General features: G+C 69.9%; 51 protein-coding genes, 1 tRNA gene and 1 pseudogene (2 of these 53 only partly in view). 26 read left to right on the forward strand and 27 right to left on the reverse strand.

Going from position 1 to position 56076, the window contains the following annotated elements; translation table 11 throughout:
• Positions 1-414 carry the 5' end (the start) of a protein adenylyltransferase SelO family protein gene (locus BM145_RS00855; protein ID WP_093330102.1) on the reverse strand. It extends 942 nt beyond the left edge of the window, so only the first 414 of its 1356 coding nucleotides appear in the window; it begins with the start codon at positions 412-414; its stop codon lies beyond the left edge, outside the window.
• A 146-nt stretch (positions 415-560) separates the two neighbouring features.
• Here BM145_RS00855 and BM145_RS00860 point away from each other — a divergent pair, with 146 nt between their 5' ends.
• Positions 561-1679, forward strand: coding sequence for a glycoside hydrolase family 130 protein (locus BM145_RS00860; RefSeq protein WP_093330103.1), 1119 nt, complete (start codon positions 561-563; stop codon positions 1677-1679).
• 43 nt (positions 1680-1722) lie between these two features.
• On the opposite strand, the gene BM145_RS00865 is transcribed toward BM145_RS00860, so the two are convergent.
• A complete protein-coding gene (locus BM145_RS00865; RefSeq protein ID WP_245738985.1) occupies positions 1723-1974 on the reverse strand; it encodes a hypothetical protein in 252 nt (83 codons plus the stop codon).
• A gap of 106 nt (positions 1975-2080) precedes the next feature.
• Here BM145_RS00865 and BM145_RS00870 point away from each other — a divergent pair, with 106 nt between their 5' ends.
• Positions 2081-3223 (forward strand): glycosyltransferase, encoded by a 1143-nt coding sequence (locus tag BM145_RS00870; protein WP_093330105.1) that lies wholly within the window; start codon positions 2081-2083, stop codon positions 3221-3223.
• A gap of 73 nt (positions 3224-3296) precedes the next feature.
• Entirely contained in the window at positions 3297-4700 is a 1404-nt protein-coding gene (locus BM145_RS00875) for an NAD(P)H-dependent flavin oxidoreductase (protein ID WP_093330795.1), read from the forward strand.
• Positions 4701-4740: 40 nt separating this feature from the next.
• Here the strand turns inward: BM145_RS00875 and BM145_RS00880 are convergent, their stop codons facing one another.
• The gene (locus BM145_RS00880; RefSeq protein ID WP_245738986.1) at positions 4741-4932 is read right to left on the reverse strand and encodes a hypothetical protein; all 192 of its coding nucleotides are present in this window, start codon (positions 4930-4932) and stop codon (positions 4741-4743) included.
• 85 nt (positions 4933-5017) lie between these two features.
• A complete protein-coding gene (locus BM145_RS00885) occupies positions 5018-6031 on the reverse strand; it encodes a 2-hydroxyacid dehydrogenase (RefSeq protein WP_093330108.1) in 1014 nt (337 codons plus the stop codon).
• Between the two features lie 112 nt (positions 6032-6143).
• Between BM145_RS00885 and BM145_RS00890 the strand changes: the two genes are divergently transcribed.
• Positions 6144-6629 (forward strand): SH3 domain-containing protein, encoded by a 486-nt coding sequence (locus BM145_RS00890; protein ID WP_093330110.1) that lies wholly within the window; start codon positions 6144-6146, stop codon positions 6627-6629.
• A 20-nt stretch (positions 6630-6649) separates the two neighbouring features.
• A complete protein-coding gene (locus BM145_RS00895; RefSeq protein WP_143090070.1) occupies positions 6650-7063 on the forward strand; it encodes a hypothetical protein in 414 nt (137 codons plus the stop codon).
• A 152-nt stretch (positions 7064-7215) separates the two neighbouring features.
• Here the strand turns inward: BM145_RS00895 and BM145_RS00900 are convergent, their stop codons facing one another.
• Positions 7216-8418, reverse strand: coding sequence for an acetyl-CoA C-acyltransferase (locus BM145_RS00900; RefSeq protein ID WP_093330116.1), 1203 nt, complete (start codon positions 8416-8418; stop codon positions 7216-7218).
• A gap of 79 nt (positions 8419-8497) precedes the next feature.
• Here BM145_RS00900 and BM145_RS00905 point away from each other — a divergent pair, with 79 nt between their 5' ends.
• From BM145_RS00905 to BM145_RS00935, 7 genes are all read left to right on the forward strand, one after another.
• Positions 8498-9301, forward strand: a complete 804-nt coding sequence (locus BM145_RS00905) for a prepilin peptidase (RefSeq protein WP_093330117.1) — start codon at positions 8498-8500, stop codon at positions 9299-9301.
• Entirely contained in the window at positions 9301-9705 is a 405-nt protein-coding gene (locus tag BM145_RS00910; RefSeq protein WP_093330120.1) for a hypothetical protein, read from the forward strand. Before BM145_RS00905 ends, BM145_RS00910 begins: the two co-directional genes overlap by 1 nt.
• A 114-nt stretch (positions 9706-9819) precedes the next feature.
• The gene (locus tag BM145_RS00915; RefSeq protein ID WP_245738987.1) at positions 9820-12003 is read left to right on the forward strand and encodes a BamA/TamA family outer membrane protein; all 2184 of its coding nucleotides are present in this window, start codon (positions 9820-9822) and stop codon (positions 12001-12003) included.
• Entirely contained in the window at positions 12003-16259 is a 4257-nt protein-coding gene (locus tag BM145_RS00920; protein WP_093330122.1) for a translocation/assembly module TamB domain-containing protein, read from the forward strand. Before BM145_RS00915 ends, BM145_RS00920 begins: the two co-directional genes overlap by 1 nt.
• A gap of 403 nt (positions 16260-16662) precedes the next feature.
• Positions 16663-17880 carry an EAL domain-containing protein gene (locus BM145_RS00925; RefSeq protein WP_093330801.1) on the forward strand — a complete coding sequence of 406 codons (1218 nt, stop codon included), beginning with the start codon at positions 16663-16665 and terminating at the stop codon, positions 17878-17880.
• Positions 17877-20297 carry an ATP-binding protein gene (locus tag BM145_RS00930; RefSeq protein ID WP_143090071.1) on the forward strand — a complete coding sequence of 807 codons (2421 nt, stop codon included), beginning with the start codon at positions 17877-17879 and terminating at the stop codon, positions 20295-20297. Before BM145_RS00925 ends, BM145_RS00930 begins: the two co-directional genes overlap by 4 nt.
• Before the next feature lie 64 nt (positions 20298-20361).
• Positions 20362-20754: a response regulator gene (locus tag BM145_RS00935; RefSeq protein ID WP_093330127.1), complete on the forward strand. Its 393-nt coding sequence runs from the start codon at positions 20362-20364 to the stop codon at positions 20752-20754.
• On the opposite strand, the gene BM145_RS00940 is transcribed toward BM145_RS00935, so the two are convergent.
• On the reverse strand, positions 20751-21584 hold the full coding sequence (locus BM145_RS00940) for a class I SAM-dependent methyltransferase (protein ID WP_093330129.1): 834 nt from the start codon (positions 21582-21584) through the stop codon (positions 20751-20753). The two genes, BM145_RS00935 and BM145_RS00940, sit on opposite strands and share 4 nt — an antisense overlap.
• Before the next feature lie 44 nt (positions 21585-21628).
• On the opposite strand from BM145_RS00940, the gene BM145_RS00945 reads away from it, so the two are divergent.
• The 4 genes from BM145_RS00945 to BM145_RS00960 are packed head-to-tail and all read left to right on the forward strand — an operon-like array spanning position 21629 to position 23887.
• Positions 21629-22363, forward strand: coding sequence for a ComF family protein (locus tag BM145_RS00945; RefSeq protein WP_093330803.1), 735 nt, complete (start codon positions 21629-21631; stop codon positions 22361-22363).
• A gap of 32 nt (positions 22364-22395) precedes the next feature.
• On the forward strand, positions 22396-22653 hold the full coding sequence (gene grxC / locus BM145_RS00950) for a glutaredoxin 3 (protein ID WP_093330130.1): 258 nt from the start codon (positions 22396-22398) through the stop codon (positions 22651-22653).
• Positions 22650-23468 (forward strand): carbon-nitrogen hydrolase family protein, encoded by an 819-nt coding sequence (locus BM145_RS00955; RefSeq protein ID WP_093330133.1) that lies wholly within the window; start codon positions 22650-22652, stop codon positions 23466-23468. Before grxC ends, BM145_RS00955 begins: the two co-directional genes overlap by 4 nt.
• The gene (locus BM145_RS00960; protein ID WP_093330135.1) at positions 23465-23887 is read left to right on the forward strand and encodes a DUF1178 family protein; all 423 of its coding nucleotides are present in this window, start codon (positions 23465-23467) and stop codon (positions 23885-23887) included. The genes BM145_RS00955 and BM145_RS00960 overlap by 4 nt, the downstream gene beginning before the upstream one ends.
• A gap of 44 nt (positions 23888-23931) precedes the next feature.
• Here the strand turns inward: BM145_RS00960 and BM145_RS00965 are convergent.
• The 8 genes and pseudogenes from BM145_RS00965 to BM145_RS01000 form a co-directional block, all read right to left on the reverse strand.
• Positions 23932-24008, reverse strand: a tRNA-Arg gene (locus BM145_RS00965).
• Between the two features lie 80 nt (positions 24009-24088).
• On the reverse strand, positions 24089-26038 hold the full coding sequence (locus BM145_RS00970; protein WP_093330137.1) for a CocE/NonD family hydrolase: 1950 nt from the start codon (positions 26036-26038) through the stop codon (positions 24089-24091).
• A gap of 82 nt (positions 26039-26120) precedes the next feature.
• Positions 26121-26786 (reverse strand): transcriptional repressor LexA, encoded by a 666-nt coding sequence (gene lexA / locus BM145_RS00975; RefSeq protein WP_093330139.1) that lies wholly within the window; start codon positions 26784-26786, stop codon positions 26121-26123.
• Between the two features lie 56 nt (positions 26787-26842).
• A complete protein-coding gene (locus BM145_RS00980) occupies positions 26843-28045 on the reverse strand; it encodes a molybdopterin molybdotransferase MoeA (protein WP_093330142.1) in 1203 nt (400 codons plus the stop codon).
• A 69-nt stretch (positions 28046-28114) separates the two neighbouring features.
• Positions 28115-28591, reverse strand: coding sequence for a cyclic pyranopterin monophosphate synthase MoaC (moaC, locus tag BM145_RS00985; RefSeq protein WP_093330144.1), 477 nt, complete (start codon positions 28589-28591; stop codon positions 28115-28117).
• On the reverse strand, positions 28588-29364 hold the full coding sequence (gene trpC, locus BM145_RS00990; protein ID WP_093330145.1) for an indole-3-glycerol phosphate synthase TrpC: 777 nt from the start codon (positions 29362-29364) through the stop codon (positions 28588-28590). Before trpC ends, moaC begins: the two co-directional genes overlap by 4 nt.
• Positions 29361-30356, reverse strand: coding sequence for an anthranilate phosphoribosyltransferase (gene trpD, locus BM145_RS00995; protein WP_093330148.1), 996 nt, complete (start codon positions 30354-30356; stop codon positions 29361-29363). Before trpD ends, trpC begins: the two co-directional genes overlap by 4 nt.
• Before the next feature lie 107 nt (positions 30357-30463).
• Positions 30464-31036 (reverse strand): annotated as a pseudogene (locus BM145_RS01000) (anthranilate synthase component II); the annotation flags it as partial.
• Positions 31037-31150: 114 nt separating this feature from the next.
• Between BM145_RS01000 and BM145_RS01005 the strand changes: the two are divergent.
• The gene (locus BM145_RS01005) at positions 31151-31546 is read left to right on the forward strand and encodes a hypothetical protein (protein WP_093330153.1); all 396 of its coding nucleotides are present in this window, start codon (positions 31151-31153) and stop codon (positions 31544-31546) included.
• Positions 31547-31720: 174 nt separating this feature from the next.
• Here the strand turns inward: BM145_RS01005 and BM145_RS01010 are convergent, their stop codons facing one another.
• Positions 31721-33166 carry an anthranilate synthase component I family protein gene (locus BM145_RS01010; RefSeq protein WP_245739009.1) on the reverse strand — a complete coding sequence of 482 codons (1446 nt, stop codon included), beginning with the start codon at positions 33164-33166 and terminating at the stop codon, positions 31721-31723.
• A 55-nt stretch (positions 33167-33221) separates the two neighbouring features.
• Positions 33222-35171 (reverse strand): peptidylprolyl isomerase, encoded by a 1950-nt coding sequence (locus BM145_RS01015; RefSeq protein WP_093330158.1) that lies wholly within the window; start codon positions 35169-35171, stop codon positions 33222-33224.
• A 124-nt stretch (positions 35172-35295) separates the two neighbouring features.
• Here BM145_RS01015 and tpiA point away from each other — a divergent pair, with 124 nt between their 5' ends.
• The gene (gene tpiA, locus BM145_RS01020; RefSeq protein WP_093330804.1) at positions 35296-36054 is read left to right on the forward strand and encodes a triose-phosphate isomerase; all 759 of its coding nucleotides are present in this window, start codon (positions 35296-35298) and stop codon (positions 36052-36054) included.
• A gap of 114 nt (positions 36055-36168) precedes the next feature.
• Complete coding sequence (locus BM145_RS01025; protein ID WP_093330160.1) at positions 36169-36717, forward strand: DUF4142 domain-containing protein; 549 nt, start codon at positions 36169-36171, stop codon at positions 36715-36717.
• 52 nt (positions 36718-36769) lie between these two features.
• On the opposite strand, the gene BM145_RS01030 is transcribed toward BM145_RS01025, so the two are convergent.
• Complete coding sequence (locus BM145_RS01030) at positions 36770-38140, reverse strand: leucyl aminopeptidase family protein (protein ID WP_093330163.1); 1371 nt, start codon at positions 38138-38140, stop codon at positions 36770-36772.
• Positions 38141-38444: 304 nt separating this feature from the next.
• Positions 38445-39791, reverse strand: a complete 1347-nt coding sequence (rimO, locus tag BM145_RS01035; protein ID WP_093330165.1) for a 30S ribosomal protein S12 methylthiotransferase RimO — start codon at positions 39789-39791, stop codon at positions 38445-38447.
• 69 nt (positions 39792-39860) lie between these two features.
• Between rimO and BM145_RS01040 the strand changes: the two genes are divergently transcribed.
• Together BM145_RS01040 and BM145_RS15905 are read left to right on the forward strand one after the other, a co-directional pair.
• Positions 39861-40946: an anhydro-N-acetylmuramic acid kinase gene (locus BM145_RS01040; protein WP_093330168.1), complete on the forward strand. Its 1086-nt coding sequence runs from the start codon at positions 39861-39863 to the stop codon at positions 40944-40946.
• Between the two features lie 93 nt (positions 40947-41039).
• The gene (locus BM145_RS15905; RefSeq protein WP_177200040.1) at positions 41040-41183 is read left to right on the forward strand and encodes a hypothetical protein; all 144 of its coding nucleotides are present in this window, start codon (positions 41040-41042) and stop codon (positions 41181-41183) included.
• 231 nt (positions 41184-41414) lie between these two features.
• On the opposite strand, the gene BM145_RS01045 is transcribed toward BM145_RS15905, so the two are convergent.
• The 4 genes from BM145_RS01045 to BM145_RS01060 form a co-directional block, all read right to left on the reverse strand.
• Positions 41415-42593 (reverse strand): vWA domain-containing protein, encoded by a 1179-nt coding sequence (locus tag BM145_RS01045; protein ID WP_093330170.1) that lies wholly within the window; start codon positions 42591-42593, stop codon positions 41415-41417.
• A 299-nt stretch (positions 42594-42892) separates the two neighbouring features.
• Positions 42893-43450 carry a CHAP domain-containing protein gene (locus BM145_RS01050; RefSeq protein ID WP_093330173.1) on the reverse strand — a complete coding sequence of 186 codons (558 nt, stop codon included), beginning with the start codon at positions 43448-43450 and terminating at the stop codon, positions 42893-42895.
• 177 nt (positions 43451-43627) lie between these two features.
• Complete coding sequence (locus BM145_RS01055; RefSeq protein ID WP_093330807.1) at positions 43628-44476, reverse strand: AAA family ATPase; 849 nt, start codon at positions 44474-44476, stop codon at positions 43628-43630.
• Between the two features lie 43 nt (positions 44477-44519).
• The gene (locus BM145_RS01060) at positions 44520-45173 is read right to left on the reverse strand and encodes a DUF6975 family protein (RefSeq protein ID WP_245738989.1); all 654 of its coding nucleotides are present in this window, start codon (positions 45171-45173) and stop codon (positions 44520-44522) included.
• Positions 45174-45491: 318 nt separating this feature from the next.
• On the opposite strand from BM145_RS01060, the gene BM145_RS01065 reads away from it, so the two are divergent.
• Both BM145_RS01065 and BM145_RS01070 read left to right on the forward strand, forming a co-directional pair.
• On the forward strand, positions 45492-47774 hold the full coding sequence (locus BM145_RS01065; protein ID WP_425441069.1) for a S9 family peptidase: 2283 nt from the start codon (positions 45492-45494) through the stop codon (positions 47772-47774).
• A 108-nt stretch (positions 47775-47882) separates the two neighbouring features.
• Positions 47883-48908: an aspartate-semialdehyde dehydrogenase gene (locus tag BM145_RS01070; protein ID WP_093330181.1), complete on the forward strand. Its 1026-nt coding sequence runs from the start codon at positions 47883-47885 to the stop codon at positions 48906-48908.
• A gap of 115 nt (positions 48909-49023) precedes the next feature.
• On the opposite strand, the gene BM145_RS01075 is transcribed toward BM145_RS01070, so the two are convergent.
• Positions 49024-49485 (reverse strand): NfeD family protein, encoded by a 462-nt coding sequence (locus BM145_RS01075; protein ID WP_093330182.1) that lies wholly within the window; start codon positions 49483-49485, stop codon positions 49024-49026.
• Between the two features lie 10 nt (positions 49486-49495).
• Positions 49496-50467: an SPFH domain-containing protein gene (locus BM145_RS01080; RefSeq protein ID WP_093330184.1), complete on the reverse strand. Its 972-nt coding sequence runs from the start codon at positions 50465-50467 to the stop codon at positions 49496-49498.
• A gap of 218 nt (positions 50468-50685) precedes the next feature.
• Between BM145_RS01080 and guaB the strand changes: the two genes are divergently transcribed.
• The 3 genes from guaB to BM145_RS01095 all read left to right on the forward strand — a co-directional run bounded on the left by guaB (position 50686) and on the right by BM145_RS01095 (position 53983).
• Positions 50686-52143, forward strand: coding sequence for an IMP dehydrogenase (guaB, locus tag BM145_RS01085; RefSeq protein WP_093330186.1), 1458 nt, complete (start codon positions 50686-50688; stop codon positions 52141-52143).
• 120 nt (positions 52144-52263) lie between these two features.
• Positions 52264-53451, forward strand: coding sequence for an RsmB/NOP family class I SAM-dependent RNA methyltransferase (locus BM145_RS01090; protein ID WP_093330188.1), 1188 nt, complete (start codon positions 52264-52266; stop codon positions 53449-53451).
• A gap of 31 nt (positions 53452-53482) precedes the next feature.
• On the forward strand, positions 53483-53983 hold the full coding sequence (locus BM145_RS01095; RefSeq protein ID WP_093330190.1) for a hypothetical protein: 501 nt from the start codon (positions 53483-53485) through the stop codon (positions 53981-53983).
• 195 nt (positions 53984-54178) lie between these two features.
• On the opposite strand, the gene rsmA is transcribed toward BM145_RS01095, so the two are convergent.
• The 3 genes in view from rsmA to BM145_RS01110 are tightly spaced (at most 7 nt apart) and all read right to left on the reverse strand, a layout consistent with a single transcriptional unit that may run on beyond the window.
• Positions 54179-55009, reverse strand: coding sequence for a 16S rRNA (adenine(1518)-N(6)/adenine(1519)-N(6))-dimethyltransferase RsmA (gene rsmA, locus BM145_RS01100; protein WP_093330193.1), 831 nt, complete (start codon positions 55007-55009; stop codon positions 54179-54181).
• A complete protein-coding gene (pdxA, locus tag BM145_RS01105; protein ID WP_093330196.1) occupies positions 55006-56010 on the reverse strand; it encodes a 4-hydroxythreonine-4-phosphate dehydrogenase PdxA in 1005 nt (334 codons plus the stop codon). Before pdxA ends, rsmA begins: the two co-directional genes overlap by 4 nt.
• Before the next feature lie 7 nt (positions 56011-56017).
• Positions 56018-56076 carry the 3' portion of a peptidylprolyl isomerase gene (locus tag BM145_RS01110; protein ID WP_093330198.1) on the reverse strand. The gene runs 1330 nt beyond the window's last position, so 59 of the gene's 1389 nt are visible here — the last part of the coding sequence; its start codon lies beyond the right edge, outside the window — the gene reads right to left on this strand; its stop codon occupies positions 56018-56020.

Raw genomic sequence — 56076 nt, forward strand, 5'->3', positions numbered from 1 at the left:
GAGGATCTCGCGGACGCCGCCCTTCAGCGTCAGGCGACCGTCGCCGAAGCGGCTCCACGGGGTGGTGCCGGAACCCTTGGTGCCGAGGTCCAGGAGGCGGCGGGCACCGTCGCGAAGTTGCGCGAAGGTGAAGCCGCGACCGTCGCCGATGTCGGGGTTGTAGTGGCGGAACTGATGGCCGTGATAGCGGAGCGCGAGCGGTTGCGGGAGGGTGTCCGGAAGCGGCGTGAAGCGGGCGAGATGGGCGATCCACTCCGCATCGGTGAGGGTGTCGAGGCCGATCTGCGTGGCGGCGCGGTCGTTGCGGTAGCGGAGGATCGTCTGCGGGAAGTCGGCGGCAACGACGGGATCGTAGAAGGGCTCGCCGAGCGACAGGAGGGCGGTGTCGGGGCGGTAATGGGGGCTAACAGGCATGCGGGGATATGGGTAGCGGGGGCGGATGGGTGCAAGCGCCCAAGCAGCGCCCCGTTCGCGGCCCTGGATGCCGGGACGAGCCCGGCATGACGGGGAACCTGCAAACGGCCGGCGCGTCGTCCTGCCGATCAGCGGGAGCATAGACGATGACCGATTTCCCCTTCGACGCGCTGGTGTTCGGGCCCGCGGACGTGGACCTGTCGCGGTCGCCGTTGGCGGGGAAGATCGATGCGGAGACGTACGTGCTCGGCGCGTTCAATCCGGGGATGACGCGGCTGGCGAACGGCCATCTGCTGCTGATGGTGCGCGTCGCCGAGGCGTTGAAGCAGCCGATCCGCGACGGGCACATCCACGCGATCCGCTGGGCCGACAGCGCCTATCTGCTCGACGCCTGGCCGCTGGGGCTGGTCGACACGGCCGATCCGCGCAAGTTCCTGATGCGCGGGGGCGGCTGGCGGGTGCTGGCGCTGAACAGCCTGTCCTGGCTGTTGCCGGTGGAATTGGACGCGGACGGACGGACGGTGGTCGCGGTCCATTACGACCGGGCGATCGCGCCGGCGGCGTCGTACCAATGCTACGGCGTGGAGGACGCGCGGATCAGCCGGGTCGGGGGCCGCTGGTTGATGACGACCTGTTCCGTCAGTCCGGAGCGGCACTGCACGACGCTCTATTCCAGCGACGACGCGGTGGCGTGGACGCTGGAGGGGATCGTGCTCGATCACCAGAACAAGGACATGCTGATCTTCGAGGGGCTGGTCGGCGGCCGGTATTGGGCGCAGACGCGGCCGCTGGGCGACCTGTACTTCGCCTATCCGCCAGGCAGCGAGTGGCGCAGCGGACCGTCGATCAATCTGGCGAGCTCTCCCGACGCGCTGCACTGGAAGCCGTGCGACCGGCCCGGCATCCGCCCGCACGCGGCGACGGTGTCGACGGCGCGGATGGGCGGGGGCGCGCCGCCTATCCTGACCGAACAGGGCTGGCTGACGCTGTGGCACGGGGTGGAGCCGTCGGGCGTGGTCGGCCTGTACCGGACCTATTGGTCGATCCTCGACCGCGACGACCCGTCGGTGACGGTGCGGACCGATCATGCCGCGCTGCTGGAGCCGGCACCCGCGTTGACCGCGCCGCTGGCCGATCGGCTGTACCTGGACGGGGTGGTGTTCACGACGGGGATCGCCGACGCGGGCGACCATTACGTGGTGGCGAGCGGCGAGGCGGATTTGGCGTGCCGGATCACGCACGTGCCCAAGGCGCGGTTCGCCTGAGGGCCGAGGGGTGGCCGTCGCCGGGGACGACCACCCGCGCCGGTCAGTTGCTGTCCGAATCGTCGTCGTCGTTGGCGATGGCGATGATGCCGCCCGCCACGACGCCGGCGGCGAGCACGGCGGCGATGATCGCGCCGTTGCCTTCCAGTTTCTCCGACGGGCCGGTCGCCTTGGCGGCGCGGGTCGAGCCGGCCAGCGACAGCTTGGAGGCGGGCGCCGGCTGCGCTGCGGCGAGGACGGGGGTGGCGGTGAACGACAGGGCGGCCGCGGCGGCGACCAGCATTTTCTTCGACATGGAACAAAACTCCTTACGTAGTTCACGGGGCAACGCGGGGCGTATGGCGGTGTTCCGCGGTTCGGCACGGGGTGCATCGGGCGCGACGAACCGCTAATCGAGCCGGATGGCCGCACCGATCCGCATTCTCCACCTTCACTCCTCCTTCGACCTGGGCGGCAAGGAGGCGCGGGCGGTTCAGCTGATGAACGCCTTCGGGAACCGCGCGCGGCACGTGATCGCGTCGGGAGCGCCGGAGGCCTTGGGCGCGCGGACGCGGATCGCGAAGGGGATCGATTACGAGATCGCGCAGGTGCCGCCGCCGCTCGCCGGCAAGCCCTCGGTCGCGCGGTACGAGGCGATCGCGCGGGCGATGCGTGGGTTCGACCTGGTGCTGACGTATAATTGGGGTGCGATCGACGGGGTGATGGCGCGGCGCGTATTTGGGAAGGATGCGCCGCCGCTGGTGCATCACGAGGACGGCTTTACCGGGGAGGAGGCGGCCGGGCTGAAGCTGGAACGCAACCTGTACCGCCGCTTCGCCCTGGGCGCCGCGCACGCGCTGGCCGTCCCGTCCGAGACGTTGGAGGCGATCGCGCTCCAGGCGTGGAAGCAGTCGCGGACGCGGGTGAGGCGGATCGCGAGCGGCATCCGCACCGACCTGTACACGGCGCAGCCGAAGAAGGGGGCGATCCCCGGTTTCGAGCGGCGCGAGGGCGAGGTGGTGATCGGCGCGGTGGCGGCGCTCACCCCGGCCAAGGACCTGGCGGCACTGGTGCGTGCGGCGGGTGGGCTGTCGGGCAAGTTCCGCCTGGTGATCGTCGGCGACGGGCCGGAGCGCGAGGCGATCGGCCGAGCGGCACAGGCAATGGGGATCGCCGACCGGCTGGTGATGCCGGGCGCGCTGCCGCGGCCGTACCAGTTCCTGCGCGCGTTCGACCTCCTCGCCCTGTCCTCGAAGAGCGAGCAGTTCCCGGTATCGGTGGTGGAGGCGATGGCGGCGGGGCTGCCGGTCGCGAGCCTGCCGGTCGGCGACGTCCGGCGCATGGTGTCGGCCGAGAACGCGCCCTTCGTCGCCGAATGGCCGACCGAGGTGCGGCTGCGCGACGTGATGCAGGCGCTGGTCAGCCATCCGGAGGTGCGCGCGCAGGTCGGCGCGGCCAACCGGGCCAAGGCGGTCGCGGAGTATGACGAGGCGACCATGGTGGCGCGCTACGCCGCACTCTACGAGGAGGCGATGGGGCGACCGGGCGTGCTGCGGGCGGGCTAATCCACCTTTCGCTCGCACGGGTGCATCCTTTCGCTATAGGGGGCGTAGATAGTTCCGAAAGGTGTGCACGTCCGTGTTCAAAGGTCTCTCCCCCGTCATGTACGCCGGCCGCGAGGTGTGGCCGCTGGTGGAGGGCGGCAAGGGCGTCGCCGCGACCAACCACGCATCGGCGGGTGCCTGGGCGGCGGCGGGCGGCATCGGCACGGTGTCGGCGGTCAATGCCGACAGCTACGACCCCGACGGCAAGATCATTCCGCAGATCTACCGAGAGCTGACCCGGCGCGCGCGCCACGAGGAGCTGATCCAGTACGCGATCGACGGCGCGGTCCAACAGGTGCAGCGCGCCTGGGACATCGCCGGCGGCAGGGGCGCGATCAACATCAACGTGCTGTGGGAGATGGGCGGCGCGCAGCGCGTGCTGCAAGGCGTGCTGGAGCGGACCCGCGGACTGGTCGCCGGCGTGACCTGCGGCGCGGGCATGCCGTACAAGCTGTCGGAGATCGCGGCGTCGTACAACGTCAACTACCTGCCGATCGTGTCGTCCGGCCGCGCGTTCCGGGCGTTGTGGAAGCGCGCCTATTCCAAGGTGGCCGACCTGCTGGGCGCGGTCGTCTACGAGGACCCGTGGCTGGCGGGCGGACATAACGGGCTGTCGAACGCCGAGGACCCGCTGAAGCCGGAGGACCCGTTCCCGCGCGTCAAGGCGCTGCGCGAGACGATGCGCGAGGGGGGCATCCCCGACACCACGCCGATCGTGATGGCCGGCGGCGTCTGGTACCTGCGCGACTGGAACGACTGGATCGACAATCCCGAGCTCGGCGCGATCATGTTCCAGTACGGCACCCGGCCGCTGCTGACGCGCGAGAGCCCGATCCCGGACGATTGGAAGAACCGGCTGATGGAGATCGAGGAGGGCGAGGTGCTGCTGCATCGCTTCTCGCCGACCGGCTTCTACTCCTCGGCGGTGCGCAATCCGTTCCTGCGCGCGCTGGAGGCGCGGTCGGACCGGCAGATCGCCTTTTCCACGCAGGAAGCGGGCGACCACGTGTTCCAGCTGGACGTCGGCGTGAAGGGCAAGAATTTCTGGGTGACGCGCGGCGACCTGCTGCGCGCGCGCGAGTGGTTCGGCCACGGCTTCACCGACGCGCTGAAGACGCCCGATAACACGCTGGTGTTCGTGTCGCCGGGCGAGAAGGCGGAGATCCGCAAGGACCAGGCGGATTGCATGGGCTGCCTGTCGCAGTGCCTGTTTTCCAGCTGGGCGGATACCGAGACCAACTCGACCGGGCGGCTGGCCGACCCACGCTCGTTCTGCATCCAGAAGACGTTGCAGGACATCGCGCACGGCGGCGACACCGAGCAGAATCTGATGTTCGCGGGGCATGCGGCGTATAATTTCAAGCGCGATCCGTTCTACTCGAACGGCTTCGTGCCGACGGTGAAGCAGTTGGTGGACCGCATCCTGACCGGGGATTGAGGTGATCGGGAGCGGACCGTTGCCCGCTCCCGTAACAGGATCAATCGAGGACCGTGCCGGCGACCGCGCCCGCGGTGCCGCCGACCGCCGCGCCCTTTTCGACGCTGCCGCCGGTCGCGGCGGCGATGCCGGCGCCACCCGCACCGCCGATCGCGGCGCCGCGCAGCGTGGAGCAGGCGGACATCAACGCGGCGGCGGCGACGAGGGCGGCGGACAACATGATCTTGTTCAAGGGGGGCACTCCTGTTTGCTTCGGGGGATGCCGCTGTAAAGATCATGTGGGAGTGATCGTTCCCACTATTTCACCCGCGTAACGCTTATGCCCATCCCTCCAGTACCTGGTCGGGTGGGCGGTGGCCGTCGGCCCAGGCGCGGATGTTGGCGATGACCTTCTCGCCGGACGCGACACGGCCCTCGTAGGTGGCGGAGCCCATGTGCGGGGTCATCACGACGTTGGGAAGCGCCAGCAGGCGCGGATCGATGCGCGGCTCGTGTTCCCACACATCGAGGCCGGCGCCGGCGAGGCGGCCGGCCTCCAGCGCGTCGACCAGCGCCTCCTCGTCGACGATGCCGCCGCGGCTGGCGTTGATGAGGAAGGCGTGCGGGCGGAGAAGGCCGAGGCGGCGGCGGTCGAGGAGGTCGCGGCTGTCGGCGTTGAGCGGCGTATGGATGGTGACGATGTCGGCCACGCCCAGCATCTCGTCAAGATCGGCGTGGAAGGTGGCGCCGAGCTGCGCCTCCAGCAACGCGGGCAGGCGGCGGCGGTTGTGGTAGCGGATGGCGAGGCCGAAGGCGCGCGCGCGCATCGCTACCGCCTGGCCGATGCGGCCCATGCCGACGATGCCGAGCGTCTTGCCGCCGATCCGGTGGCCGAGCATCCCGCCGGGGCTCCAGCCGTGCCACTCGCCCGAGCGCACGAGCTTCTCGCCCTCCGCCAGGCGGCGGGGGACGGAGACGATCAGCGCCATCGTCATGTCGGCGGTGTCCTCGGTCAGGACGCCGGGGGTGTTGGTGACGACGATGCCGCGCGCGCGGGCGGCGGGCAGGTCGATATGGTTCACGCCGGCGCCGAAATTGGCGAGGAGCTTCAGGCGCGAGCCGGCGGCCGCGATCAGGTCGGCGTCGATGGCGTCGGTGACGGTGGGGACGAGCACGTCGCAGTCGGCGACGGCGGCGCGCAGTTCGTCCGGGGACAGCTTGGTGTCGCCGGTGTGGAGCTCAGTGTCGAAGAGCGCCGCCATCCGCTCCATGATCCGGTCCGGCAGCTCGCGCGTGACGACCACGCGGGGGCGGGCGACGCGGGGGCGGGGCGCTGGGGACGGGGCTGCCATGACGCGTGGCTTGGCGGAGGCGGGCGGAAGCGTCAACGCTCGGCACGCGCGTCCGCGGCGTTGATCGCGAGTCGGGTTCGTGAGATTGCGGCGGCGGAAAAGGGGTTGGTCCATGCGTATCGCCATCATCGCACTCGCCGTCGCTGCCGCCGGCGCGGTCGCCGCCGACGTGGCGGCGCAGACGAAGCGGGCGGTGCCGTATTGGGCGTCGATCGGCGCGGGGCGCGCACGGATGCGGACGGGCCCGGCGCGCACCTATCCGGCGAGCTGGCTGTACCAGCGCGCCGACCTGCCGGTGCGGGTCGTCCAGGTGTTCAAGGAATGGCGCAAGGTGCAGGACCCGGACGGTACGGAGGGGTGGATGCAGGCCAATCTGCTGCGCGAAACGCGCACCGCCATCGTCCGCGCGGCCGAGCCGATCGCGCTGCGCGAGCAACCGTCGCCGCGCGCGGGGCTGGCCTGGCGGGCGGCGCCGGGCGTGGTGGGACGGCTGAGCCGGTGCGCGAACGGCTGGTGCCGGTTCGACGTGAAGGGGCAGGCCGGGTACGTGGAGATCGGCGGGCTGTGGGGCGTGAGCGCGGGCGAGGTGCTGCCCTGACGCCCGATCTTGCCGACACGTTGGCGAGAGTCGCGGACCTCATGGCCGCGGCGCGCGAGCCGTGGTGGGTGATCGGGAGCGCAGCGGTGGTGCTGCACGGCGGAACGACGGCGGTCGGTGACGTCGACATCTTGTTGTCGGTCGCCGACGCGGGGCTGATCGCTGCGGCGCTCGGGATCGTAGTCGGACCGGGTGGCGAACATCCGCTGTTCCGGTCGACGCTGTTCTTCGTGTGGAACGGAACGCCGCTCACGGTGGAGTTCATGGCGGGGTTCGCGGTCGGGCTAGTACGGATCGACATTCGGCGTTTTTCCACCCCGGCCAAGGCCGGGGTCCAGTCGGGAAGGTCGTGGAAGAGGTGCGACGACCTACCGTTCGCGTCTCCCAGCTGGACCCCGGCCTTCGCCGGGGTGGATGATGAGGCGGAGCGTTGAATGTCGATCCGGACTAAGGATGTGGAGCGGCTCGCCGTGCTGGGCTGAACCGCTGCCATCATCGTCATGCCGGGCTGGTCGCGGCATCCAGGGTTGCAGACGTGGCGCTGCTTGACCCTGGATGCCGAGACGGGCCCGGCATGACGGGAAGATCAGTCGACCAGTTCGACGGCCATGGCCGTGGCCTCGCCGCCGCCGATGCAGAGGCTCGCGAGACCGCGCTTCTTTCCGGCGCCCTCCAGGGCGGACAACAGCGTGGCGAGGACGCGGGTGCCGCTGGCGCCGATCGGGTGGCCGAGGGCGCAGGCGCCGCCATGGACGTTGATCTTGTCGTGCGGGATGTCGAGGTCGCGCATCGCGATCATCGCCACCACCGCGAACGCCTCGTTGACCTCGAACAGGTCGACGTCACCGACCGACCAGCCGGCCTTGTCGAGCGCCTTGCGGATCGCCGACACGGGGGCGGTGGTGAAACGCTCCGGCTCGTGCGCGTGGGCGGCGTGGCTGACGACACGGGCGATCGGCTTGAGGCCGAGGCGGTCCGCGACCGACTGGCGCGTCATCACCAGCGCGGCGGCGCCGTCGGAGATGGAGGAGGAATTGGCGGCGGTGATCGCGCCGTCCTTGGCAAAGGCGGCCTTCAGCGTCGGGATCTTGGCGACGTCGCCCTTGGCGGGCTGCTCGTCCTGCGACACCGTCACGGTGCCCTTGCGGGTCGAGACCTCGACGGGCACGATCTCGCGCTCGAACGAGCCATCCTTCTGCGCGCCCTGCGCCCGAGTGAGCGACTGGATGGCGTAGTCGTCCATCGCGCTGCGCGTGAACTGATATTCGCGGGCGATGTCCTCGGCGAAGGTACCCATCGCGCGGCCGGGCTCGTAGGCGTCTTCCAGCCCGTCGAGCATCATGTGGTCGTAGACGGTGTCGTGGCCGATGCGCGCGCCGGCGCGGTGCTTCTTGGAGAGGTAGGGTGCGCCCGTCATGCTCTCCATGCCGCCCGCGACGACGAGGTCGGCCGAGCCGGCGACCAGCGCGTCCGACGCCATGATCGCGGCCTGCATGCCCGATCCGCACATCTTGTTGAGCGTCGTTGCCTCGACGTGCGTGCCGAGGCCGGCGCCGATCGCCGCCTGGCGCGCGGGCGCCTGGCCGAGGCCGGCGGAGAGGACGTTGCCCATGTAGATCCGCTCCACGTCCTGCGCGTTGACGCCGGCGCGCTCCACCGCGCCCTTTACCGCGGCGGCACCGAGTTCGGTCGCGCTGACGCCGGCGAGCGCGCCCTGGAACGAGCCCATCGGCGTGCGCGCGTAGGACAGGATGACGACGGGATCGCGATCGGCGGGGGCGGTGGCCATGATAGTCCTCTCCGGTTGGCTTGCTGCAATGCAATGTAGAGCCGGTGACGGCGTTTGGCAAAGCCGCTAGGGAAGGGGAATGGACAGCGCCGCCGGCATCGTCGCATGGACCGCCTCCGTATCCACGGTGCATGAGCCGGTCGCCTGGGCGCTGGCCCTGGGATTGCTGGGCGCGATCGCGGGAAGCTTTCTGGCGGCATTGGTGGTGCGCTGGCCCGAGGAACGATCGGTGATGCGCGGGCGATCGGCCTGCGACGCGTGCGGGCGGACGCTGGGCCCGGCCGAGCTGGTGCCGCTGCTGAGCGCGCTCGTCAGCCGCGGGCGGTGCCGCGGCTGCGGCGAGGCGATCGATCCGGTGCATAGCGCGATCGAGGCGGCGGCGGTGGCGGTGGGTGCGGCATCGGGATGGCTGGCGCCCGGCGTCGCGGGCGTGGGCGGCGCGCTGTTCGGGTGGTTGCTCGTCGCGCTGGCGGTGCTCGACTGGCGGCATTTCTGGTTGCCCGACCGGCTGGTCGCGGTGCTGGCGCTGGGGGGACTCGGCTTCGGGCTGGCGGGGGTCGCGCCGGCGCTGCCCGACCGGCTGATCGGTGGCGCGGGCGGGTTCCTGCTGCTGTGGGGCATCGCGGCGGGCTATCGATGGTGGCGCGGGCGCGAGGGGATGGGCGGCGGCGATCCCAAGCTGTTCGGTGCGGTGGGGCTGTGGCTCGGCTGGCGGCTGCTGCCGGCGGTGCTGCTGGTGGCGGGACTGATCGGCCTCGGCATCGTCGCGTGGCGGGCGGCGACGGGCCGGGGGGTGGCGGCGGACGATGCACTGCCGCTCGGCACGCTGATCGCGGCGGCGGCTTACCCCGGCTGGGCGATGATGGTAGGGGTGGCGCCGTGATGCTGAGCCTTCTCCTCCTCCAGGCCGCGGTGCCGATGCTGGGCGCGCTGGACCGGCAGGCGCTGCCGGCACGCGGGTGCGCCGCTTACCTGTGGAACCCGACCGATCGATCGTTCGCGGCGATGGCGGGGGCGGACCCGGCCAATCTGCGCGTGAAGCTCGACAGCAAGGTGGTCGACCTGCCGCGCGTCGCACAGGTCGGGCAGGGCGGGTACGGACTGGCGACGACGACCAGTTACCAGGCGGGGCCGCTGGCGGCGACGCTGACCATGACGGTGGCGGCGCGCGACGACCTGACCGCGGGCGCGATGGTGCCGCAGGCGACGCTGACGCTGCGCCGCCCGGGATCGGACGAGCTGGTGCAGCCGCTCGCCGGGCTGATCGGATGCGCGACAAATCCGTAACGTATCGCTGCCAGTAGAGGCGGGCGACGCGAAACCTTTTAGTCGGTCGCGAGTTGCAAAGCCTTGTCGCGGAAGAACCACCAACGGGTCTCCGCGGCGCCAAGGGGGATCACGTTGAGCCGTTCTGCCATCGATCGTCGTCGACATTACTGGCTCGCCGTCGCCCTTCTCAGCGCCTCGCCCTCGTTGGCGCAGCTTTCCCGGCCGGGCACGGCGCCTGCCAAGGGGCCGGATGCGCCGCGGCCGACGCCCACGCCCGGCGCGACCCCATCGGCGGTCGAGGGGGACCCGAACGGCAACGCGCCGATCGTGCCGGAGGCGGAGTTCGATGCCGCGCTGCCGCCGCTGTCGTCCGACATCAACGCGCCGCTGGAGCCGATGCCGAACACAGGGCAGGCTCCCGCGCCGTTGACGCCGCCGGCCAGCGGCGCGCCGATCGCGCCGGGCGACACGCTCGGCCCGGTGTCGCCGGACGATCCGCAGATGGCCCAGCCGCTGCCGCCGCTCGCCAGTTTCGATACCACGCCGTTGCAGACGGTGGTGGTCGCCAATCCCGAACAGCCCGACGTGCGGTACGAGACCAAGGTGGCGGGATTGGAGCCGCTTGATCTCGACGCGCAGTTCAAGTCACTGTCGGCGCTGCGTGAGGGGGACGGCAAGGCTGCCAACACGACGCAGATCGCCGCGCGCGCCAGGGAGGACGAGGCGCTGGCGGTGCGGCTGATGAAGTCGCTCGGCTATTACGACGCGACGGCGCTGTCGCTGGTCGAGCCGGTCACGGGCGACACGGGACGTTACCGCGCGACGGTGACGGCGACGCCGGGGCGGCTCTACACCTTGTCGTCGGTGACGGTGCAGGCGCCCCCGGTGGTGCCGGAAGATCTGATCCGCCGCAACCTGCCCTTGAAGGTAGGCGACCCGATCGAGGCCGCACGCATCCAGGGCGCGGAGGCGAACGTCGCGCTGGTACTGCCGCAGCAGGGCTATCCCTTCGTCACGATCGGCGAGCGGGACATCCTGCTGGAGGATCAGGCGCCCAAGCCGGTCGGCGCCTATACGCTGCCGGTGACGCCGGGGCCGCGATCGTCGTTCGGGCGGCTGACGACGACGGGCGACCAAGTGTTCGGGCTCGATCACCTCAACGTCTTCCCGCGCTTCGAGCAGGGGCAGCTGTACGATCGGCGGATGCAGGACGATCTGCGCGACGCGCTGGTCGCGACCGGGCTGTTCTCCGGCGTCGCGGTGGAGCCGCAGCGGACCGGGCGGCCGGGGCCGGACGGGACCGAGGAAGTCGACCTGCTCGTCCGCCAGACCAAGGGGCCGCCGCGCACGCTGGCGGCGACGGGCGGCTACTCGACCGGGCAGGGCGTCCGCGTCGAGGGGAGCTGGCAGCACCGCAACCTGTTCCCCGACGAGGGCGCGCTGATCGCGACGGTGGTCGCGGGCACGCAGGAACAGGGCGCGGGCGCGACCTTCCGCCGTTCCAACGCCGGACGGCGCGACCGGACCTTCCAGATCATCGCCAATGCCAGTCGGCAGAGGTACGACGCGTTCGAGGCGTTCACCGGCACGCTGTCGATGCGGTGGAGCTACGATTCGACGCCGATCTGGCAGAAGCCGCTGACCTACGCCTACGGCGTCGAGCTGATCGGCACCAACGAGCAGACGTACGACTTCGGCGCCGGGCGACGGCGGCGGGCGACCTACGGCATCGCCGCGCTGCCGGGACAAGTGGTGTTCGACCGGTCCGACAGCCTGCTCAACCCGACGACGGGGTACCGGCTGAAGCTAAACGTCAGCCCGGAAACGTCGGTGCGCGGGGCGGTGCGGCCGTACGTGCGCACCATGGCGGAGGGCACGGCCTATTACCCGATCAACCCCAGCCTGGTGATCGCCGGGCGGGTGCGGGTTGGATCGATCCAGGGGATCGACCGCGACGATCTGGCGCCGTCGCGGCGCTATTACGGCGGCGGCGGCGGATCGGTGCGCGGCTACGGCTTCCAGCGGCTGGGACCGTTCGATCCGGACGGTAATCCGGTCGGCGGACGTAGCGTCAACGAGTTCGCGCTGGAGGCGCGGTATCGCTTCGGCGATTACGGCATCGTGCCGTTCATCGACGCGGGCAACAGTTACGAGAACAAGCTGCCGACCTTCTCCGCCCTGCGCTACGGCGCAGGCATCGGCGGGCGCTTCTACACCAATTTCGGGCCGATGCGCGTCGACGTGGCGACGCCGCTCAATCCCCGACCCGGAGACGGCAAGATCGCGCTCTACATCTCCATCGGGCAGGCGTTCTGATGCCGACCGACGACATCAACGCGGGCGAGCACGCCAGCGCCGTCCGCGTCGCGGGCCGCCCGCTGTGGCAGCGCATCCTGAAATGGCTGGGGCTGGCGGTGCTCGGCCTCGTCGTGCTGGTGCTGGCCGTGCTGTTCGGCATCAACACCGATCCGGGCCGCCGCTTCGTCGCCGATCAGATCGGCGGCTATACCACCGCCTCGGGCCTCAACATCCAGGTCGGGCGGATCGACGGATCGCTGTACGGTCGGATGACGCTATCCAACCTGCGCGTCAGCGATCCCACCGGCGTGTTCCTCGACAGCCCGCGTCTGGAGGTCGACTGGCGACCGTTTGCCTACGTCCGCAATCACGTCGACGTGCGCGAGCTGACGGCAGAGCAGGTCAATCTGCGGCGGCGGCCGGTGTTGAAGGAAACGCCGAGCGATCCCAACGCGCCGCTGCTCCCCGATCTGGACATCGACGTCGATCGGCTGCGGATCGGTCGATTCGCGATGGCCGCACCGGTGACGGGGCAGGCGCACGTGCTGTCGATCGACGGGCAGGTCCATATCGCCGACCGGCGCGCGCAGCTGGTGGCGAACGCGCAGGCGCTGCGCGGCGCCGGGATCGCGGGCGGCGACCGGCTGGTGCTGCGCCTGGACGCGGTGCCGGATCGCGACAAGCTCGACGTCGACGTCAAGTTGCAGGCGCCGGTCGGCGGCCTGGTCGCGTCGATGGCGGGGCTGAAGGCACCGCTGGCGGTCAGCGTCGACGGCGGCGGCGGCTGGAAGAACTGGGTCGGGCGCGCGCGGGCGACGCTGGGCGGCGGTGAGTTGGCCAATCTGGGCGTGACGTCGCGCAACGGGCATATCAAGGTGCGCGGGCTGACCCGGCCGGGCCTGTACCTGGAAGGGCCGGTCGAACGGCTGACCGCTCCGGCCCTGCAGGTGGCGATCGACACGACGCTGAACGAGCGTCGCGCGGACACGCGAATGAAACTGCGCTCCGATGCGCTGATCGTCGATGCGGGCGGGCTGCTCGACCTCGCGGCCAGTCGCTTCGGCAATTTCGCGATCGACGCGCAGCTGCTGACGCCCGGCGCGATCGCTCCCAACCTCTCGGGGAACGACGTGCGGGCGCGCGTGGTGCTCGACGGCGCGTTCGCCACGCCGACGGTGAACTACAAGATCTCCGCCCGGCGACTGGCGTTCGGCGAGATGGGCGTCGACAACCTCTATGCCGAGGGACTGGCGCGGGTGGATAGCGACCGCATCCTGGTGCCGGTAAAGGCGCGGGCGCGGCGGGTGACGGGGCTGAATGCCGCCGTCGGCGGCCTCGCCAACAATGTCAGGATCGAGGGCGACTTCGCCATCTCGATGCCGAACATCCTGTCCGATAACCTGCGCATCCGTTCCGACAACGTCGATGCGACCGCCATCGTCGTCGCGAACGTGCAGACCGGGCGGTACACCGGCGCGCTGAAGGGGCGGATCAACAACTACCGCATCGATTCGATCGGCATCGTCAACTTGTCCACCGACGCGAAGCTGGTGCCGGGGCCGAACGGCGGCTTCGGCATCACCGGGCGCGTGGTGGCGCAGACGACGCAGCTGTTCAACGACGGCGCGCGCAGCTTCCTGGGCGGCAACGCGGTGGTGCGCGCCGATATAGGCTACAGCCTGGAAGGGATCGTCAGCTTCCGCAACCTGCGCCTCAACGCGCCGCAATTCCGCGTGACGCGGGGCGAGGGGCGTTTCGATCCGCGGACGGGCGGCGTGCTGGTGTCGGCGGACGCCTTCTCCAGCCAGTACGGGCCATTGTCGGCGCGTGTCACGGGATCGGCGACCAACCCGGTCGTGGTGCTGCGCGCGCCGCGCCCGGGTGTCGGCGTCGGGCTGACGAACCTGAACGCGCGCGTGGTCGGGCGCGGCGGTGCCTATGCGGTGACGGCCAGTGGCGACACGAGCTACGGCCCGTTCACCGCCAACGTGCTGGTGCGACCGAGCGGACAGCTGAGCGTCGACGTGCGCCGGGTGGTGTTCGCCGGGATCGTGGCCAATGGCCGGATCGTGCAGACCGCGGCGGGGCCATTCGCGGGCGCGCTGTCGTTCAACGGGCGCGGCATCACCGGTCGGGCGCGGCTGGCGGATCAGGGTGGCTTTCAGCGCGCGGACATCGCGGCGCGCGCGTACAACGCCACGATCCCCGGCCAGGTCGATTTCACGATCGGTCGCGCGATCGTCGACGCGAGCGTGGTGTTGTTGCCGGACGCGCCGCGGGTCGTCGCCGACGTCCAGCTGGGTGACACGCGCTACGGTCCCACGGTGATCCAGGCGGCGCGCGCCAAGGTCAACTATGTCGGCGGGCGTGGCACGGCGCAGGCGCTGCTGACCGGATCGAGCGGTTTGCCGTTCCGGGTCGCGCTGAACGCGCGGCTGTCGCCCGACAACTATCTGGTCGCGCTGCAAGGCATGGCCAACAACATCGCCTTCCGCACGGTCAATCCGGCGCGGGTACGGGTGGTGGGCGGCGCGTATCGGCTGGCACCGACGCGCGTCGATTTCGGCGGCGCGAACGGTGGCTCGCTGCGGCTGGCCGGCAGCTTCGGCGGTGCCACGGAGGTGCAGGCGCGGCTCGACCGGCTGGACCTGTCGATCCTGTCGGCGTTCGTGCCCAGCCTGGACGTGACGGGGACGGCGACCGGCAGCCTCGACTATGCGCAGGCGTCCGCCGCGGCCTTCCCGACCGCGACGGCGCGGCTGACGATGAACCAGTTCCGCCGCACCGGACTGGCGGCCGTGTCGACCCCGGTCGACGTGGTGTTCGCGGGCAATCTCGGCCGCGACGGCGGCGAGGCGCGGGCCTTGGTCAAGAGCGGGCAGTCGGTCGTCGGCCGGTTGCTGGCGACGTTGCGGCCGGTCGCCGCGGGTGGCGGATCATGGTCGGAACGGCTGTTTGCGGCGCCGCTCGGGGGTGGCATCCGCTACAACGGGCCGTCGTCGCTGCTGTTCTCGTTCGCGGCGCTGCCCAACCAGCAGCTGACCGGACCGATCGCGCTCGCCGCCGACTTCTCGGGAACGGTGAACGCGCCGCGGCTGAACGGGCTGATCCGCGCCGACAACCTCACCTACGACAACGAGACGTACGGCACGCGCTTGTCGCGGATGCGGCTGGCGGCACGGTTCAACAACGACCGGCTGGAGGTGACGACGCTCAGCGCCAGAGCGGGCGAGGGTACGGTGCAGGCGCAGGGAAGCGTCGGGCTGGCGGCGGCGTCGGGCTATCCGATCGATCTGACGGCGCGGCTGGACAACGCCCGTCTCGCCAACAGCGACGCGCTGGCGGCGACGACGAGCGGCACGGTGCGGGTGACCAAGAACGCGCAGGGCGGTCTCATCCAAGGCAACCTGACCGTCCCCAACGCACGGTACGAGATCATCCGTCAGGGTCAGGCCGAAGTGCCGGAGTTGACCGGCGTGCGTCGTCGCAGCGAAATCCGCGTCGCGCGGCCGACCGATCGGCCGGCCCCCGCGCCGGACCCGTCGATGGGCGTGTTCAAGCTCGACCTGCGGGTACGTGCCGACAACCAGCTGTTCGTGTCCGGCATGGGGCTCGAATCGGAATGGGAAATGGACCTGCGGATCGGCGGCACGTCCGCCGCGCCGCAGATCACCGGCGGGCTAGACCTGGTGCGCGGCACCTACTCGTTCGCGGGCAAGCGGTTCGACGTGAACCGCGGCACCATCCGCTTCCGCGGCGGCGCGCTCACCGATCCCGACATCAACATCCAGGCGACGACGACCACGACGGGTACGAGCCCGATCACGGTGGTCATCAACGTCACGGGGACGGGACAGCGACCGCAGATCGCCTTCACCTCGACACCGGCGCTGCCGCAGGACGAGGTGCTGAGCCGGCTGCTGTTCGGGACCAATCCGGAGAATCTGTCGGCGACCGAGGCGATCCAGCTCGCCTCCGCGCTGAACTCCTTGCGCGGCTCGGGCGGGGGGCTCAACCCACTGGGCAAGCTGCGCTCGGCGACGGGGTTCGACCGGTTGCGCGTGCTCGGCGCCGACGAGGCGAGCGGGCGGGGGACCAGCCTAGCGGCCGGCAAGTACCTGACCGACGACATCTACGTCGAGATCGTCACCGACGCGCGCGGCTTCACCGCCACGCAGCTGGAGATCGCGTTAACGCGGGCGCTGAGCCTGCTCACCTCGGCCGGGTCGTTCGGCGGTTCGAACGCGAGCCTTCGTTACTCGAAGGATTATTGAGCCCGACAGGCAGGCGCGACTAGTCCAAACGAAAGCGGACCAGTGCCGGGGCACTGGTCCGCTCGCATGTGTCGCCGAACGATCGCGTGGTGCGACCTAGCAGGGTCGCGAGCGAGGCGGCCGGCGCCTCGCTGGATCAGCAGGGGCGAATATTGTTGCCGTAGATCAGCGAGAGGATGAACTTGATCATGATAATCTCCCTCGAAAGCGCCTCGTTGGACGCGTCGCCGATCTTAACGAGATGTTAACTGCGGGCAATATGGTTATTGCGGTGTTCACCGTTTTCGGTCGTTAACGGTATTTTCACGGCAGGGGATTAGCCGCGAAGGGGATGACCGAGCCTCTTCGACGTCCCGCAACGCTCACGGCCCGCGGTATCGCCGCACCGTGGCGCTTTATGGTGATGATCGAGATCGCGAATTACGCGATGCTCAGGCGCCACGTCGGCGCGCGTCGAGCAGAGACGCTGACGAGTGACATCGTCGCGACACTCACGGCGATGGAGCCAAGTATCGACGCGCGGGCGGCGGGGCGAGACAGAGTCGAACTAGAGATCGCCGCTGAGTCCCGAGGGGCGCTGGACGATCTGCTCGCCGATTTCGGAACGCTGTTCGCCGAGCCGTTGACCTTCGATGCGGAGCCCTATCTCGTCGAGGTTACTTTGGGTGCTGCTGCGGCGGCGGCGGGAGAATGCGACGAGGTACGTTTGCTGGAGGAGGCGGAGCACGCCCTGGCCGAGGCTCGCAGCGAGCGTCGAGCTGTCGTGCGCGATGCGACACGGACGAGCGCAACCATCGACCGCATCGCGCTCGCGCGCGAACTTCCTGCGGCGATCCAGAACAATGAGCTGTTCCTGCAGTATCAGCCCAAGCTGCACGTCCGCCAGCACAAGGTGGGCAGCCTGGAGGCGCTGATCCGCTGGCGCCATCCCGTGCGTGGACTGGTGCTGCCGGGTGATTTTATCCCGCTTGCCGAGCAGTCGCGCGACATCGGGCCGCTGACGCTGTGGACCATCCGCCAGGTGATCGAGGATCAGCGGCGCCTCGCAGAGGCTGGATTTGACCTCCGCGTCTTCATCAACATCGCTGGCGTGTTGCTGACCGACACCGCTTTCGTTCGACAGGCATGTGCCCTGATCGAGGCGAGCGGCGCGACTATGGGGTTCGAGATCACCGAAACATCGGTAATCCGCGATCCGCAGAGCGCGATCGCGCACCTCAACGTGTTCGCCGACATTGGCATCGTCATCGCCATCGACGATTACGGGGCCGGGCTTTCGTCGCTCGCTTATCTGAAGCAGCTGCCCGCGCGCGAACTCAAGATCGACAAGCTGTTCGTGACGCAGCTGACCAGCTCCAATCGTGACCCGCTGATCGTCCGGTCGACGATCGATTTGGCGCATGCGTTGGAGATGGAGGTAGTGGCGGAGGGAGTGGAGACGCCTGCGGCATTGGCGCTGCTGTCAGTCATGGGTTGCGACATGGTTCAAGGCTTTCTGATCAGTCGGCCCGTCTGTCTCGACGCGATCATCACTTTCTTGCGCGAGCAAGCGAAGGGTACGCGCACCATAGAGCCCTCCGCGATGATCCAGCAATTGCGGCGTGGCTGGGTGAGAGGGTGATCGGCCGCACGTCCGCCTTCGCGGCCCTGATATTTTATTTCTTAGCGAACCCAGCATGGGCTGCGTCAACAACCACCAATCCGGTATTGGAACGAGCCAAGCGGACGATGCTTGTCGACCCGAACGGCGCAATGGCACTGGCGAGGAGCGTAAAAGCATCAGCCGCATCGATCCGTGATCGCCAACAGCGTGCCTTGCTTGTTGCCGATGCTGAACGTGTCCTAGCGGAATGTGCGTTACGCTTAGACAACTATGCCGAGGCACAACAACGAATTGCCAAATCAATCGATCACCTGAATAAGGCTGGTGGATCGGTAAAGTTGATGGCGGAAGCGCTTCTGACGCGAGGTGGCGTAGATGCTGGTACCGGGCGAGTGGCTTCAGCTCTGTCCGACTACCAAGCTGCATTCAGGGGCTTTCGGCGGCTGGGTGACGATCGCAGCCAAGCCATCGCCTTATCGCTCATTGCCATTCTGTACAACGATGCGCGGGACAACGTTTCAGCTCTAAGGTATCTAACGCAAGCTGCGGATCTTGCGAGGAAAGATGAGAGGTTGGCAGTGGTTATTGCTAATAACCGTGGCAACGCCTTGCAGGATCTTGACCGCCATGAAGAAGCGGAAAATGTCTTTTTACAAGCTGAAGGTCTAGCGAGCCATTTTCAGGGAAAGCTTCTTCTTGCTCAAATACAAGGAAACATGGCTAGAAACCGCTTGGTAGCAGGAGAATTAGACAACGCGGAACATACGATTGCACAGGCCATGGCGCTGACTGGGCAGGGCGAAGCAGCCGTATGGCGCCCCGTGCTGCTGGCCATAGCCGCAGAGGCGGCGTTGCGTCGACGCCATCTATCGTCAGCCGAACAGCTGATCGGAAAAAGCTTCGCGGGGGTCGACCTTAGGAAGACGACCATCAACAGTCGCGCGGCACATGACACCGCTTACCGCACGTATAAAGCCCTGAGTCGCCCCGCCGAGGCCCTGGTACATCTGATCGCGCTGAAGCGGCTCGACGACGAGGCGACCAAGCTGGCGACGAATACGAGCACGGCGCTGATGGGCGCGCGGTTCGACTTCGCCAACCAGGAACTGCGGATCGCCAGGCTGCGCGCGGAGGAACTGCGCCGCAGTGTCGTGGTGGAGCAGGAGAAGACCCGGTTCGAGCGGCTGATCTTCCTGATCGTGGCCGGGGCGACCGCAGCGATCATCGCGCTGCTCGGCTGGCTGCTGTTCACCATTCGCCGCAGCCGCGATACGATCCGGACGGCGAACGAGGGGTTGGCGGTGACCAACGCGGCGCTCGGCAAGGCGCTGGCCGCCAAGACCGAGTTTCTCGCCACCACCAGCCACGAGATCAGAACGCCGCTCAACGGCATCCTGGGGATGACGCAGGTGATGCTTGCCGATCGCGCGCTGGCGCCCGACGTGCGCGAGCGGCTGGGCATCGTCCATACCGCCGGCGCGACGATGCGGACGCTGGTCGACGACATCCTGGACGTCGCCAAGATGGAGACGGGCAAGCTCACCATCGATCACGCGCCGTTCGACCTGTGCACGACGTTGAGGGCTGCGACGCCGATGTGGGCGGCGCAGTGCGACGCCAAGGGCCTGACCTTCGCGGCGCACCTGGACGACTGCCCGAACCTGGTGAACGGCGATGCGGCGCGGCTTCGGCAGATCGTGTTCAACCTGCTTGCCAATGCCGTGAAGTTCACGGCGGAAGGCGGCATCACGCTCGCGGTAAGACCGGACCGAGCGGCGGGAATGGTCGAGATCGCCGTCACGGACACTGGCATCGGGATCGAGCCCGCGCAGCAGACGGCTATCTTCGAGGCGTTCCGTCAGGCGGATGCGAGCACCACGCGGCGGTTCGGCGGCACCGGGCTGGGCCTGTCGATCTCGCGCAATCTGGCCGAGGCGATGGGGGGCAGCGTCCGGGTCGAGAGCGTGCCGGGACAGGGCGCCACCTTCACCTTGACGCTGCCGCTGATCGAGCTGGTGACGACGCCGACGCGCGTGGAACCGGTCTCGGTCGCTGCTTGCGAGCTGCTGGTGCTCGATCGCAACCCGATCTCGCGCGCGATGATGCGGTCGCTGTTGTCGGAGCAGGTACCGCACATCGCGTTCGTCGGCAGCGAGGAGGAGGCCGTTGCGAGGATGCAGGCCGATCGCGCCGCGCTGCTGCTGATCGACGATGCGACGATCGCGGGCGACGCGCACGCGGCAGCCCGCATCGCGGGCGCCGCACGTCGGGCGGGCACGCGCACCATCCTCTTATGGCCGCGAGATCGGCACGACGAACATGATGCCTTGCACGCGGCGGGGATCGACCAAGTCATCGTTCGTCCGTTTCGCGGTGAAACGTTAATGCAGGCGATCGGATCGCTTCGAGCGGCGCTTGTGCCGGAGGCAGCATGATCGCTAAACGTCCGGCATGAGACCGTGCGTTCCGCTACGTCACCGCCGATCGGCGGGCTGAGCCATGGACGTATTGTTCATCGAGGACGATCGCATGAATCGCCGCGTGGTGCGCGACATGCTGGATGTCGCCGGCGCCACCATGATCGAGGCGGAGGATGCGGAAACCGGCCTGCACCTGATCGACGAGCGCGACTTCGCGATCGTGCTGGTCGACCTGCGCATGCCGGGGATGGACGGGATTACCGCGATCCGGCTGATCCGGGCGAGACCCGACGCGCGGGCACAGGTTCCGGTGATCGTGGTCACCGCAGACACTGCCCCCGATCTGCACGCACGCTGCCTGGAAGCCGGGGCCGACGCGGTGATCTTCAAGCCCGTCGCCATGGAGGCGCTGTTTGAGGCGATGGGCCAGGTGCTCGCCCGCGGTGCGCGCGAGGGCGGGCTGATCGGCTAGCGCGGTAGCAGCGCCTGGGCGAGGGAAGTGCCGCCGCTGCCCCGCCGCGCGGGCTGAGGCTGCGACGGATCGGGTGCCCAGCCGGTGAGAAAGATCAGATCGATCCGCTCGCGGGTGCGTCCGTCGGATTCGGCGGCGACGGCGAAGCTCTGCGCGGCACGACCCAGCGCCCCGCGCGTCAGAGGTGCGCGATCGCGGAGCAGGTTGGTCGCGGCCGAGCCGCGCAGGTCGCGGAACAGCGCCCCTAGATCGGCGTATCCCACCCGCAGCGTCTCGCCATCGGCAACGGGCAGCGCGAAGCCGGCGCGGACGAGCAGGTCGCCGGCGGAGCGCACGTCGATCTGCGGGTGGAGGCGAGCCGCCGGGCGGTCAGCATCGCCGTCGCGCAAGGCGTGGCGCAGATGGGGAAGCGAGCCGGCGCCGACCAGGGCCGCCAGGAAGAGCCCATCGGGGCGGAGCACGCGGCGGGCGAGCGCCAGCGCGCCAGGCACGTCGTCGATCTGGTCGAGCACGCCGGCGCTGACGACCAGGTCGAAGCTGGCGTCGGCGAAGGGCAGGCGGTCCTCGTCGGCCTGAACGCCTTGGACGGCGGCGGCGAAGCGATACCCCGCGTCCATGCGGGCGACGCGGGCGCCGGGCGGTGCCACGAACCCACCATCGAAACAGCCGAGATCGAGCACGTCGACGAACTGCCGCTTCACGCTGGCGAGACGTTCCGCGATGCCGTCGAGCATCACGGCGCGAACGAAGTCGTGGGCGGCATAGTCGGCGGCGGCACGATCGCGGCGCAGACGCCGTGCGGCGCGGTCGAAGATCGCGGGAGCGTCCATGTGCGGGGCTTGTGCCGGGGTCGGCGGCAGGGGACAAGCCCGACGTGCCCGGTTCCGTTTCCCAGTTGCTGCGACAGGTGGTCGCCTACGCGCTGCCGCCGCGGTGCGCCGGATGCGGTGAGCCGGTGGCGGAGGACCATCAGTTCTGCGGCGCCTGCTGGTCGGGCATGCGCTTCCTGGGGCCGCCCTGGTGCGCGGGATGCCGGCTGCCCTTCGCCTTTCACCGTGGCGAGGAGGCGCGCTGTGCCGCGTGCCTCTCCGCGCCGCCGCGGCACGCCGGGGTGCACGCCGCGGTCGCTTACGGCGACACGGCGGCGGCGCTGGCCGTGCGGTTGAAGCACGGTGGACGGATCGCGTTGGCCGAGACGATGGCGCGGTCGATGGCCCGGTGGATGCCGGCGGATGCGGAGTTGCTGGTGCCGGTGCCGCTCCATCGCTGGCGGCTGTGGACGCGCGGCTTCAACCAGGCGGCGCTAATCGCGGACGCGCTGTCGCGGCGGACGGGCGTGCCGCGGGATCACCGGCTGCTGGTGCGGGTTCGGCGAACGCGGCTGCTGCGTGGCCTGGGGCGGCGGGCACGCGCGCGGACGGTGGCGGGGGCGTTCGCGGTGGAGGCGGCCGGGCGCGCCGCGGTGCGGGGCAGGCGGATCGTGCTGGTCGACGACGTCTACACGACCGGCGCGACCGCCGATGGCTGCGTGCGGGCGCTGCGCCGGGCGGGTGCGGCATCGGTGACGATCCTGTGCTGGGCACGGGTGCTGCCGGAGACCGCGGATTGACAAGGCGGCCGTCCGTCCACACTTCGCCGTGCATGGCGACCGTTGAAATCTACACCAAGGCGTTCTGTCCCTATTGCACGCGCGCGATGCGGCTGTTGGCGTCGAAGGGCGTCTCGCCGGACGAGATCGACATCACCATGGGCGGTCCGCGCCGCGGCGAGATGATCGAGCGGGCGGGCGGGCGCACCACCGTGCCGCAGGTCTTCATCGACGGGCGGCATATCGGCGGGTCGGACGATCTGGCGGCGCTCGACGCGCGCGGGGGGCTGGACCCGTTGCTGACGGCGTGAAGATCGCGCTGTTGCAGATGACCGCAGGGATCGACCCGCGGGCGAACGCCGCCACGCTGAAGGCGGCGGTGCGGGCGGCCGCGGCGAATGGCGCCGCGATGTTGTTCACGCCGGAAATGTCGGGGCTGATCGACCGTGACCGCGCGCGGGCGGCGGCGTCAATCACGCGCGAGGAGGACGATCCGGTGCTGCGCGCGGTACGCGACGCCGCGGCGGAGGCGGGCCTGTGGGTGCAGCTCGGGTCACTGGCGGTCCGCCGGGCGGACGGCCGCTTGGCCAATCGCGGCTTCGTCATCGACGATAGCGGCAACGTCCGGGCACGATACGACAAGATGCACCTGTTCGACGTCGACCTGCCCACGGGCGAGCGCTGGCGGGAATCGGACAGCTATGCGCCGGGCGAGCAGGCGGTGGTCGCGGAGACGCCGATCGGACGCATCGGGCTGTCGATCTGCTACGATCTGCGCTTTCCCGATCTCTACGGCACGATGAGCAACGCGGGGGCGACGCTGCTGTCGGTGCCCGCTGCCTTTACCCGGCCGACCGGAGCGGCGCATTGGCACGTGCTGCTGCGCGCCCGTGCGATCGAGACGGGGTGCTTCGTCGTCGCCGCGGCGCAGACCGGCGTGCACGAGGATGGCCGCGAGACGTACGGTCGCTCGCTGGTGGTCGATCCCTGGGGCGAGGTGCTGCTCGACATGGGGGAGGAGCCGGGCCTGGGCTACGCGACGCTTGATCCGGCCGTGCTTGCCACCGTCCGGGCGCGGGTGCCGGTGCTCGCGCATCGCCGCGCCATCCCGCCGATCGCGTCGTGATCGTCTTCGACCTCCGCTGCGGCGACGGCCATGTGTTCGAGGCGTGGTTCGCATCCGGCGCAGCCTATGACGAGCAGCGCACGGCCAAGCTGCTCGCCTGCCCGATCTGCGGGGCAGACGATATCAACAAGGCGGTGATGGCGCCGGCGGTTCCGACCAAGGGCAATCGGCAGCCGTCGCCCGCGGCGATGAAGCAGATGATCGGTGCCCTCGCCGCGGCGCAGGCGAAGGTGCTCTCGGGCTCGGAGTGGGTCGGCAGCGGCTTCGCGTCGCGGGCGCGCGCGATGCATGCCGGCGACGAGCCGCACGCGACGATCCACGGCCAGGCGACGCGCGAGGAGGCGCGTGCCCTGATCGACGATGGTGTTCCGGTCGCGCCGCTGCCGCTGCCGGTGGTGCCGCCCAAACAGGTCAACTGATCCGGCTGCCACACGCCGACGGATTATTCTGGCGTCGATGGAGATGGTGGCCCCGGAGGGACTCGAACCCCCGACCTCTCGTTTAGGAAACGCTTGCTCTATCCGGCTGAGCTACGGAGCCACGGCGGCTGTTTAGGGCGGCAATCGCGCCCCGTCAGCCACTTTTTCCCTGGCGGTCGGGGCGCGGAATCGTTCCTCCGTTCAGCGGGCGGCCACCGCGCGCTGGTCGACCGGCACGACCGGCAGCCAGACGCGGCTCGGCGTCGTACCGCCGCGTTCCACGGTGATCGTCGCGGGACGGTAATCCTCCTTCTTCGCCAGGAAGATGTTGGGCACGTAGGTCTGCGGGTTGCGATCGTAGAGCGGGAACTGGCTCGACTGGACCTGTACCATGATGCGGTGACCAGGCTGGAAGACGTGGTTCACGGTCGGCAGGCGGAAGCGGTATTCCTGCACCTTGTTCGCCGGGATCGCCGACGGCTTGGCGAAGCTGTTCCGGTAGCGGCCGCGGAAAATGTCCTGCGAGATCGCGAGCTGATAGCCGCCCATCTTGGGATCGGTGGCGTTCTCGGCTGGGGCGACGTCGATCACCTTGACGACGAAGTCGCCGTCCGTGCCGGTGGTGCGCGCGAACAGGTCGGCGATCGGCGCGCCTGACACGCGGACGGCATCGGTCAGGACGGGCGTCTGATAGGTCAGGACGTCGGGGCGTCCGTCGACGCCGCGCTGGTCGCTGACCAGCCAGTCGCCCCAGCGCCCGTCCTCGAAATTCACCGGCCGCGGCAAATGCGGGACCGGCTTGGCGGGGTCGGAGACGTAGCGGTCGCTGCCGCGCGCAGGGGTGGCGAAACCGAGGCCGCCGGCCGCGTCGAAATAGATGGGCTTGAGCGGCGCGGCGCAGCCCTGCTCGCAGGCGAGCGGCCAGGTGGTCAGGCGATCCCAGTGGTTCTCGCCCGTGTTGTAGATCGCGACCTGCGGCAGTCGGGCGGGCGGGCCGTCCTTCAGATACTGGTCGAACAGCGGCAGGACCATGCGCTCGCGGAACTGCTGCGCGGTGTCGCCGTCCCACTGGAACGGGCCCAGGCTGCGGCCCTCGCGATTGACCTGGCTGTGCCGCCACGGACCCATGACGAGGAAGTTGTTGCCGAGCTTGCCCTTGGCCTTGAGCGCCTCCCACGCGGTGATCGCGCCGTACATGTCCTCCTGGTCCCATAGGCCCTGTTCCCAGATGGTCGGGACGTTGGACGGGTTGGCGGCGAGAAGCTTGTCGAGCGCCTGCCCCTGCCAGAAGCCGTCATAGGCGGGGTGCGAGACCATGCGCTGCCAGTAGGGAAGCTGATCGTAGCCCGACTTCTTCGCCCAGGCACCGGCCGAGCCGACCTCGCGGAAATTGTCGTAATCGTCCCAGCCGCCGGTCGGCGGGGCGGCGCCCGCCCCCTTGTAGCCGGTCTGGCTGCCGAGCCAGGCGATGTTGGCGAGGCGGAAGGCGCCGTGGTGGAACCAGTCGTCACCCATCCAGCCGTCGATCATCGGGCTCTCGGGCGCGGCGACCTTGAGCGCGGGGTGGGGGGCGAGCAGCGCCATGGCGACGGTGAAGCCTTCGTACGAGCTGCCGATCATGCCGACACGGCCGTTCGACTCGGGCAGGTTCGCCTTGTTCACCAGCCAGTCGATCGTGTCATACGCGTCGGTGACGTGATCGACCTTGGTCGGATTGAGCGGGCCGACGACCGGCCGCGTCACGACGTAATCGCCCTCCGACCCGTATTTGCCGCGGATGTCCTGGTAGACGCGGATATAGCCGCCGCGCACGAACATCTCGTCGGCGAGCGGCAGCGTCGCGAGCATGCTGGCGCTGTCGGTGCGGGTGGCACGCCCCTTGGCGTTGTAGGGCGTGCGGGTGAGCACGATCGGGGCGTTGGTCGCCCCCTTGGGCACGACGATGACTGTGTAGAGCCGCGTGCCGTCGCGCATCGGGATCATCGCCACGCGCTTGTCGTAATCGTTCTGCGCGGTCGGTGGCGTGAACTTCTGCGGCACGTCGCCGCCGGTCGCCTCCGCGCGAACCGCCGAGTCCTTGGGGGCGGGCTGCTGCGCCAAGGCGGGGGTGAGCGCGACGAGCGAGGCGGCAAGGCAGAGGATCGGCTTCATGGGACGGCTACTCCGGACAGGATGACCGAATCCTAGCGCGCCCGTGCCGCCGCCGAAAGCGCCGTGTTACAAGGTTACACGATCAGTCGTAGCGGCGCAGGATGCCCGATAGCTTGCCCTGGATGCGGACCTGCTGGGGAGCGTAGCGCTGGGGATCGTAGGAGCGATTGGCGGGGTCGAGCCGGACCATCGCGCCCTCTCGGCGGAAATATTTGAGGGTCGCCTCCGCCTCCTCGATCAGCGCCACGACGATCTCCCCGTCGCGCGCCGTCTCGGTGCGGCGGACAAGGGCGTAGTCGCCGTCGAGGATACCGGCCTCGACCATCGAGTCGCCGGCGACCTCCAACGCGTAATGCTCCCCCTGGCCGAGCAGCGCGGCGGGAACGGCGAGCATCGCCGAGCCCTCGAACGCCTCGATCGGCACGCCGGCGGCGATGCGCCCGTGCAGCGGAATGTCGACCACGTCGTTGGCGGGCTCGCGCACGGGGGCGGGCGCCGGTTTGACGTTCGCCTTGGCCGGCTTCTTCTCGGCCCGTTCGGGCATCCGCAGCACTTCGAGCGCGCGGGCGCGGTTGGGCAGGCGGCGGATGAACTGGCGCTCCTCCAACGCGGAGATGAGACGGTGGACCCCCGACTTGGACTTGAGGTCGAGCGCCTCCTTCATCTCCTCGAACGAAGGGGAGACGCCGGTCTCGGCGAGCCGGTCGTTGATGAAGCACACCAGTTCGTGCTGCTTGCGGGTGAGCATAAACGGTCCTCCGTCGGGAACAGACTGGGAACCGATATGGAACGTATCGCTTGCCGTCAAGCGATTATGAGGATTTCCGCCGAGTCGCCCGCGCGGGCCGCGGGTGCGTCGGCCTCGCGCACGATCAGGCAGGTCGATCGCGCCAGCGTGAGCAGCATCGAGCTGTCCTGAATGGTGGAGGCATATGCCTTGCCATCGCGCAGCTCGGCGCGGAGATAGTCGGTGCGGCCGCCATTGGCGGGCAGGTCCTCGCCGAGCAGCGCGCCCGTCATGGTGGGCAGCGGATCGCGCGCGCCGGCGAGGTGCGCCACCATCGGCCGGACGAACAGCGTCGCGGTGACGAAGGCGGAGACGGGATTGCCGGGCAGGCCGAGCACTACCGCCTCGCCGAGCCGCCCGGCCATCATCGGCTTGCCGGGGCGGAGCGCGATGCGCCAGAAATCGATGGTGCCGCCGGCCGCCTCCAGCGCGGGGCGGACGAGGTCGTGGTCGCCGACCGAGGCGCCGCCGGTGGTGACGAGGAGGTCGGCATCGATGGCGGCGAAGGCGTCGCGCAGCACGTCGAGGCGATCGGGCAGGATGCCGAGATCGATCACCTCGACCGGCAGGTCGGCGAGCATGGCGGCGAGCATCACGCCGTTCGACTCGGGCAGTTGGAGGCCGGTGGCGTCGCTGCCGGCCGGGACGAGCTCGTCGCCGGTGGCGGCGATCGCGACGCGGACGGGGCGGCGGACGGGGAGGGTGGCGTGGCCGCCGGTCGCGGCGACGGCGACGCGCGCGGGGGTGAGGCGGTCGCCGGCGCGGAGGAGCAGGGCGCCGGCGTGGAAATCGAGGCCGCGGGCGCGGGTGTTGCGACCGAGATGGGCGGGGCCCTCGCCGTCGAGGTGGAGGGTGGCGCCGTCGCGGGCGGCCTCCTCCTGGATCAGGACGGTGTCGGCGCCGGGGGGGAGGGCGGCGCCGGTGAAGATGCGGGTCGCCTCGCCCATGCCGACGGTGCCGGGATAGGGGCTGCCCGCGGCGCTCTCCCCGACGACGTGCCAGGGGCCGGGCAGGTCGGCGAAGCGGATGGCATAGCCGTCCATCGCCGACAAGTCGGCGGCGGGCTGCGTCCGGCGGGCCAGGACGTCCTCGGCGGCCCAGCGGCCGGCGGCGGCGCGGAGGGGGAGCGTCTCCGCCGGAACAGGCCGGGCGAGGGCGAAGAGGCGGGATTGTGCCTCGGCCACGGGGATCAGGGGCGTCAATCGAGTGGGATGGGGCATGGGCGCCCTACAACCAGAAAGCGCCGGGGGAGAACAGTCCCGATGGGCTGTAGCGGGTGGTCTGCGCCGCTATTCGGCGTCCGCCGCCCAATCGTCCGACTTGCCACCGGATTTGGCAACGACGCGAACGGCGTCGATGGTCATGTGCTTATCCACCGCCTTGACCATGTCGTAGACGGTGAGCAGCGCCACCGCGGCGGCGGTGAGGGCTTCCATCTCGACGCCGGTCTGCCCGTAGGTAGCGCAGGTGGCCGATACCGACACGCCGTCATCCTCGATCGCGAGGTCGAGGCGGACGCGGGTGAGCGGGAGGGGGTGGCAGAGCGGGATGAGGTCTGCGGTGCGCTTGGCGGCCATGATGCCGGCGACGCGGGCGACGGCGAGCACGTCGCCCTTCTTCGCCGACGCGTCGCGGACCAGCGCCAGCGCGTCCGCCGACATGGCGATGCGGCCGATGGCGGTCGCATCGCGCGCGGTAGCGGGCTTGTCGCCGACATCGACCATGCGCGCGGCACCGGCCTGGTCGAGATGGGTGAGGCCGGTCATCCGACCAGCGCGGCGGTGGCGGCGGCGAGATCGGGCTGGCGCATCAGCGCCTCGCCAATCAGGAAGGCGTGGACGCCGTGCGCGGCCATGGCGTCGAGGTCGGCACGGGTCGCCAGGCCGCTCTCCGCCACGAACGTGCAGTCGGGGGCGAGCGCGCGCAGCCGGTAGGAGCGCGCGGGATCGACCGAGAAGTCGCGCAGGTCACGGTTGTTGCAGCCAATCAGGCGCGCGCCGAGCCTGATCGCGCGGTCCAGCTCGGCCTCGTCATGCACCTCGACCAGTACGTCCATCGCGTGTTCGCGCGCGGCGGCATCGCAGGCGTAGAGGGTGTCGTCGTCGAGCGCGGCGACGATCAGCAGCACCGCGTCGGCACCGAGCGCGCGCGCCTCGTGGACCTGCCAGGGATCGATCGTGAAATCCTTGCGCAGCACAGGCAGCGACACGGCGGCGCGCGCCTGCACCAGAAAATCGTCGGACCCTCGAAAATAGCTCTCGTCGGTCAGCACCGACAGGCAGGTCGCGCCGCCTTCGGCATAGGCGCGGGCGTGGGCGGGCGGGTCCCAGTCGGTGTCGCGAATCAGGCCCTTGGAGGGGCTGGCTCGTTTGATCTCGGCGATCAGCGCGTGGCCCGGCGCCGCATCAAGGGCGGCGCGAAAGCCGCGGGGCGGGGTCTGCGCGGCGATGGCGGCGTCGAGCGCGGTGCGCGACCGCGCGGCCTTGCGGGCGGCGACCTCGTGCCGCTTGGTGGCGATGATCGTGTCGAGAATGGTCATACGGTGGCGATCCAGGCGTCGAGCAGGCGGGAGGCGGTGTTGCCGTCGAGCTGCTCGGCGGCGAGCGCGGTGCCCGCCGTCAGCGTGTCGGCGCGGTCGGCGAGGACCAGCGCGGCAGCGGCGTTGAGGAGGACGGCATCGCGGTAGGGTCCGTGCTCGCCGGCGAGCAGGCGGCGGAGCGCGAGAGCGTTGAAGGCGGGGTCGCCGCCATGGATCGCCGACAGCGGCGCGCGCGGCAGGCCTGCGTCCTCCGGCGCGACACGGGGCGGCAGCGCCGCCGCGCCGACAGACACGACGACGCTCGGGCCGGCGCTCGACAATTCGTCCAGCCCTTCCTCGCCCGAGACGACGAAGGCGGCCTCGGTGCCGAGCTGTTCCAGCGCCTCGGCATAGACGGGCGCGTAGTCGGGGCGGGCGATGCCGATCAGCTGGCGGGTGACGTGGGCCGGATTGGCGAGCGGACCCATGAGGTTGAAGATCGTGCGGCGGCCGAGCCGCTGGCGGATCGGCTGGATGCGGCGCATCGCCGGGTGATGGTTGGCGGCGAACAGGAAGCAGATGCCGAGATCGGCCAGCGTCCGCTCCGCGCTGGCGCCCGCCGCGGCCATGTCCAGGCCGAGCGCCTCCAGCGTGTCGGCGGCACCGGCCTTGGACGAGGCGGCGCGGTTGCCGTGCTTGGCGACGGGGACGCCCGCCGCGGCGACGACGAGCGAGACGGCGGTGGAGACGTTGAGCGTGTGGTGGCCGTCGCCGCCGGTGCCGCAGACGTCGATCGTGCCGGGTGGGGCGTCGATGGGGAGCAGGCGTTCGCGCAAGGCCCGCGCGGCCTCGGCGATCTCGATCGAGGTTTCGCCACGATCGGTCAGGCCGAGGAGGAAGTCGGCGATCTGCTGTTCCGAGGTGCGGCCGTCGAGGATGTCGGCAAAGGCCTGGCGGGCGGACTCGCGTGACAGCGGAGTGGTGGGATTGGGGAGGAGGGCGAGCGTAGTCATGCGGCACCCCCCTCCCGCCGACGAAAGGCATCAAGGGAGGGTGGATTTCGATCGTCACGCTGGGGAGGCTGCACTCCCCCGGCCCCTCCGGCCAGCGGGAGGGAAGAAGAGATCGTCATGCCCGCCAGGCGCATGAAGTTGGCGAGCATGGCGTGGCCGTGCTCGGTGGCGATGCTCTCCGGGTGGAACTGGACGCCGTGGATGGGGAGCGTGCGATGGTGGAACGCCATGACGTGGCCGTCGTCAGCGCGGGCGTTGACGTGGAGCGCGTCGGGCACGTCGTTGACGACGAGCGAGTGGTAGCGGGTGGCGGTGAAGGGCGCGGGCAGTCCCTCGAACATGCCGGAGCCGTCATGGGTGATCGGCGAGGTCTTGCCGTGCATCAGCCCGCCGCGTTCCACCCGCCCGCCGAAATACTGGCCGATCGCCTGGTGGCCCAGGCAGACGCCGAGCAGCGGCCGCGCCTCCGCCGCGCAGGCCTCGACCAGGTCCAGCGACACGCCCGCCTGACCGGGCGTGCAGGGGCCGGGAGAAATCAGGAACGCCTCCGCTCCCGACGACAGGGCCTGGCCCGCCGAGATGGCGTCGTTGCGCACCACCTCCACCGCGGCGCCGAGCTGCTGCAGATAGTGGACGAGGTTCCAGGTGAAGCTGTCGTAATTGTCGATGACGAGGATCATGTGTCGTTTGCCATACGCGCGCGAAACAATCCCGCAAGACCCGCGACGAATGGAGGCCCGCCGGCGGAGCCAGGCACGGCGCCGGACGTTGTTGAACATGAAGGAGAACGTGCCATGTTTCGCATTGCCCTCGCCGCCGCGATCGTCGCCACGCCGGCGCTCGCCGCCGCACAATCGGGCACGGCACCGCAGCGCATCCGCAGCGTCACCGTTGACCAGGGGCAGAAATGCCCCGAGTCGACGGCGGAAGAGGTCGTGGTCTGCCGCCGCGCCGAAGAACCGTATCGCATCCCGCCCGCGCTGCGCGACAGCGGCCCGATTGCGGCGCAGAACCAGAGCTGGGTCAACCGCGCGGCCGCGATCGACGATGTCAGTCGGCGCGCCGCCGGGCTGCCGAACACCTGCTCGCCGATTGGAACGGGCGGGGCGACCGGGTGTTCGCTGCAGGCGTTGCAGGCCTATGCGCGCGATCGCAAGGCGGGCGTGGATGGCGCAGCACAGGTGCCTTGAGGTCGCTAGATCGGGCGTGCTCTCCAGGAACACGCGTCATGCCGGGCTCGTCCCGGCATCCAGTGCCGCGAGCCGTGTCGCTGCTTCACCCTGGACTCGGTACAAGGCCGGGGTGACGCATCGAAGGTGGCAAGCGTCGGCTTCCTCGTGAACGACGTCGACCGTGAACGAGCCTCAATAATCGTTCCGCTTGGCCCTGGCGACCGCGTCGCGGGCCGCGGCGAGGATCGCGCCGGCCTTGGCCTCGCACTCGCGCTGCTCGGCGGCCGGATCGGAGTCGGCGACGATGCCGGCGCCAGCCTGGGCATGGATCATGCCGTCCTTCACCACCGCGGTGCGCAGCACGATGCAGCTGTCGAGCGACCCGTCCGGGGAGAAATAGCCGACGCCGCCGGCATAGGCGCCGCGTCGCTCCGGCTCCAGCTCGGCGATGATCTGGCAGGCGCGGACCTTCGGGGCGCCGCTGACGGTGCCGGCGGGGAAGCCGGCGAACATGGCGTCGATCGCGTCGCGGTCCGGCGACAGCGTCGCGACGACGTTCGACACGATGTGCATGACGTGGCTGTAGAGTTCGACCGTGTAGCTGTCGGTGACGCGGACGCTGCCCGGCGTCGCGGCACGGCCGGCGTCGTTGCGGCCGAGGTCGAGGAGCATGAGGTGCTCGGCACGCTCCTTGGGATCGGCGAGGAGGGCGGCGCGGTTCGCCTCGTCCTCGCTCGCGGTGCGGCCGCGCGGTCGGGTGCCGGCGATCGGGCGGACGGTGATCTCGCCGTCGCGGACGCGGACCAGGATTTCGGGGCTGGAACCGGTGAGCGTGAAGCCGGGCAGGTCGAGATGATAGAGAAAGGGCGACGGGTTGATCCGGCGCAGCGAGCGGTAGAGCTCGAATGGCGGTAGCGGGAAGGGCGCGGTGAAGCGCTGGGCGAGGACGACCTGGAAGATGTCGCCGGCTGCGATATACTCCTTGGCGGCGGCGACCATCTCGCCGTAGCGCTCGGGGGAGAGGGCGGGGATGTAGGCCGGCTCGGTCGCGGCGGCACGCACGGGATCGGGCCGCGGCGCGGTAGCGAGGCGCGCGGCGACCGCCTCGAGCCGTGCATTGGCGGCGGCGGCGATCGCGTCGGGGTCCTGCGCGGGATCGGGCCAGGCGGGGGCGACCAGGAACAGTTCGTCGGCCAGCCGGTCGAACACCAGCAGCACCGTGGGACGGACGAACACCGTGTCGGGCAGGTCGAGCGGGTCGGCGGCGGGCTGGGCCAGATCCTCGACCAGGCCGACGGTCTCGTAGCCGAAATAGCCGACCAGGCAGGCGAGCGCGCGCGGCAGTTCCGGCGGCACGTCGCAGTGGACCTGGGCAGCGAGGTCGCGGAGCGCGGCGAGCGTCGGCAGCGGGCACGGCTGCCATGCGTCGCGGTCGGTGGCCCAGGCGCGGTTGACCTCGGCACGGTGGCCGCGCGCGCGAAAGACAAGGTCGGGGGCAAGGCCGATCAGGCTGTGTCGGCCGCGGATCGCGCCGCCCTCGACCGATTCGAGCAGGAAGTCGCCGCGGCCCGGCTCGATCAGCTTCAGGGCGGCGGCGACCGGCGTCTCCGTATCAGCGACCTGCCGGCGCCAGATCAGCGCCGGGCGGCCTGCGGCGAGCGCCGCCCGGGCCGCGCGCGGGGCCGTTCGCGCGTCAGTTACCGGAGCCTCCCTGGCCCGACAGGTCGGCCTTAACGCGGGCAATCGCCGCCGGTTCGGTCTTGACGCCAAGCGAGGCGCGGACGGCGCGGGCGAACTGCTCGGTATATTCCGCGCCGATCGAGCGGCCGATGTCCGATCGTGCGGCGGCGACCGCGCCCGGCGTCTTGGACGCGTCGCCGCGTTGGATCTGGTCCAGCTTGATGACCAGCCAGCCGGCGCCCTGCGGTGCCGCCAGCAGCTTGGCGGTGTTGGGCGCCATGGAGAACATCAGTGCGAGCGCGGGTTCGGCACCGCCACGCGCCTGGGCGAGCTGCGCGCGCGAGGCGGCGATCGGGCGGGCGGCGGGCAGCGCCACGTTCGCCTGTTGCAGCGAGCGGGGCAGCGGGGTGCCGCGGTTGACGCGGGCGAGCACCTCGTCGGCGATCCGGCGCGCGGCCTGCTGGCGACGGTCGGCGACGAAATCGGCGGCGACGCGGTCGCGGATCTCCGCGAGCGGACGAGGCGCGGCGGGCAGCACCCGGCCGACCGCGACGATCGCGAAGCTGCCGTCCGGCGCGGTCTGCACCAGCTGCGGCGGATCGCCGTCCTGCGCCTGGAACGCGGCGGCGACCAGCGGCTGGAGCGCGGGATCGGGCTGTGCCTCGGCACTGAGCGGATCGGTGCCGGTCGCGGCCAGCGCGCCGGTGGTGCTGGCCGTCAGCTTGGCGTCGGCGACGGCCTCGTCGAAGGTGGCGCTGCCGCTCAGCCCCTCGTCCATGGTGTTGCGCAGGTCGGCGAGCGCGTCGGCGGTCTTGCGTGCCGTCAGCGCGGCGGCGATCTCGTCCCGGACCTGGGCGAGGCTGCGGCCGGCGACCTGCTCGACCTTGTCGACGCGCGCGACGACGAAGCCGATGGGGCCGCGCACCGGGCCGACGACCGCCCCCTGCGCCGCGCCGAACACCGCATCGGCGACGGCGGCGGAGGTTTGGCCGGCATAGGCGGCCTTGTCGATCGCGGGGATCGTTGACGGCTCCAGCCCGGCAGCGCGGGCGGCGACGGCGAGCGCGGTGCCGCCGCGTACCTTGGCGGCGAGCGCGGCGGCACCGGCTTGGTCGAACACGATCACCTGGGTGATGTCGCGCCGCTCGGTGGCGGCGTATTTGGCGCGGTCGGCGGCATAGGCCTGCGCGATCTCGGCCTCGGTGGGCGTGGCGCGGGCGCGCACCGCCTCGGGCGTGACGAGCGCGTAGCGGATTACGCGCCGTTCGGGCACGCGGTAGCGGTTCAGGTTGCGGCCGTAGAAGCTCTGCACCTCCTGCGGGGTAGGGGCGGGGCCGGCGGGAACGGCGGCGGTGGGCACGAAGGCGACCTGGCCCGCGCGACGCTCCAGCAGCAGCGAGGCGTAGGGGAGCGCCAGCTGCGCCGAGACCTGCGCGGCGCCGACGGTCGGGCCGATCAGCTGCTGGACCAGTACGTCGCGGGCGATGTCGGCGCGGATGCGCGCGTCGGTCAGCCGCCGCTCGGCGAGGATGCGGCGGTACGCCTGCTCGTCGAACTTGCCATTCGGCCCTTGCAAGGCGGGGATGCTGGCGATCTGGCCGTCGACCAGCCGCTTGGAGACGACCATGCCCTGGTCGCGCGCGTACTCGGCGAGCGCGGTGGTGGTGACCAGCTGTTCCAGCGCGCGTTCCAGCGCGCCGGCGGCGAGATACTGATCCATGTCGGCGGTAGGCTGCTGGCGCTGCGCGGCGGCGACCTCTTCCTGCGCGCGGGTGCGCAGGTCGTTGACGGTGACGTCGGCGTCGCCGACCTGCGCCACGTCGCCCTTGGCGACGCCGCCCGAGCCGATCGATAGGTTCGACACGTCGCCCGCCGCGAAGGCGAGCGCGACGATGCCCAGCACGATGAAGGTGACGACGATGCCGACCTTCGAGTTGATGATGCGGCGGAAGAAACCGAGCATGAGCGTCCGTCGTGCAGGAAGAAGATGCGGTGCTGTAGGGGCGGCGGCGGGTTGCATCAAGCGCGCGGGTTGTGCGGCGGGCGGAGCACGCTATCGCGGGCGTCGATCACGGGAGAGAATGACGATGCGGCGCAAGCTGGTGGCGGGCAATTGGAAGATGAACGGGTCGAAGGCGGCACTCGCCGAGCTGGACGCGATCGCCGCGGCGGCGACTGCGGCGCGCGGGATCGACGTGGCGGTGGCGGTGCCGTTCACGTTGATCCACCCCGCCACGGCGCGCGTACCTGGCCTGTCGATCGGCGCGGAGGACGTGCACGAGGCGGATTCAGGGGCGCATACCGGCTGCGTCTCCGCGGCGATGGTCGCCGAGGCGGGCGCACGCTTCACGATCGTCGGCCATTCCGAGCGCCGCGCCGACCAGGGCGAGACCAGCCACGACGCCTGGGCCAAGGCGACGGCGGCGCATCGCCGCGGGCTCCAGGTCATCCTGTGCTGCGGCGAGACGGAGGCGGAACGCGATGCGGGCCGGGCCGAGCGCGTCGTGCAGGCGCAGATCGAGAAATCGGTGCCCGACGATGCGGACGGGAGCTGGTTCACCCTCGCCTACGAGCCGCGCTGGGCGATCGGCACCGGGCGGACGCCGACGGCGGAGGAGATCGGATCGATCCACGCGATCGCGCGCGCCAAGCTGCGCCACATGATCGGCGAGCGCGCGAACGGCGTCCGGATCCTGTACGGCGGGTCGGTGGTCGGCGACAACGCGGCGGCGATCCTGGGCACCGACGACGTCGACGGCGCACTGGTCGGCGGCGCGAGCCTGACAGCGGCCAAGTTCGTGCCGATCATCGAGGCGGCGGCGGGACTGGACCGGCCTTCTCGTTGATCTGGATCGTGTTTCCGGCGGTGCGGCGGAACAGGCTCGCGGGGTCGGGCGATTGAACGGTCGTGCGGCGGCGATGCGTGGTTCACGGTTGCCGCCCCGTTCAGGAGATTGACCATGACCAAGTTCACGAGCATCGCGTTGGCCTTCGCTCTCGCAGCCGGACCGTCGATCGCGTCGGCGCAGACCCCACCGCCCCCGCCGCCCGCCGAGGCGAAGACCCAGGCCGCCGCCTATGTGAAGGCCGCGGGGATGAGCGACCTGTACGAGATCAACTCGAGCCAGGTGGCGCTGCAGAAGTCGCAGAATGCGGGCATCAAGAAATATGCGCAGATGATGATCGACCATCATCAGAAGACGACCGCCGCGACGATGGCCGCCGCCAGGAAGGCCGGCATGGAGCCGAGCCCGCCGATGCTGGACGCCGGCGCCACGGCATCGATCAACGAGTTGCAGCAGGCGGCGCCGGCCGATTTCGACCGGCTGTATCTCGGCCAGCAGATCCCCGCTCACCAGGCGGCACTCGACCTGCACCAGAGCTATGCCAGGAACGGCGACCAGGCGGCGCTGAAGGCGTCGGCCAAGAAGGCGGTGCCGATCGTCAAGCGCCACCTGGCCGATGCCCAGAAGATGCAGGGCGCGATGGGCGGCGCCACCGGCCAGTGATCGACGGGGCCCGGCTCCGTTCGCGGCCGGGCCTTTCTTCACGGATGGCCGTTCAGGAGTAGCGCGCCTTGAGCAGCGACCAGGCGGCACGAAGGCCGTAGGCGTCGCCGCCCTTCGGCCGGCCAGGTTTCGCCGACGGTCGCCAGGCGAACACGTCGAGATGCGCCCAGGTCACCTCGGCGGGCACGAAGCGGCGGAGGAACAGCGCGGCGGTGATCGCGCCCGCCATGCCGCCCTCGGGTGCGTTCACCATGTCGGCCACGTCGGACACCAGCATCTCGTCATACCCGTTCCACAGCGGCATGCGCCACAGCGGATCGTCCTGTGCCTCGCCCGCCGCGAGCAGATCGCGGGCGAGGTTTTCGTCATCGGTGAAGAGCGGCGGCAGGTCGGGGCCTAGCGCGACGCGCGCCGCCCCGGTCAGCGTGGCAAAATCGAGGATCAGTTCCGGCTTCTCCTCGCCCGCGCGGGTCAGCGCATCACCGAGGATCAACCGTCCCTCCGCATCGGTGTTGGTGTTCTCGACTGTCAGCCCCTTGCGGCTGCGCAGCACGTCGCCGGGGCGGAAGGCGTCGGCGGAGATCGCGTTCTCGACCGCGGGGATCAGCAGGTGGAGCCGGACGGGAAGCCGCGCCTCCATGACCAGCCCGGCGAGCGCCAGCGCGTGCGCGGCACCGCCCATGTCCTTCTTCATCAGCCGCATGCCGGCGGCGGGCTTGATGTCGAGGCCGCCGGTATCGAAGCTGACGCCCTTGCCGACCAGCGCGACGCGCGGGTGTTGCGGGTCGCCCCAGCTCAGTTCGATCAGCCGTGGGGCACGATCGCGCGCGGCGGCGCGGCCGACGGCGTGGATCATCGGAAAGCCTTCCGCCAGCTCGCCGCCGCGCCGGACGGTCACCGTCGCGCCGTGGTGCTCGGCGAGTTGCTCGACCGCCGCTTCCAGTTCGGCGGGCCCGCAATCGCCGGCGGGGGTGTTGACGAGGTCGCGGACGGTGGCGACCGCGTCGGCGATCCGCAGCGTCTCCGCGATGTCGGCGGCCGCGTCGGTGAGCAGGACGCGCGGCGCCGCATCCTCGGCCGGGCGGTAGCGGGTGAAGCGATATTGGCCGAGCAGCCAGCCGAGCGCGGGCGGCGTCGCGCCGTCGACGCGGTAGGTGCCGGGTGGCAGCCTCTCGGCCAGTGTCGCCAACGTCCAGGGTGAGGTCCGATCGGCAACCGCGGCGACGATCGACCAGTCCTCCCCCTCTCCGGTGATAACGGCGTGGGTGTTCGCCTTGCCCGCGAAACGCTGCGCGGCGAGGCTCGCTCGGGTGCGGGCGGGTTGCGTGGCGAGCCAAGCGTCGTGCTCGGACGGGGCGAGCAGGTGAATGGTGTGGGCGGGCTGGCCGCGATCGGGCTGGAGCAGGGGGGCGAAGCGGGTCATGGCTTCCACGAAGCAGATGCCGCGGGCGGGGGCAACCGCCGGGAGGGCTGCGTACGGCCGCCGTCTTCACGACGCGGGAGAGTTACGGGCGCGCGCCGGTCATACCGGCGTCGGAAGCAAATGAAGTCGGGGTGATGATAGGGCGTTAGAACATCATGACTTTCCATAGAACTGTTCGTGTCGAGAAGGCATTGAGCTGGTCGAAATGCCGTCTCGAAGCACATGCCCTTCAAGACGAGGCTTCGACTTCGCTCAGCCTCTCCTCAGGGCGAACGGTGGTGGGTCAACCCGACGCCATCTCGCTCTAGGAGGTCGCGAAATTAACTACAGGCACGCCGTACAGGTCGTGCTCGTCGGCATCCTCGATCGTCACCGCCACGATGTCGCCGACCGCGAGGTGTGCCGCGTCGCGCAGAAACACCTCGCCGTCGATCTCCGGCGCGTCCGCCTGGGAGCGGCCGGTGGCGCCGCCCTCCGCGTCGACCGCGTCGACGATCACGTCGAGCGTGCGGCCGACCTTGGCGGCGAGCTTGGCGGCGGAGATGGCGGCGGTCTTCGCCATGATGCGGGCGTAGCGCTCTTCCTTCACCGCCTCGGGCACGGGGTCGGGAAGGAGGTTGGCGGCGGCGCCCTCGACAGGTTCGAAGCGGAAAGCGCCGACGCGGTCGAGCTGCGCCTCGTCCAACCAGTCGAGCAGATACTCGAAATCCGCCTCCGTCTCGCCGGGGAAGCCGACGACGAAGGTCGAGCGGATGGCGATGTCGGGGCAGATGTCGCGCCACTGGTGGATGCGTTGCAGCACCTTGGCGTCGTTGCCGGGGCGTTTCATCCGCTTGAGGACGGCGGGCGCCGCGTGCTGGAACGGAATGTCGAGATAGGGGAGGACCAACCCCTCGGCCATCAGCGGGATGACCTGATCGACGTGCGGGTAAGGATAGACGTAGTGGAGGCGGACCCAGGGGGCGATCCGGCCGAGTTCGCGGGCGAGATCAGTCATGTGCGGCACGACCTCGCGGCCCTTCCACGCGCGCGGTTCGCGGCGGATATCGATGCCGTAGGCGCTGGTATCCTGGCTGATGACCAGCAGCTCCTTAGTGCCCGCCGCGACCAGCTTCTCCGCCTCGCGCAGGATCGCGTCGGGGCGGCGGCTGACAAGATCGCCGCGCAACGACGGGATGATGCAGAAGGAGCAGCGATGGTTGCAGCCCTCGCTAATCTTCAGATAGCTGTAGTGGCGCGGGGTGAGCTTGAGTCCTGCATCGGGGATCAGGTCGAGATAGGGGGACAGGTTGGCGGGCGCCGCCTCGTGCACCGCCTCGACCACCTGCTCGTACTCGTGCGCGCCGGTGATCGCGAGCACCTGCGGAAAGCGGGCGCGGATCGCCTCGGCTTCCTTGCCCATGCAACCGGTGACGATAACGCGGCCGTTCTCCGCGATCGCCTCGCCGATCGCCTCCAGGCTCTCCTCCTTGGCCGAATCGAGGAAACCGCAGGTGTTGACGAGCACGACGTCGGCGCCGGCATAGTCGGGCGACATCTGATAGCCGTCGGCGCGCAGCTGCGTCAGGATCCGCTCGCTGTCGACCAGGTTCTTGGGACAGCCGAGCGACACCATGCCGACGCGCGGTGGAGAGGGGAGAACGGTGGCCATGAGCGTGGGCGCACATAGGGCCGGTCCCAAGTAATTGCCAGCGGCGGGGTTTCGTGCTTCGACGGGCGGATGCTCGCCATCGGTCTCATGTCCGGAACCTCGCTCGACGGGATCGACGCGGCCTTGATCGAGACGGACGGCGAGGCGCTGGTGCGGCCGGTGGCGTTCCGGGGGGAGGCGTACTCGGACGCGGCGCGGGCCGAGCTGGCGGAGGCGACGCGGGTGGCGCTGACCTACGACCGGCCGCGGGCGAGCCCCCCGGTGGATGCGGCGGCGCAGCTCATCACGCGGACGCACGCGATGGCGGTGCACAAGCTGCTGCGCGAGGCTGGGGTCGAGGCGGCGGACGTGGGCGTGATCGGCTTTCATGGGCAGACGGTCGCGCACCGGCCCGATCGCGGCTGGACGTGGCAGATCGGCGACGGCGCCGCCCTCGCCGCGGCGACGGGGATCACGACGGTGGCCGATTTCCGCTCCGCCGACGTGGCGGCGGGCGGGCAGGGCGCGCCGCTGTTGCCGGTCTACCATGCTGCGCTGGTCGCGGGTCTGGAGAAGCCTGTGGCGGTGCTGAACCTGGGAGGCGTCGCCAACGTCACGTATGTCGGCGCGGACGGCGCGCTGGTCGCGTTCGACACGGGGCCGGCGAACGGGCTGGTCGACGACTGGGTCGGCGAGGCGAGCGGCGCGCGCTTCGACCAGGGCGGTGCGCTGGCGGCGGCGGGGCGCGTCGACGAAACGGTGCTGACGGCGATGCTGGATCATCCCTTCTTCGACGAGGCGCCGCCCAAGTCGCTCGACCGCAGCGATTTCACGATCCAGCCGGCGCGCGGACTGTCGGCGGCGGATGGCGCGGCGACGCTGACCGCCTTTACCGCCGAGACGGTGGCGCTCGCGCTACGGCACCTGCCCGATCGGCCGCGGCGGTTGCTGGTGGTGGGCGGCGGGCGGCACAATCCAACGATGCTGGCCATGATCGCCACGCGGACGGGGATCGTTCCCGAAACGGCCGAATCGCTCGGCTGGAACGGAGACGGCGTGGAGGCGGAGGGCTTCGCCTACATGGCGGTGCGAACGCTTCGCGGGCTGCCGATCAGCTTCCCGGGCACCACCGGCGTGGCTAAGCCATTGACCGGCGGCGTCATTCACCGCGTTTGAAGGTCGGCTGGGCGGACAGGTTGATATTAACCCTCGACTGACCTTTTGTCGGCTATCATGGATCAAGCGACGAACCGGGGAGGGGACGTCTCGATGGAATCCGATCTGCGTTACTATATCCGCCGCCTGAGCATGGAGCGCACTGCCGCCGAACGCGCGCTGACCGCCGAGGCGCGCGATCGACGATTGCGGTTGGTCGAGAGCTACACGCAGAAGATCGCCGCGCTGGGCGGGTGAGGCCCTATTCTGAGCCTTCGTGCTCCGACTAGGATCGGAGCATTTCAAATCATCGACTCGGCTCTTCGCGAGTTCTACGAACTTTCTTCGTCATGCCGGACTCGTTCCGGCATCCACTGTGCCGCATAACAATACGTTGCTGATCTTGCGGCACGGTGGACCCCGGAACAAGTCCGGGATGCCGGAAGAAGAGTTATACTGGCTGGAGAACCAACACCTCGGGCGGACCGGTCATCGCTTCCTCGTCAGCTCGCGCATCGCCTCCTCCAAGCCGCCTAGCGTCAGGCCGTACATGCGGTCGGCCATGATCTCGCGGACCATGCGGATCGACTGGGTGTAGCCCCATTGCTCCGCGGGGATCGGGTTGAGCCAGACGCTGGCCGGGTACGTCGTCGTCAGCCGGTGGAGCCAGACGGCGCCCGCCTCCTCGTTCATGTGCTCGACCGAGCCGCCGGGATGGCTGATCTCGTAGGGGCTCATCGAGGCGTCGCCAACGAACACGCATTTATAGTCGTGGCCGTATTTGTGCAGCACGTCCCAGGTCGGCGTCCGCTCCTGGAAACGGCGGCGATTGTCCTTCCACACGCCCTCGTACGGGCAATTGTGGAAATAGAAGAATTCCATGTTCTTGAACTCGGACGTCGCCGCCGAGAACAGTTCCTCGCAGAGCTTGACGAACGGGTCCATCGAGCCGCCGACGTCAAGGAAGAGGAGGAGCTTGACCGCGTTCTTCCGCTCCGGCCGCATCCGCACGTCGAGCCAGCCCTGGCGCGCGGTACCGGCGATCGTGCCGTCGATGTCCAGCTCGTCGGCCGCCCCCTCGCGCGCGAAGCGGCGCAGGCGGCGGAGCGCGACCTTGATGTTGCGGGTGCCGAGTTCCTTGGTGGAATCGAGGTTGCGGAACTCGCGCTGGTCCCACACCTTGATCGCGCGCTTGTGACGGGACTCGCCGTCGATGCGGACGCCCTCTGGATTGTAGCCGCCGTTGCCGAAGGGCGAGGTGCCGCCGGTGCCGATCCATTTGTTGCCGCCCTGGTGGCGCCCCTGCTGCTCCTCCAGCCGCTTCTTGAGCGTGTCCATGATCTCTTCCCAGGAACCGAGCGACTTGATCGCCTCCATTTCCTCGGGCGACAGGAACTTCTCGGCGACGGCTCTCAGCCAGTCCTCAGGGATATCGGCGGGCTGCTGGCCGTAGTCGGCGAAGATCCCGCGGAAGACGCGCGCGAAGACCTGGTCGAAGCGATCGAGCAGCCCCTCGTCCTTCACGTAGGTAGCGCGGGCGAGATAGTAGAAGTCCTCGGGCGTGCGGCCGATCACCTCGGCGTCGAGCGCCTCCAGCAGCAGCAAATGCTCCTTGAGGCTCGCCGGGATGCCGGCGGTGCGGAGTTCGTCGAGGAAGCTCAGGAACATGGCTGGGGCGGTGCCACATCGCCATACGAAACGACAGCCCCCGCGCGCGAGCTACGGGGATCGACATTCAACGCTTCGCCTCATTGTCGACCCCGGCAGGGGCCCGGGTCCAGCTGGGAGATGCGAATGGCCGGTCGTTGCGCCTCTTCCACGACCTTCCCGACTGAAACCCCGGCCTTCGCCGGGGTGCAAAATGCCGAATGTCGATGCGCGCGATTGCGTCACGTAGAACCGTTGGTGCTTAAGAAGCCTATCCTCAGGGCGTACGGAGATTGGGTCAGCTGGGTGTCGTCCCGTCTCTAACGGGCGGCGGCCTCGGGCACGTAGGCGTCGATCAGCGCGCCGACATAATCGGGGTTGCGGGCGGTCAGTTCGGGTGCGGTGCGGCCGGTGCCGTAGATGAAGCCCTCGACCGGGTAGATGCCGCCGCCCAGGCCATTGGAATCGCGGTACCAGACCTTGACGCTGGACCAGTCGTTGCGGGGGCTCACGTCGTAGAGCGTCACGTCCTGTTCGGCATGGCCGCGCTCGCCGTTCTGGCGCGACCAGTTGGCGTGCGTCAGCATCAGCACGCGCTTCTCCACCACGCGGCTGACGACGGCGACGTGGCCGAGGCGCAGGCGGTCGGTCTTGGCGAAGACGATCACGGCGCCTTGTCTGGGCTTGTGGCCGCGGGCGTAGCGGCCGTCCGCCTGGTCCCACCAGGTCCAGGCGTCACCGTAGATCGCGATGCCGGATGCCTCCCGCGCGAAGGGTACGCACTGGCCGACGTAATCGAGCAGCGACCGCGCCTCCACGCCGGTCGCGACCGTCAGGAAGGCGGCGGCGAGAGACAGGGCGCGGAGCGTCGTTCGCATGAGGCGGGGCTACACCGTCGCCCCTGACTGCCGCATTGCGCCATGTGGTTAACGCGCCGGAAAATCGACGTTGACGGATGGCGTGATGCCCGCCGATCACCCCGCGGGCGCTTCGCCTTCCGATCCGTCGACCGGGTGTTTGATGTCGCAGCGTGCGTACGCCGCTGGATGACCGGATCAGCGGCCCTGCCGCTTGGCCATGAAGGCCAGTCGTTCGAACATCATGATGTCCTGCTCGTTCTTCAGCAGCGCGCCGTGGAGCGGCGGGATCGCCTTGGTCGGGTCGCGGTTCTGGAGCACGTCGAGGGGCATGTCCTCGTGCAGCAGAAGCTTCAGCCAGTCGAGCAGCTCGGACGTGGACGGCTTCTTCTTGAGGCCCGGCACCTCGCGGATGTCGTAGAACACGTCCATCGCCTTCGACACCAGCAGCTTCTGGATGCCGGGGAAGTGGACGTCGACGATGGCCTGCATCGTCTCGCGGTCAGGAAACTTGATGTAGTGGAAGAAGCAGCGGCGCAGAAAGGCGTCGGGCAAATCCTTCTCGTTGTTCGAGGTAATGACCACGATCGGGCGCTCGTGCGCGCGGACGGTCTCGCCGGTCTCGTAGACGTGGAACTCCATGCGATCGAGCTCGTGGAGCAGGTCGTTGGGGAATTCGATGTCGGCCTTGTCGATCTCGTCGATCAGCAGCACGGGCGGCGTGGGGCGCGTGAACGCCTCCCACAATTTACCGCGGCGGATGTAGTTGGCGATGTCGTGGACGCGCGCGTCGCCCAACTGGCCGTCGCGCAGGCGGGCGACGGCGTCGTACTCGTACAGCCCTTGAGCCGCCTTGGTGGTCGATTTGACGTTCCACTCGATCAGCTCGGCATCGACGGCCTGCGCGATCTCGCGCGCCAGCACCGTCTTGCCGGTGCCGGGCTCCCCCTTCACCAGCAGGGGGCGGCGCAGCTGCACGGCGGCGTTGACGGCGACGCGCAGGTCGTCGGTGGCGACGTAGCTGGAGGTGCTCTGGAAACGCTTCATGGCGGCGGGATTGGCCGCGCCGCCGGTGAAGGTCAACAGGCGTTCAGGAGCGGGCGGACGCGCGCGCCTCCAGCAGGTCCCACAGGCCGCGATGCTGGGCGAGCAGCTGGCGTGCGCCGAAGCCCATCGCCCGCTCCGCCGGCGGGTTGGCGCCGAGCATCGTCAGCGCGGCGATCGTCCGGGCAGGCGGCACGGCGGCATGATCGCTCAGCTCGATCCCGAAAGAGTCGGCGGCGCGCGCGATCACGTCGCGGATCGCGTGCCAGTCGGCCGCGAGCGCCGCCGCCGCGCCCGTCGCGCAGCCGCCCCGGTCGGAATGGGCGAGCATTTCCAGCGCGTGGCGGACGCCGGCCAGCGCCTGCTCGCTCTCCGCCTGGCCGGGCGTCGAGGGGAGGGGGCCGGCGGCGGCGATCAGCTGCGCCAGCACGGTGCGCTCGGCGGCGAAGCTGGCGGCAAGATCGCCCAGCCATTCGCACGCGTCGGGCTGCGCGCAGTGGGTCAGCGCCGCGTCGATCATGCCGGGATGGTGGCCGTGGACGGCGCACAGCGCGTGCAGCGCGTCCGCCAGGTCGCGACGCGGCGCGCGGGGTTCCAGCAGGCGGCGAACGTGGGGATGGCGCGCGCTGCCGTCCGCTGCGACCAGAGCCTCCACCATGTCGTGCGGGCCATGATGCCCGTCCTGCTGCGCTGTGTTCACGGTTCCTCGCTTCCCGGCAAACGCGCCGACATACGTGTCGGTGCGTGGTCGCCTTGTGCGCCCGGCCTATACCGAAGCGCGTAAAGACTTGGTGTGGCGGGCGTTAACGTCGCGGAAACGGGGCGAACGGCTCGTCCCGGCGCAGCCACCGCTCGTCCACCCGGCCGTTCGGGCGGGGCGCGACTATTTCGGCTGGACGCCCCTCCACACCCCCGCGATAACGCGCCGATCGCGGTCCGGCACGGGCCGAAAAGCGGAGAGAGATGGATGCGCGCATGGGTGCTCGGACTGGCCTTGGCCTCGGTGGGAAGCGCGGCGATGGCCGCTGAACAGGCGGCGCCGCCGCAGGGCGCGGCGGTGCCGCCCGCCGCCGTGCCCGCCCAGCCGCCCGTTACGGCGCCCGCGGAAGCACCGGAGGGCGTGCTGACGCTCGGCCGGGTGTTCGGCAGCCCCGACCTGTCCGGACCGCAGCCGCGCGGGCTGAGGCTGTCGCCGGACGGGACGCTGCTGACCTCCTTGCGTCCGCGCACCGACGAGCGCGAACGCTTCGACCTGTGGGCGACCGACACGCGCACGGGGGCGGAGCGGATGCTGGTCGATTCCAAGCGGATCGGATCGGGCGCCGAACTGTCGGAGGCGGAGAAGATGCAGCGCGAGCGGGCGCGGATCGGCGGCAGCAAGGGGATCGTCGCCTATGACTGGGCGCCCGACGGCAAGTCGATCCTGGTGCCGCTCGACGGCGACCTGTACCTCGCCGCGCTCGACGGCACGGTGCGGCGGCTGACAAATACGCCGGGCGGCGAGCTCAACCCCGTGGTGTCCCCCAAGGGCAGTTACGTCAGCTTCGTGCGCGACCAGAACCTCTACGCGCAGCCGCTGGGCGGGAGCGAGGCGAGACCGGTGACGACGGGCGGCGGCGGCACCATTCATTTCGGCGAGGCGGAGTTCGTCGCGCAGGAGGAGATGGACCGGCGCACGGGCTATTGGTGGAGCCCCGACGACCGGCTGATCGCGGTGGAACGCTTCGACGAGGCGCCGGTGCAGATCTTCACCCGCGCGTCGATCGGCGCGGCGGGGACCAAGACTTACGAACAGCGCTATCCAGCGGCGGGCACGCCTAACGTGCTGGTCGACCTGTACGTGATGAAGCCCGACGGAACGGGCCAGGTGAAGGTCGATCTGGGGACGAACCGCGACATCTACCTGGCGCGGGTCGACTGGCTGCCCGACGGGTCGGGCCTGCTGGTGCAGCGCGAGAGCCGCGACCAGAAGCGGCTCGACCTGCTGCGCGTCGACCCGGCGACCGGCAAGGCGACGATCCTGTTCACCGAGAAATCGGGCGAGAAGAGCTGGCTGAACCTGTCCGACGCGTATCAGCCGCTGGCCGACGGCAGCCTAATCTGGCGATCGGAACGGTCGGGCTTCGGCCACCTCTACCGGTTCGCGGCGGGCAAGTGGACGCAGCTGACCAAGGGCGACTGGGTCGTGACGGGCCTGGTCGGCATCGATGAGGCGAAGGGCCGCGTGTTCTTCACCGGCACCAAGGACGACGTGCTGGAGAACCACGTCTACTCGGTGGATTGGGCCAAGCCCAACCAGATCACCCGCCTGACGGAGCGCGGCTTCACCAACTCGGCCTCCATGGACGGTTCGGCCAGCCGGTTGATCGTGACCAGGTCCAGCCCGAGGCAGCCGGCGCAAACCTATCTGGCGGACGCCGCCGGCAAGCGGCTGTCGTGGATTAACGAGAATGCGGTGGTTCCCGGCCACCCCTATTACCCGTATCTTGCGAGCCACCAGCAGACGCGGTTCGGCACGATCAAGGCCGACGACGGCACCACGCTCCACTGGGAGATGATTACGCCGCCGCTGGAGCCCGGCAAGAAATATCCGGTGTTCTTCCAGCATTATGGCGGGCCCGGCACCGGCCAGCAGGTGACGCACGGCTGGCAGGGCGCGCTGCCGCAATATCTGGTCGATCAGGGCTGGATCTTCTTCCAGATCGACAATCGCGGCAGTTACAACCGCGGCAAGGCGTTCGAGGACCATATCTATCATGCGATGGGCACGGTGGAGGTCGCCGACCAGCTGGCGGGCGCCGAGTATCTGAAGACGCTGCCCTTCGTCGATCCGGCCAAGATCGCGACCTATGGCTGGTCCTACGGCGGCTACATGTCGCTCAAGATGCTGGAGAAGACGCCGGGGGTGTACGCCGCTGCGGTGTCGGGCGCACCGGTCAGCGACTGGCAGCTCTACGACACGCATTATACCGAGCGGTATCTGGGCGATCCCAAGACCGATCCGGCGAGCTATGCCAGCTCCGCGGCGGTGGCGGACGCGTCGAAGATCCGCGATCCTTTGCTGCTGATCCACGGCATGGCGGACGACAACGTGTTCCTCGACAACAGCACCAAGGTCGCCGCCGAGATGCAGCAGACGGCGACTCCGTTCGAGATGATGTTCTACCCCGGCCAGACGCACCGCGTCGGCGGGCCGGGGGTGAGCGAGCATCTGTGGGGGACGATCCTGCGGTTCCTCGACCGCACGGTGAAGAACAAGGAGGCGCCGCGGGCGACCCCGGCCGACACCGCCGCAAACTAAACCTACGTCACCCCGGGCTTGTCCCGGGGTCCACCCTTCGGCAAGAGCTCGGCCTGAGGGTGTGCGGCACGGTGGATGCCGGGACGAGCCCGGCATGACGGAGGTATTATGGGTTACAGGATCGTCGTCGCAGGCGCGTCGGGCAATGTCGGGCGCGAGATGGTCAACATCCTGGCCGAGCGCGAGTTTCCCGCCGACGAGATCGCGGTGCTCGCCTCGTCGCGCAGCCAGGGTGACGAGATCGAGTATGGCGACACCGGCCGCATGCTAAAGATCCAGAACATCGAGCATTTCGACCCGGCCGGCTGGGACATGGCGCTGTTCGCGATCGGCAGCGAGGCGACGCGCGTCTACGCGCCCAAATTCGCCGCTGCCGGCTGCACGGTGATCGACAATTCGTCGCTCTACCGCATGGACCCGGACGTGCCGCTGATCGTGCCGGAGGTGAACGCCGCCGCGATCGACGGGTACAAGGCGCGCAACATCATCGCCAACCCCAATTGCTCCACCGCGCAGATGGTGGTCGCGCTGAAGCCCCTGCACGATGCGGCGAAGATCACGCGCGTGGTGGTCGCGACCTACCAGTCGGTGTCGGGCGCGGGCAAGGTCGGCATGGACGAGCTGTTCGAGCAGAGCCGCAACATCTTCGTCGGCGATCCCGCCGAGGCGAAGAAGTTTACCAAGCAGATCGCCTTCAACGTCATCCCGCACATCGACAGCTTCCTGGACGACGGATCGACCAAGGAAGAGTGGAAGATGGTGGTCGAGACCAAGAAGATTCTCGATCCCAAGATCAAGGTCCACGCCACCTGCGTGCGCGTGCCGGTGTTCGTCGGCCATTCCGAGGCGCTGAACATCGAGTTCGAGAACGAGATCTCCGCCGAGGAGGCGCAGAACATCCTGCGCGAGGCGCCGGGCATCATGCTGATCGATAAGCGCGAGGACGGCGGCTACATCACGCCGATCGAGGCGGCGGGCGACGACGCCACCTATGTCAGCCGCGTGCGCGAGGACCCGACGGTGGAGAATGGCTTGGCGCTGTGGTGCGTCAGCGACAATCTGCGCAAGGGCGCGGCGCTGAACGCGGTGCAGATCGCCGAGCTGCTCGGTCGGCGGCATCTGAAGAAGGACTGAAAACCCGTCATGCCGGGCCCTTCGGCGAAGCTCAGGAGAGCCTCGTCCCGGCATCCAGGGTCGCGAGCGGCAGCGCTGCTTGGTCCTGGACCCCGGGGCGAGCCCGAGGTGACGGTCAGGTGCTGGGAAGGGTGATTGCCTCCACCTCCACCACGCCGTCCTTCACCGCGACGATCCGTGCGCTGGCGCCCACCGGCAGGTCCGGCCCGGTCGCCGGCCAGGTGCCGTCGCCGACCACCACCCGGCCGCGCCCGTGCTCGATCGCCACCGCCACCGTCACCCGCTCGCCGATCAGACGCGAGGCGCGGTCGTTGAGATGCGCGTCGCCACCCTCCACCGGATAGTCGGCGTACCAGCGGCGGCCGACGAGCACCGCGACCACGCTCCACGCCGCGAACGAGGCGAGTTGCGCGGTGAGCGGCAGTTCGGGAAGCGCGAAGGAGGCGAGCCCCGTCACCGCGGCGGCGATGGCGAGGAAGATCAGGAACACGCCGGGGACGAGCAGTTCGGCGATGCCGAGCAGCAGCGCGGCGAGCAGCCACCCGCCTCCGGCACCGCCGATCGCGTCGAGACTCACGGCGCCTTCCTCACTTCTGGGGCAGTTCGAACGGCCCGCGCTTGGGCGTCGCGGGTGCCTCGGCCTTGGCGGTCTGCTCGCCCAGCGCGGCCTTGGCGAGTTCGCCGATGCCGCCCAGCGTGCCGATCAGGTTGGTTGCCTCCACCGGGAACAGGATGGTCTTGGCGTTGGGGCTGGTCGCGAACTTGCTGACCGCCTCGACGTATTTCTGCGCGATGAAATAATTGATCGCCTGGGTGCCGCCGGTCTCGATCGCGTCGGAGACGACCTGCGTCGCCTTGGCCTCCGCCTCGGCGGCGCGCTCGCGGGCCTCCGAGTCGCGGAAGGCGGATTCGCGGCGGCCCTCGGCCTCCAGGATGCGCGCCTGTTTCTGGCCCTCGGCGCGCAGGATCTCGGAGGCGCGGGTGCCCTCCGCCTCCAGGATGTTGGCGCGCTTCTCGCGCTCGGCCTTCATCTGCCGGCCCATGGCGGTGACGATGTCGGCGGGCGGGCGGATGTCCTTGATCTCGACGCGGGTGATCTTGACGCCCCAGGGCACGGTGGCGTGGGCGACCACCGAGAGCAGGCGCGCGTTGATCTCGTCCCGCTTCGACAAGGTCTCGTCGAGGTCCATCGATCCCATCACCGTGCGGAGATTCGTGGTCGTCAGCTGGAGGAGCGCGACGTAGAGGTCCGACACCTCGTAGGCGGCCTTGGCGGCATCGAGCACCTGGAAGAAGACGACCCCATCGGTCGAGACGATGGCATTGTCCTTGGTGATGATCTCCTGCCCCGGAATGTCGATCACCTGCTCCATCATGTTCACGCGCCGGCCGACGCGGTAGAAGAAGGCGGGGTAGAAGTTGAAACCGGGCGCGGCGGTCGTCGTGTATCGGCCGAAATGCTCGATCGTGTACTGGTAACCCTGGCGCACGATCTTGATGCTGGTGAACAGGTAGAACAGTACCAGCACGAGCGCCGCGGCGACGATGGTCAGGCCCATGGTTTCCCCCGATGGTCGTTGTGGAGGGGAGCGTAGCACGGAGGTGGCGGGCGAACAGCCATCATCGTCATGCCGGGCTGATCCCGGCATCCAGAGCCGCAAGATGGAACACTGCTGGGCTCTGGACCCCGGGACGAGCCCGGGGTGACGTGAGGGACTGGCGTCGTTCCGTCCTCGCGGTTACATGGCGCGCCACCCCTCACAGGAACGGCATTTCCATGGACATCCGCCTCGGCCTCACCTTCGACGACGTGCTGCTGGTGCCGGCTGCCTCCGAGGTGCTGCCGTCGATGGCGGACACGCGCACGCGGGTGACGCGCGACATCGCGCTGACCATCCCCGTCATGTCGGCGGCGATGGACACGGTGACCGAAGGGCAGATGGCGATCGCCATGGCGCAGCTGGGGGGCATGGGCGTGCTCCACCGCAACCTCACGATTGAGGAACAGTGCGACGCCGTCCGTCAGGTGAAGCGGTTCGAGAGCGGCATGGTGGTCAACCCGATCACCATCGCGCCGTCCGCGACGCTGGCCGAGGCGCGCGCGCTGATGACGCGGCACCGGATCAGCGGCATCCCGGTGGTGGAGGACGGCGGCCGCCTCGTCGGCATCCTCACCAACCGCGACGTGCGCTTCGCCGAGAACCCGGCCCAGCCGGTCAGCGAGCTGATGACGCGCGACAATCTCGTCACCGTCGGCACCGGCGTCGGTTCCGACGAGGCGCGGCGCCTGCTCCACCAGCGGCGGATCGAGAAGCTGCTCGTCGTCGACGACCGCTACGCGTGCGTGGGCCTCATCACCGTCAAGGACATCGAGAAGGCGGTGACCTATCCGAACGCGACCAAGGACGCCGCCGGCCGCCTGCGCGTCGCCGCCGCGACCACGGTGGGCGACAAGGGATACGACCGGACCGAGCAGTTGGTCGATGCCGGGGTCGACCTGGTCATCATCGATACCGCGCACGGCCACAACCGCGAGGTCGCCGTCGCGGTCGAGCGGGTCAAGAAGCTGTCCAACTCCGTCCAAGTCGTCGCCGGCAACGTCGCCACCGCCGACGCGACCGCTGCGCTGATCGACGCGGGTGCGGACGGGATCAAGGTCGGGATCGGGCCCGGATCGATCTGCACCACCCGCGTCGTCGCCGGCGTTGGCGTGCCGCAGCTGACCGCGGTGATGGACTGCGCCGAAGTCGGCTTGAAGGCGGGCGTGCCGGTGATCGCCGATGGCGGCCTGCGCACCTCCGGCGACCTCGCCAAGGCGCTGGCGGCGGGTGCGTCGGTGTGCATGGTCGGATCGCTGCTGGCGGGCACGGAGGAGGCGCCGGGCGAGACGTTCCTGTATCAGGGGCGTTCGTACAAGTCGTATCGCGGCATGGGCTCGGTCGGCGCCATGGCGAAGGGCTCGGCCGACCGTTATTTCCAGCAGGACATCAAGGATCAGCTGAAGCTGGTGCCCGAGGGGATCGAGGGGCAGGTCGCCTATAAGGGCCCGGCGCGCGAGGTGATTCACCAACTCGTTGGCGGGATCAAGGCGGCGATGGGCTACACCGGCGCGCACGATCTGGCCGAATTGCGCGAGCGGGGGCAGTTCGTGCGGATCACCGGCGCCGGGTTGAAGGAGAGCCACGTCCACGACGTGACGATCACCCGCGAAGCGCCGAACTATCCGACGCGGTGATGCCTGGAACCACGTCGCCATACCGGGCTCGTCCCGGTGTCCAAGGCCAAGCGTCGCCGTTCGTGGCCCTGGGTGCCGGGACGGGCCCGGCATGACGGTTCATCACCCTGGGAAGCGCCGATGACGCCCGCTGCGCGCACGCAGGCGGCGATCGAGCTGGTCGACGCGATCGTCGCCGCCGCGCGGGAAGGCGGGGCGGCGGCGGATACGCTGATCGCGCGATACTTCGCCAACCGGCGCTACGCGGGCTCGAAGGACCGGCGCGCGGTGCGGGAACTGGTCTACGCGGCGATCCGCGCCGCGGGCGAGATACCGGCGAGCGGCCGCGCCGCCGTGCTGACGCTCGCCGACGGAGACGCGGCGCTCGCCGCGACCTTCGACGGCGGCGCGCACGGCCCTGCACCGATCGCACCCGGCGAGCCGAGGGCGTCGCGCGGGGTCGCGCCGGCGTGGCTGGAGCAGGCGCTGGTCGCCTCCGGCCTCGCCGCCACGGAACTGCCGACGCTGGTCGATCGCGCGCCGCTCGACTGCCGCGTCAATCACCTCAAGGCGACGCGCGACGAGGTGCTCGCCGCCATTCCGGACGCGGCCTCGATCGCCGCGACCCCGGACGGCGTCCGCTTGCCGAGCGGCACCGCGGTCGAAGCGCTACCGGCCTTTCGCGACGGCTGGGTCGAGGTGCAGGACGCCGGCAGCCAGATCGTCGGCCGGGCGCTACCCGCCGATCCAGGCGCCCGCATCGTCGATCTCTGCGCCGGCGCGGGCGGCAAGACGCTGGCGCTCGCCGCACGGATGGAGGGGAAAGGCGCGCTGCTCGCCTGCGACACCGATCGCGGACGGCTGTCGCGGCTCGGCCCGCGCGCCGAGCGGGCGGGTGTGGCCAACATCGAGACGCGGCTGCTCGATCCGAAACGCGAGCTGGACGCGCTCACCGACTGGATCGGCGAGGCGGACGGCGTGCTGGTCGACGCGCCGTGCTCCGGCACGGGCACGTGGCGGCGCAACCCGGAGGCGCGCTGGCGACTGACGCCCGCCCGGCTGGAGCGGTTCGCGGCGACGCAGGCGCACGTGCTCGACCTGGGCGCCACGCTGGTGCGGCCGGGCGGCGACCTCGTCTATATCGTCTGCTCGCTGCTCGATGCGGAAGGGGCAGCGCAGGTCGACGCGTTCCTGCTGCGGCATCCCGGCTGGCGGGCCGTGCCGCTAGACCTACCGGCCGGGCGGCCACGTGGAAAGGGTGTGAGGCTCGATCCCGCCCACGATGCGACCGACGGCTTTTTCGTCGCGCGGCTGGTGGCGCCGTGCTAGTCGACGGGCCGTGTTCCGACCGGAGTATATCATGCGTCTCGCCTCGCTCGCCCTCGCCTCCGCGCTCGCGACCGTCAGCCTGACGGCGTCGCTGCACGGGCAGCGGCCGGACGACCAGATCGATCCGCGCTCGCTGCAGTTGCTGGCGCAGGGGCGCGCGCTCAAGGCGGCGGGTAATCTCGACGGTGCCACCGACGTGCTGGAGACGGCGGCGGCGGTCGATCCGCGCAACCGCGGCGCGTTCACGACGCTGGCCGAGGTGGCCGAGCTGCGTGGGCTGCCGGGCAAGGCGATCCGCCTCTACCGCGAGGCGCTGCTGCTGGAGCCCAACGACCGCGGCGCGCTGGCCGGCCAGGGCGAAGCGCTGGTCGCCAAGGGCGCGATGGCGCAGGCGCGCGAGAACCTCGCCCGGCTGAAGACGCTGTGCAAGGGGGCGTGTCCGGAAGCGACGACGCTGGCGGGCACCATCGCCAAGGGGCCGCCGGTGACGACCGCGCAGGTCGCGGCGCCGGCCAAGACGGCGCAGGAGTAAACATTCTTCGTTCCCAGTCGGAGTCGGTCGGTATTTCCTTACTGCGGCAAGTACCCCGGCGAAGGCCGGGGCCCAGTTGCGCAGAGCCATGAGGTGACGACGTCGCGCTCGCCACGGTCGTCCTCCAACTGGGGCCCGGCCTTCGCCGGGGCACGATGCTATCTATTATGAGATAGATTTCGGCAGCCTGTCGACTCAGCCGTCCAGCACCCGCGCCAGTGCGACGAACTCGTCCACCGACACCGTTTCGGCCCGTCGCGTCGGGTCGATCCCCACCGCGTCCATCGCCGCGTCCGCGCCCGTCACGCCCTTTAAGCTTTGCCGCAGCATCTTGCGGCGCTGGCCGAAGGCGGCGGCGGTGAGGCGTTCGAGCGTGGCGAGCCGGACACCCGCGGGCGCCTCCGTCGGCACGAGGTGGACCACCGCCGACATCACCTTGGGCGGCGGCGTGAAGGCGGAACGGTGGACGGGCATCGCGATCCGCGCGGTGGAGCGCCACTGCGCCAGCACCGCCAGCCGTCCATAGGCACCCGTGCCGGGCGCGGCGACGATGCGGTCGGCGACCTCGCGCTGGAACATCAGCGTGCAGGATCGCCACCACGGCCGCCACTCGGCCGACAGCCAGCCGACGGTCAGCGCCGTGCCGACATTGTAGGGCAGGTTGGAGACGATGTGCGGCGCGCCCTGTAACAGTGTCGGCGCATCGATCGCGAGCGCGTCGCCCTCGATCACCCGCAGCCGGTCGGGATAGGCGTCGCCCAGCTCGGCGAGCGCGGGGATGCAGCGGCGGTCGCGCTCGATCGCGGTGACGCGCGCGCCCGCGGCGAGCAGCGCGCGGGTGAGGCCGCCGGGACCGGGCCCGACCTCCAGCACCTCCGCGTCGGCCAGGTCACCGGGCACCGCGGCGATGCGCGCGAGCAGCTGACCGTCGAACAGGAAATTCTGGCCCAGCGCCTTGGACGCCTGCAAGCCGTGACGCGCGATCACGTCGCGTAACGGGGGCAGCACCGGCGGCAGGTCGGTCATGCCGCGGCGGCGGCGCGGCGCTCGGCGGCCTCGCCCGCCATGGCGATCGCGGCGATCATCGCGCCCGGCTCCGCCTGGTCGTGCCCGGCGATGGCGAAGGCGGTGCCGTGATCGGGCGAGGTGCGGACGATCGGCAGGCCCAGCGTCATGTTGACCCCCTCGTCGAAGAACAGCGTCTTGATCGGCACCAACGCCTGGTCATGATAGGCGCACAGTGCCGCGTCGTAGCGCGCCCGCGCGCGTGGGTGGAACAGCGTGTCGGCGGAGAAGGGGCCGGCGATGTCGATCCCCTCGTCGCGGAGCAGCGCGACGGCAGGCTCCATCACCTCGATCTCCTCGCGTCCGATCGCGCCGCTCTCTCCCGCGTGCGGGTTGAGGCCGGCGAGGACGAGGCGAGGGCGCTCGATCCCGAAATTGCGGTGCAGCCCGCGCGCAGTGGCGCGCGCCTTGGCGACGATCAGCTCGACCGTCAGCAGCCGCGGCACGTCAGCCAGCGGCACGTGCGTCGTCATCGGCACGACGCGCAGGGAGGGGCCGGCGAGCATCATCACCGCGTTCTCGCCGGCGATGCCGCACCGCTCCGCGACGAACTCGGTCTGGCCCGGATAGGTGAAGCCGATCGCGTAGAGCTGCGCCTTGGACACCGGCCCCGTCACCAGCGCGCGCGCCGCCCCCTCGCGGACCAGCCCCACCGCCAGTTCCAGCGACTGGAGCGCACATCGCGCCCCTTCTGTATCGGGCGTTCCCGGCACGATCTCGCCGGCGTCCTCGACGCTCAGCACCGGCAGCGCGTCGGCGAAGGCGGCGGCGGTCTCGCGCACGTCGCGGATCACCGCCACCGGGCCGTCCCACACGCGGCTGACCGAGCGCGCGTCGCCGACCGCGAAGAACGGCGGCAACGCGCGCGAGCCTCGCGCGGCCCAGGCCTTGGCAACGATCTCCGGACCTATCCCCGCCGGATCGCCCAGCGACACCGCCAGCAGGGGCAGGGAAAACGGCATCACGGGCTCAGCGATACTCGACCACCGCGTCGCGACGCAGGTCGCGCAGCTTCTGCTGGGCGCGCA

It is taken from the genome of Sphingomonas rubra, assembly GCF_900115745.1.
GTDB classification, from domain to species: domain Bacteria; phylum Pseudomonadota; class Alphaproteobacteria; order Sphingomonadales; family Sphingomonadaceae; genus Sphingomonas; species Sphingomonas rubra.

What these genes read in the sequence shown, in the direction of transcription:
- BM145_RS00860 (WP_093330103.1), top strand. Translation starts at nt 561, where the DNA reads ATGACCGATTTCCCCTTCGACGCGCTGGTGTTCGGGCCCGCGGACGTG.
- BM145_RS00865 (WP_245738985.1), bottom strand. Translation starts at nt 1,974, where the DNA reads ATGTCGAAGAAAATGCTGGTCGCCGCCGCGGCCGCCCTGTCGTTCACC.
- BM145_RS00870 (WP_093330105.1), top strand. Translation starts at nt 2,081, where the DNA reads ATGGCCGCACCGATCCGCATTCTCCACCTTCACTCCTCCTTCGACCTG.
- BM145_RS00885 (WP_093330108.1), bottom strand. Translation starts at nt 6,031, where the DNA reads ATGGCAGCCCCGTCCCCAGCGCCCCGCCCCCGCGTCGCCCGCCCCCGC.
- BM145_RS00890 (WP_093330110.1), top strand. Translation starts at nt 6,144, where the DNA reads ATGCGTATCGCCATCATCGCACTCGCCGTCGCTGCCGCCGGCGCGGTC.
- BM145_RS00900 (WP_093330116.1), bottom strand. Translation starts at nt 8,418, where the DNA reads ATGGCCACCGCCCCCGCCGATCGCGATCCCGTCGTCATCCTGTCCTAC.
- BM145_RS00905 (WP_093330117.1), top strand. Translation starts at nt 8,498, where the DNA reads ATGGACAGCGCCGCCGGCATCGTCGCATGGACCGCCTCCGTATCCACG.
- BM145_RS00910 (WP_093330120.1), top strand. Translation starts at nt 9,301, where the DNA reads ATGCTGAGCCTTCTCCTCCTCCAGGCCGCGGTGCCGATGCTGGGCGCG.
- BM145_RS00920 (WP_093330122.1), top strand. Translation starts at nt 12,003, where the DNA reads ATGCCGACCGACGACATCAACGCGGGCGAGCACGCCAGCGCCGTCCGC.
- BM145_RS00925 (WP_093330801.1), top strand. Translation starts at nt 16,663, where the DNA reads ATGATCGAGATCGCGAATTACGCGATGCTCAGGCGCCACGTCGGCGCG.
- BM145_RS00935 (WP_093330127.1), top strand. Translation starts at nt 20,362, where the DNA reads ATGGACGTATTGTTCATCGAGGACGATCGCATGAATCGCCGCGTGGTG.
- BM145_RS00940 (WP_093330129.1), bottom strand. Translation starts at nt 21,584, where the DNA reads ATGGACGCTCCCGCGATCTTCGACCGCGCCGCACGGCGTCTGCGCCGC.
- grxC (WP_093330130.1), top strand. Translation starts at nt 22,396, where the DNA reads ATGGCGACCGTTGAAATCTACACCAAGGCGTTCTGTCCCTATTGCACG.
- BM145_RS00970 (WP_093330137.1), bottom strand. Translation starts at nt 26,038, where the DNA reads ATGAAGCCGATCCTCTGCCTTGCCGCCTCGCTCGTCGCGCTCACCCCC.
- lexA (WP_093330139.1), bottom strand. Translation starts at nt 26,786, where the DNA reads ATGCTCACCCGCAAGCAGCACGAACTGGTGTGCTTCATCAACGACCGG.
- BM145_RS00980 (WP_093330142.1), bottom strand. Translation starts at nt 28,045, where the DNA reads ATGCCCCATCCCACTCGATTGACGCCCCTGATCCCCGTGGCCGAGGCA.
- moaC (WP_093330144.1), bottom strand. Translation starts at nt 28,591, where the DNA reads ATGACCGGCCTCACCCATCTCGACCAGGCCGGTGCCGCGCGCATGGTC.
- trpC (WP_093330145.1), bottom strand. Translation starts at nt 29,364, where the DNA reads ATGACCATTCTCGACACGATCATCGCCACCAAGCGGCACGAGGTCGCC.
- trpD (WP_093330148.1), bottom strand. Translation starts at nt 30,356, where the DNA reads ATGACTACGCTCGCCCTCCTCCCCAATCCCACCACTCCGCTGTCACGC.
- BM145_RS01005 (WP_093330153.1), top strand. Translation starts at nt 31,151, where the DNA reads ATGTTTCGCATTGCCCTCGCCGCCGCGATCGTCGCCACGCCGGCGCTC.
- BM145_RS01015 (WP_093330158.1), bottom strand. Translation starts at nt 35,171, where the DNA reads ATGCTCGGTTTCTTCCGCCGCATCATCAACTCGAAGGTCGGCATCGTC.
- tpiA (WP_093330804.1), top strand. Translation starts at nt 35,296, where the DNA reads ATGCGGCGCAAGCTGGTGGCGGGCAATTGGAAGATGAACGGGTCGAAG.
- BM145_RS01025 (WP_093330160.1), top strand. Translation starts at nt 36,169, where the DNA reads ATGACCAAGTTCACGAGCATCGCGTTGGCCTTCGCTCTCGCAGCCGGA.
- BM145_RS01030 (WP_093330163.1), bottom strand. Translation starts at nt 38,140, where the DNA reads ATGACCCGCTTCGCCCCCCTGCTCCAGCCCGATCGCGGCCAGCCCGCC.
- rimO (WP_093330165.1), bottom strand. Translation starts at nt 39,791, where the DNA reads ATGGCCACCGTTCTCCCCTCTCCACCGCGCGTCGGCATGGTGTCGCTC.
- BM145_RS01040 (WP_093330168.1), top strand. Translation starts at nt 39,861, where the DNA reads ATGCTCGCCATCGGTCTCATGTCCGGAACCTCGCTCGACGGGATCGAC.
- BM145_RS15905 (WP_177200040.1), top strand. Translation starts at nt 41,040, where the DNA reads ATGGAATCCGATCTGCGTTACTATATCCGCCGCCTGAGCATGGAGCGC.
- BM145_RS01045 (WP_093330170.1), bottom strand. Translation starts at nt 42,593, where the DNA reads ATGTTCCTGAGCTTCCTCGACGAACTCCGCACCGCCGGCATCCCGGCG.
- BM145_RS01050 (WP_093330173.1), bottom strand. Translation starts at nt 43,450, where the DNA reads ATGCGAACGACGCTCCGCGCCCTGTCTCTCGCCGCCGCCTTCCTGACG.
- BM145_RS01055 (WP_093330807.1), bottom strand. Translation starts at nt 44,476, where the DNA reads ATGAAGCGTTTCCAGAGCACCTCCAGCTACGTCGCCACCGACGACCTG.
- BM145_RS01065 (WP_425441069.1), top strand. Translation starts at nt 45,492, where the DNA reads ATGGCCGCTGAACAGGCGGCGCCGCCGCAGGGCGCGGCGGTGCCGCCC.
- BM145_RS01070 (WP_093330181.1), top strand. Translation starts at nt 47,883, where the DNA reads ATGGGTTACAGGATCGTCGTCGCAGGCGCGTCGGGCAATGTCGGGCGC.
- BM145_RS01080 (WP_093330184.1), bottom strand. Translation starts at nt 50,467, where the DNA reads ATGGGCCTGACCATCGTCGCCGCGGCGCTCGTGCTGGTACTGTTCTAC.
- guaB (WP_093330186.1), top strand. Translation starts at nt 50,686, where the DNA reads ATGGACATCCGCCTCGGCCTCACCTTCGACGACGTGCTGCTGGTGCCG.
- BM145_RS01090 (WP_093330188.1), top strand. Translation starts at nt 52,264, where the DNA reads ATGACGCCCGCTGCGCGCACGCAGGCGGCGATCGAGCTGGTCGACGCG.
- BM145_RS01095 (WP_093330190.1), top strand. Translation starts at nt 53,483, where the DNA reads ATGCGTCTCGCCTCGCTCGCCCTCGCCTCCGCGCTCGCGACCGTCAGC.
- rsmA (WP_093330193.1), bottom strand. Translation starts at nt 55,009, where the DNA reads ATGACCGACCTGCCGCCGGTGCTGCCCCCGTTACGCGACGTGATCGCG.
- pdxA (WP_093330196.1), bottom strand. Translation starts at nt 56,010, where the DNA reads ATGCCGTTTTCCCTGCCCCTGCTGGCGGTGTCGCTGGGCGATCCGGCG.